43 protein-coding genes (2 of these 43 cut by a window edge) are annotated in these 57,671 nt (G+C 31.3%); 32 read left to right on the top strand and 11 right to left on the bottom strand.

From position 1 onward, the window contains the following. From ABNT14_RS11710 to ABNT14_RS11690, 5 genes are all read left to right on the top strand, one after another. A protein-coding gene (locus tag ABNT14_RS11710; protein WP_101903371.1) for a TonB-dependent receptor crosses the window boundary here: on the top strand, positions 1 to 2,307 show its 3' portion. The gene continues 390 nt to the left of window position 1, outside the view; only the last 2,307 of its 2,697 coding nucleotides appear in the window; its start codon lies off the left edge, out of view; the stop codon is at positions 2,305 to 2,307. Positions 2,308 to 2,707: 400 nt separating this feature from the next. Then, the gene (locus ABNT14_RS11705) at positions 2,708 to 3,442 is read left to right on the top strand and encodes an energy transducer TonB (protein WP_101903370.1); all 735 of its coding nucleotides are present in this window, start codon (positions 2,708 to 2,710) and stop codon (positions 3,440 to 3,442) included. A 32-nt stretch (positions 3,443 to 3,474) separates the two neighbouring features. After that, positions 3,475 to 6,381, top strand: coding sequence for a TonB-dependent receptor plug domain-containing protein (locus ABNT14_RS11700; protein ID WP_101903369.1), 2,907 nt, complete (start codon positions 3,475 to 3,477; stop codon positions 6,379 to 6,381). 391 nt (positions 6,382 to 6,772) lie between these two features. Further along, on the top strand, positions 6,773 to 7,507 hold the full coding sequence (locus ABNT14_RS11695) for an energy transducer TonB (RefSeq protein WP_101903368.1): 735 nt from the start codon (positions 6,773 to 6,775) through the stop codon (positions 7,505 to 7,507). Positions 7,508 to 7,539: 32 nt separating this feature from the next. Further along, positions 7,540 to 10,413, top strand: coding sequence for a TonB-dependent receptor (locus ABNT14_RS11690; RefSeq protein ID WP_101903367.1), 2,874 nt, complete (start codon positions 7,540 to 7,542; stop codon positions 10,411 to 10,413). A 112-nt stretch (positions 10,414 to 10,525) separates the two neighbouring features. Here ABNT14_RS11690 and ABNT14_RS11685 read toward each other — a convergent pair whose 3' ends face one another. Both ABNT14_RS11685 and ABNT14_RS11680 read right to left on the bottom strand, forming a co-directional pair. Beyond that, positions 10,526 to 12,424 (bottom strand): amidophosphoribosyltransferase, encoded by a 1,899-nt coding sequence (locus tag ABNT14_RS11685; RefSeq protein ID WP_101903366.1) that lies wholly within the window; start codon positions 12,422 to 12,424, stop codon positions 10,526 to 10,528. Positions 12,425 to 12,503: 79 nt separating this feature from the next. Further along, on the bottom strand, positions 12,504 to 13,430 hold the full coding sequence (locus tag ABNT14_RS11680) for a PfkB family carbohydrate kinase (RefSeq protein ID WP_101903365.1): 927 nt from the start codon (positions 13,428 to 13,430) through the stop codon (positions 12,504 to 12,506). Between the two features lie 67 nt (positions 13,431 to 13,497). On the opposite strand from ABNT14_RS11680, the gene ABNT14_RS11675 reads away from it, so the two are divergent. The 5 genes from ABNT14_RS11675 to ABNT14_RS11655 all read left to right on the top strand — a co-directional run bounded on the left by ABNT14_RS11675 (position 13,498) and on the right by ABNT14_RS11655 (position 16,964). Continuing rightward, positions 13,498 to 13,923: a SufE family protein gene (locus ABNT14_RS11675; protein WP_101903364.1), complete on the top strand. Its 426-nt coding sequence runs from the start codon at positions 13,498 to 13,500 to the stop codon at positions 13,921 to 13,923. 39 nt (positions 13,924 to 13,962) lie between these two features. Continuing rightward, positions 13,963 to 14,283 carry a DUF59 domain-containing protein gene (locus ABNT14_RS11670; RefSeq protein WP_058886069.1) on the top strand — a complete coding sequence of 107 codons (321 nt, stop codon included), beginning with the start codon at positions 13,963 to 13,965 and terminating at the stop codon, positions 14,281 to 14,283. Between the two features lie 2 nt (positions 14,284 to 14,285). Beyond that, entirely contained in the window at positions 14,286 to 14,792 is a 507-nt protein-coding gene (locus ABNT14_RS11665) for a DUF2480 family protein (RefSeq protein ID WP_101903363.1), read from the top strand. Positions 14,793 to 14,877: 85 nt separating this feature from the next. Continuing rightward, positions 14,878 to 15,792, top strand: a complete 915-nt coding sequence (locus ABNT14_RS11660) for a DUF3078 domain-containing protein (protein ID WP_101903362.1) — start codon at positions 14,878 to 14,880, stop codon at positions 15,790 to 15,792. Between the two features lie 95 nt (positions 15,793 to 15,887). Then, a complete protein-coding gene (locus ABNT14_RS11655) occupies positions 15,888 to 16,964 on the top strand; it encodes a CNNM domain-containing protein (protein ID WP_101903361.1) in 1,077 nt (358 codons plus the stop codon). 104 nt (positions 16,965 to 17,068) lie between these two features. Here ABNT14_RS11655 and ABNT14_RS11650 read toward each other — a convergent pair whose 3' ends face one another. Beyond that, a complete protein-coding gene (locus tag ABNT14_RS11650) occupies positions 17,069 to 17,431 on the bottom strand; it encodes an SPOR domain-containing protein (RefSeq protein ID WP_101903360.1) in 363 nt (120 codons plus the stop codon). Between the two features lie 204 nt (positions 17,432 to 17,635). On the opposite strand from ABNT14_RS11650, the gene ABNT14_RS11645 reads away from it, so the two are divergent. From ABNT14_RS11645 to ABNT14_RS11585, 13 genes are all read left to right on the top strand, one after another. Next, complete coding sequence (locus ABNT14_RS11645) at positions 17,636 to 18,928, top strand: cytochrome c3 family protein (protein WP_101903407.1); 1,293 nt, start codon at positions 17,636 to 17,638, stop codon at positions 18,926 to 18,928. A gap of 31 nt (positions 18,929 to 18,959) precedes the next feature. Beyond that, a complete protein-coding gene (locus tag ABNT14_RS11640) occupies positions 18,960 to 22,106 on the top strand; it encodes a TAT-variant-translocated molybdopterin oxidoreductase (protein ID WP_101903359.1) in 3,147 nt (1,048 codons plus the stop codon). 27 nt (positions 22,107 to 22,133) lie between these two features. Next, positions 22,134 to 23,534 carry an NrfD/PsrC family molybdoenzyme membrane anchor subunit gene (gene nrfD / locus ABNT14_RS11635; RefSeq protein WP_101903358.1) on the top strand — a complete coding sequence of 467 codons (1,401 nt, stop codon included), beginning with the start codon at positions 22,134 to 22,136 and terminating at the stop codon, positions 23,532 to 23,534. After that, positions 23,524 to 24,051, top strand: coding sequence for a DUF3341 domain-containing protein (locus ABNT14_RS11630; RefSeq protein ID WP_101903357.1), 528 nt, complete (start codon positions 23,524 to 23,526; stop codon positions 24,049 to 24,051). Before nrfD ends, ABNT14_RS11630 begins: the two co-directional genes overlap by 11 nt. A 21-nt stretch (positions 24,052 to 24,072) precedes the next feature. Continuing rightward, the gene (locus tag ABNT14_RS11625; protein ID WP_317042235.1) at positions 24,073 to 24,609 is read left to right on the top strand and encodes a c-type cytochrome; all 537 of its coding nucleotides are present in this window, start codon (positions 24,073 to 24,075) and stop codon (positions 24,607 to 24,609) included. A 22-nt stretch (positions 24,610 to 24,631) separates the two neighbouring features. Beyond that, positions 24,632 to 26,089, top strand: coding sequence for a quinol:cytochrome C oxidoreductase (locus ABNT14_RS11620; protein WP_101903356.1), 1,458 nt, complete (start codon positions 24,632 to 24,634; stop codon positions 26,087 to 26,089). Positions 26,090 to 26,239: 150 nt separating this feature from the next. After that, positions 26,240 to 27,247 carry a cytochrome c oxidase subunit II gene (locus tag ABNT14_RS11615; protein ID WP_101903355.1) on the top strand — a complete coding sequence of 336 codons (1,008 nt, stop codon included), beginning with the start codon at positions 26,240 to 26,242 and terminating at the stop codon, positions 27,245 to 27,247. Between the two features lie 30 nt (positions 27,248 to 27,277). Continuing rightward, positions 27,278 to 29,047 (top strand): cytochrome c oxidase subunit I, encoded by a 1,770-nt coding sequence (locus tag ABNT14_RS11610; protein WP_101903354.1) that lies wholly within the window; start codon positions 27,278 to 27,280, stop codon positions 29,045 to 29,047. Positions 29,048 to 29,220: 173 nt separating this feature from the next. Next, the gene (gene ruvB / locus ABNT14_RS11605) at positions 29,221 to 30,255 is read left to right on the top strand and encodes a Holliday junction branch migration DNA helicase RuvB (protein ID WP_101903353.1); all 1,035 of its coding nucleotides are present in this window, start codon (positions 29,221 to 29,223) and stop codon (positions 30,253 to 30,255) included. A gap of 1 nt (position 30,256) precedes the next feature. Next, positions 30,257 to 31,984 (top strand): SulP family inorganic anion transporter, encoded by a 1,728-nt coding sequence (locus tag ABNT14_RS11600; protein WP_101903352.1) that lies wholly within the window; start codon positions 30,257 to 30,259, stop codon positions 31,982 to 31,984. 8 nt (positions 31,985 to 31,992) lie between these two features. Beyond that, complete coding sequence (locus ABNT14_RS11595) at positions 31,993 to 33,399, top strand: MBL fold metallo-hydrolase (protein ID WP_101903351.1); 1,407 nt, start codon at positions 31,993 to 31,995, stop codon at positions 33,397 to 33,399. Between the two features lie 36 nt (positions 33,400 to 33,435). Further along, the gene (locus tag ABNT14_RS11590) at positions 33,436 to 33,825 is read left to right on the top strand and encodes a rhodanese-like domain-containing protein (RefSeq protein ID WP_101903350.1); all 390 of its coding nucleotides are present in this window, start codon (positions 33,436 to 33,438) and stop codon (positions 33,823 to 33,825) included. 23 nt (positions 33,826 to 33,848) lie between these two features. Continuing rightward, positions 33,849 to 34,115, top strand: coding sequence for a heavy-metal-associated domain-containing protein (locus ABNT14_RS11585; RefSeq protein ID WP_101903349.1), 267 nt, complete (start codon positions 33,849 to 33,851; stop codon positions 34,113 to 34,115). Between the two features lie 97 nt (positions 34,116 to 34,212). Here the strand turns inward: ABNT14_RS11585 and ABNT14_RS11580 are convergent, their stop codons facing one another. Next, a complete protein-coding gene (locus ABNT14_RS11580) occupies positions 34,213 to 36,579 on the bottom strand; it encodes a TonB-dependent receptor (protein ID WP_101903405.1) in 2,367 nt (788 codons plus the stop codon). A 377-nt stretch (positions 36,580 to 36,956) separates the two neighbouring features. Here ABNT14_RS11580 and recO point away from each other — a divergent pair, with 377 nt between their 5' ends. The 5 genes from recO to ABNT14_RS11555 all read left to right on the top strand — a co-directional run bounded on the left by recO (position 36,957) and on the right by ABNT14_RS11555 (position 45,166). Beyond that, a complete protein-coding gene (gene recO, locus ABNT14_RS11575; protein WP_101903348.1) occupies positions 36,957 to 37,688 on the top strand; it encodes a DNA repair protein RecO in 732 nt (243 codons plus the stop codon). A gap of 3 nt (positions 37,689 to 37,691) precedes the next feature. Beyond that, the gene (locus ABNT14_RS11570; RefSeq protein ID WP_101903347.1) at positions 37,692 to 40,172 is read left to right on the top strand and encodes a TonB-dependent receptor; all 2,481 of its coding nucleotides are present in this window, start codon (positions 37,692 to 37,694) and stop codon (positions 40,170 to 40,172) included. Between the two features lie 12 nt (positions 40,173 to 40,184). Then, complete coding sequence (locus ABNT14_RS11565; RefSeq protein ID WP_058886050.1) at positions 40,185 to 40,457, top strand: DUF3817 domain-containing protein; 273 nt, start codon at positions 40,185 to 40,187, stop codon at positions 40,455 to 40,457. 244 nt (positions 40,458 to 40,701) lie between these two features. Further along, positions 40,702 to 43,509, top strand: a complete 2,808-nt coding sequence (locus ABNT14_RS11560) for a TonB-dependent receptor (protein WP_101903346.1) — start codon at positions 40,702 to 40,704, stop codon at positions 43,507 to 43,509. Between the two features lie 13 nt (positions 43,510 to 43,522). Further along, positions 43,523 to 45,166, top strand: a complete 1,644-nt coding sequence (locus tag ABNT14_RS11555) for an SGNH/GDSL hydrolase family protein (protein ID WP_348719386.1) — start codon at positions 43,523 to 43,525, stop codon at positions 45,164 to 45,166. A 72-nt stretch (positions 45,167 to 45,238) separates the two neighbouring features. Here ABNT14_RS11555 and ABNT14_RS11550 read toward each other — a convergent pair whose 3' ends face one another. The 4 genes from ABNT14_RS11550 to ABNT14_RS11535 all read right to left on the bottom strand — a co-directional run bounded on the left by ABNT14_RS11550 (position 45,239) and on the right by ABNT14_RS11535 (position 49,479). Beyond that, on the bottom strand, positions 45,239 to 45,475 hold the full coding sequence (locus ABNT14_RS11550) for a hypothetical protein (RefSeq protein ID WP_101903344.1): 237 nt from the start codon (positions 45,473 to 45,475) through the stop codon (positions 45,239 to 45,241). Positions 45,476 to 45,561: 86 nt separating this feature from the next. After that, positions 45,562 to 47,103, bottom strand: coding sequence for a glycine--tRNA ligase (locus tag ABNT14_RS11545; protein WP_101903343.1), 1,542 nt, complete (start codon positions 47,101 to 47,103; stop codon positions 45,562 to 45,564). Positions 47,104 to 47,194: 91 nt separating this feature from the next. Next, a complete protein-coding gene (locus ABNT14_RS11540) occupies positions 47,195 to 48,094 on the bottom strand; it encodes a hypothetical protein (RefSeq protein WP_101903342.1) in 900 nt (299 codons plus the stop codon). Positions 48,095 to 48,873: 779 nt separating this feature from the next. Then, a complete protein-coding gene (locus tag ABNT14_RS11535) occupies positions 48,874 to 49,479 on the bottom strand; it encodes a class I SAM-dependent methyltransferase (protein ID WP_101903341.1) in 606 nt (201 codons plus the stop codon). A 54-nt stretch (positions 49,480 to 49,533) separates the two neighbouring features. Here ABNT14_RS11535 and ABNT14_RS11530 point away from each other — a divergent pair, with 54 nt between their 5' ends. After that, positions 49,534 to 50,226: a ComF family protein gene (locus ABNT14_RS11530; RefSeq protein ID WP_101903340.1), complete on the top strand. Its 693-nt coding sequence runs from the start codon at positions 49,534 to 49,536 to the stop codon at positions 50,224 to 50,226. Between the two features lie 63 nt (positions 50,227 to 50,289). After that, positions 50,290 to 51,900 (top strand): Ig-like domain-containing protein, encoded by a 1,611-nt coding sequence (locus ABNT14_RS11525; RefSeq protein ID WP_101903339.1) that lies wholly within the window; start codon positions 50,290 to 50,292, stop codon positions 51,898 to 51,900. A gap of 97 nt (positions 51,901 to 51,997) precedes the next feature. On the opposite strand, the gene ABNT14_RS11520 is transcribed toward ABNT14_RS11525, so the two are convergent. Together ABNT14_RS11520 and polA are read right to left on the bottom strand one after the other, a co-directional pair. After that, positions 51,998 to 52,390: a hypothetical protein gene (locus ABNT14_RS11520; RefSeq protein WP_101903338.1), complete on the bottom strand. Its 393-nt coding sequence runs from the start codon at positions 52,388 to 52,390 to the stop codon at positions 51,998 to 52,000. 30 nt (positions 52,391 to 52,420) lie between these two features. After that, positions 52,421 to 55,279: a DNA polymerase I gene (gene polA / locus ABNT14_RS11515; RefSeq protein ID WP_101903337.1), complete on the bottom strand. Its 2,859-nt coding sequence runs from the start codon at positions 55,277 to 55,279 to the stop codon at positions 52,421 to 52,423. A 180-nt stretch (positions 55,280 to 55,459) separates the two neighbouring features. On the opposite strand from polA, the gene ABNT14_RS11510 reads away from it, so the two are divergent. Both ABNT14_RS11510 and ABNT14_RS11505 read left to right on the top strand, forming a co-directional pair. Then, positions 55,460 to 56,683, top strand: coding sequence for a metallophosphoesterase (locus tag ABNT14_RS11510; RefSeq protein ID WP_101903336.1), 1,224 nt, complete (start codon positions 55,460 to 55,462; stop codon positions 56,681 to 56,683). 75 nt (positions 56,684 to 56,758) lie between these two features. Then, complete coding sequence (locus ABNT14_RS11505) at positions 56,759 to 57,052, top strand: thioredoxin family protein (RefSeq protein WP_058886037.1); 294 nt, start codon at positions 56,759 to 56,761, stop codon at positions 57,050 to 57,052. 101 nt (positions 57,053 to 57,153) lie between these two features. Here ABNT14_RS11505 and ABNT14_RS11500 read toward each other — a convergent pair whose 3' ends face one another. Beyond that, positions 57,154 to 57,671, bottom strand: partial view of a glycosyltransferase family 117 protein gene (locus tag ABNT14_RS11500; protein WP_101903335.1) — the final stretch only. The gene runs 2,599 nt beyond the window's last position; only the last 518 of its 3,117 coding nucleotides appear in the window; its start codon lies off the right edge, out of view — the gene reads right to left on this strand; the stop codon is at positions 57,154 to 57,156.

Below are 57,671 nucleotides of genomic sequence, written 5' to 3'. Positions count from 1 at the left end.
ACCTCAATTTCTTTCTACGATGGGCTTACTAATTTAAAAGGAATTGATTCTAGAGAGGCTAGTTATGGTTTTAAATCAATTAATTCTCGTGGTTTTTCCACTTTTGATAATACTCGTTTTGTGCAATTAGTCGATGGTGTTGAAACCTCAATTCCTGCTTTAAACTTTTCGGCGGGTAATATTGTCGGTTTATCAGAATTAGATGTAAAAGATGTTGAAATATTACCAGGAGCTTCTTCGGCTTTATATGGTGCAAATGCTTTTAATGGTATTTTGTTAATGAAAAGTAAAAACCCGTTTGACTATGATGGAATAAGTAGTTATTATAAAACAGGATTTATTAATCAAAAAGCATTAGGTACATCACAATTTCATGATGTTGGTCTTAGAATGGCGTATAAATTTAGTAATTATTTTGCTGCAAAAGTAAATTTTGTAACTTATAAAGCAGAAGAATGGCATGCAAACGATGTTAGAAATACAACAGGTGTTGGCGGTGTTATTAAGAAAGGAAATAGAGAAAATACGTTAGATTATGATGGTGTAAATTTTTATGGAGATGAGGTCTCTTATGAATTACCAGGTATTGGAAATGTTAGTCGAACAGGATATGCTGAAGAACAGTTGTATGATTATGATGGAAAGGCTGTGAAATTTGATGGATCATTTCATGTACGCCCATTTGGTAATCAAAAATTAGAAGTTATATTAAATGCTCGTTTTTCAGCAGGAAATAATATGTATCAAGGAGCAAATAGATTTGCTCAAAATGATTTTTCTGTAACACAATATAAACTAGAGTTTTTAGGTGAAAACTTCTTTGTTCGTAGTTATTATACTGGTAATACTACTGGTGAAACCTATGATTTACGATTTGCAGGCATAGCCTTAAATGAGTATTATAATCCGAGTGAAAATTGGTTTAAAGAATACGGAAAGGCTTTTTCAGGAGCTATAAAAAATGTAACAAGAGGTAATGATAAAGCAGCAAGGAATTATGCTGATAGGAATAGATTACAACCAGGAACAACAACTTTTGAAGAAGCACTACATAGTATTATTAAAAAGCCTATTAATCAAGGAGGTTCGGGGCTAAAAGATAAAACACAATTATATAATATTGAGGCGAATTATAACTTTAAAGATCTAATTAAATGGGCGAAAATTCAGGTAGGTACATCTTATCGAAAATTTAATATTAATTCAAAAGGAACACTATTTACAGATAAAAATAGTGCTTTAGCTTTTGATATGTTAGGGGCATATTCACAAATTCAAAAGAAATTTTTTGAAAATCGTTTAAAGTTTACTGGATCTGTTCGTTATGATAAATCTAAAAATTTTGAAGGTAATTTTTCTCCAAGAATTGCTTTGAATTATGCTATCGAAGAAAACAAAATACTAAGAATATCATACCAAACAGGTTTTAGAACACCGAGTACTTTAGAACAGTATATGAGTTTAAAAACGGGACCCAATTCTTTAATCTTAGGAACGTCAAACGAAAATATAGCACGTTTTTCAACGATAGCAAAAAATAGTGATAATACGACAAGTGTTATTACAGGAAAAGATGTTTTTGAAAAAGCATTTATACTTGAAAATAATGTTCCTATTTATATAAAACCAACACCTATAAAATCAGAAAAAGTAACTTCTTATGAAATAGGTTATAGAAGTATTTTAAATATTAGTAACACTAATATAATGGAGTTAGATATAAATGGTTATTATAATCAATATGATAACTTTGTAGCAAATAAAAATATTTTAGTTCCGAATTATGGTGCTGTTATAAATGGTATTCCAGATGCATTAGCTTTAAAGGCTTTTTCTAATAAAGATGTTACGGCTGTTCTATTAAATACAAATACAACAGCTAAAGTAAATTCATACGGTGTTGGATTAGGCTTAACAACAAAAATTTTTAAAACATTTAATTTTGGAGCAAACTATACTTTAAGTAAAATGATATTTAATCAAGAAGATGATCTTGATTTTAAGCCAGGTTTTAATACGCCTGAACATCAAGTAAAAATAATGTTCGGTCATTCTAATTTATTTAAAAATTTCGGATTTAACGTAAACGCAAGATTGCAAGATAAATTTTTATGGCAATCTAATTTTTTGACAGAAGAAGTAGAAAGTAGAACATTACTTGATGCTCAAATAAATTACAAAATACATTCTTTAAAATCAAGAATTAAAATAGGAGGAACCAACTTAACAAGAGAAGAATATGTTGTAGCTCCTGGTTCAGGTTTAATAGGGTCAATGTATTATGTGTCTTGGGTAATTAATCAATAATTCTCTTTATAATAAGTTTATTAATAGCTATTAATAAATCCTAAAAAAAATTAAATAGTTTACTATTTAATTTTTTTTAGGATTTTAAAGTTAAATTAAGGTTATTTAAACTTAAATTTCACACTATGTATATAGGGAGTTTTAATAATTAATAATTGTTTTTTATGAAAAATAACTGAACTTAACGACTTTTTTAGAAGTGTTAAAATCCTTTGAAAACCCTTTGTACAGGAGTATTAAGTGCTTTTTAAATCTATTAAAACACATTATTAATTACTTGCTTTTTAGAGTGTTAAAATAAAATAAAACGAAAATATCGCTTTTTGTTTTAAAATTTTGTACTTTTGCACTATCTTAAAGATCTTTTTTAGATCTGTTTTATAAGAGTAAAACACCTATTATGAGAAAGTTATTATTTATTATCCCGTTTTTTTTTATTAATATTTTTTCAGTTCTTTTTGCGCAAGAAATTTGTGAATCTCCAAATAGTAAAGAGGTTGACTTAAATAGCATTAGTATTACAAAATGTACTATTAAAGAATCTAAAAGTAAGAAAAATAAGAAATCTAGACTTATTTCGGTGTCAGTATCTGCAAATAAAAGGCATTTAAAGAAAAGAGAGCTTTTAAAGAAGAAAGAAATTACTGCTATTGGAGTTACAGGAGTTTCTAAGGTTTCTGAAACTGCTTTAAATGCTGAGATTACAAACACAATATCGTTGAAAAATAATATTGAGAATCTTAAAAATAAATTATCAAAAGAAGAAGTTAGAAAAGCATTGAAATTTACAGACGTAGATAAAATACCAGTTTTTGACGCTTGTAAAAAAGCAGCAAAAGGTGAGGAATCTGATTGTTTTAATAATGAAATGATGCACCATATTTCTAAATATTTTAGTTATCCAGGAGAAGCTGTTAGACAAAGTTTACAGGGAGATGTTTGGGTTCGTTTTATTATTGATAAAAGTGGTTATGTAAAAAATATAAAAACGTTAGGTCCTGATAATGCTGAAATATTAAACAATGAAGCTACCCGTGTAGTTTTAAAGTTACCAAGGTTTAAACCTGCAAAAAAAGGAGGAAAGCGTACTTCTGTAAAGTATGGTTTCCCTATTAACTTTTCTTTAGAAGAGTAAAAATATTATTTTAAAAAATAAAACACTTTAAAATGTTTAAAAAATATTCAATAATTATTGTTTTTGCCTTGTTTAGTATGGTGTCATACGCACAGGTAGAATTAAAAGGCTTGGTTTATGATGAATATCTAGAGCCTTTTTATAATGCTAAAGTTACTGCTTTAGGCGAAAGCACGCTATCTGATCAAGATGGTGAGTTTAGTTTAAAGGTATTTAAGAGTTTTCCAATAACTTTAAGGGTTTCTGCTTTTGGTTATCAAACAGAAGAGTTGGTGGTTACAGGCTTAGATAAGTCAATTAATATCATTTTAAAAGAAGCATATCTTTTAGATCAAGTAGTTATATCAGCTTCAAGAGTTCCGGAACGAATTATTGAATCGCCAGTGGCTATTGAGCGATTTGGTTTAAGCGATATTAAAAATACTACTTCAAATTCTTTTTATGATGGTTTAACGAACTTAAAAGGAATACAATCAAGAGAAGGAAGTTATGGTTTTAAATCTATAAATACTAGAGGGTTTTCTGATTTTACAAATTCACGATTTGTTCAAATGATTGACGGTATGGATACTGCGGCGCAAGCGTTAAGTTTTAGTACCGGGAATTTTTCAGGGGTTTCAGAATTAGACATCCTTAGTGTTGAAATTTTACCAGGAGCATCTTCTGCATTATATGGAGCCAATGCTTATAATGGTTTGATGCTTATGAATACTAAAAGTCCTTTTGAACATACAGGTATTAGTACCTTATTTAAAAGCGGATATATGAGTCAAGAAGAAGGAGGTAATAATCCTTTTTATGATGTGTCAATAAGAATGGCAAATAAATTTAATGATTATTTTGCTGCTAAAGTGAATTTTACTCATTATGTGGCAGAAGAATGGCATGCAAATGACTTAAGAAATAAAGAAATTGACACAAATAAATTAGTTTCGGGTGATATTAACTCAACAGTTAATTACGATGGGGTTAATACTTATGGTGATGAAGTTTATCAAGATTTATCTAGTTATAATTATGATTTAGAATATTATATTCCTGGTAGTGATCCAATAGCTTATGGAACGTATTTAAGAAGAACAGGATATACTGAGAAATCTCTTTTAAAAGATGATTTTAAAACTAATAACACCCGATTTTCAGGTTCTTTACACTTCAGACCTTTTAAAGATGACAGATTAGAAATTGAACTATCATCTAGACTTTCTTTAAGAGATAATCTTTTTCAAGGAGCAAGTAGGTTTGTGCAGCGTAATTATTTTACAGAACAATATAAAGCGGAAATTAAAGGTAAAGATTTTTATCTTAGAGGATATTATACCGGAAACGACTCTGGAGATTCTTATGATTTAACAAAAACAGGAATTATGCTTAATAATATTGCTGCTTCACGTGGTGATTGGGCATATGAGTATTTTTATGAGCATTATGTTAGTGGAGAATCACTAGCTAATTCTAGAGCGTTAGCAGATGTAAATAGATTACAGCCAAATACAAATGCTTTTAATGAAGCGCTTGCTAAAACTACATCGACATTAATTTCAGAAGGAGGTAGTGCTTTATATGAAAAAAGCCATTACAAGCATTTAGATGGTAATTATAACTTTAAGCGATTATTGAATAACTGGGCAGATGTTCAAATAGGGGGGTCTTATAGGGAGTATAGTCCGAATTCAAAAGGAACGCTTTTTAATGACGCTAATAAAAATATAGAAATAGAAGAATATGGTTTTTATTCTCAAATTCAGAAAAATTTATTTAATGAGAAGTTAAAAATAACAACTTCTTTACGTTACGATAAGGCAACTAATTTTGACGGAAATTATTCTCCAAAAATAGCCTTGAATTATGTTTTAGGAACTGATAAAAACCATGTATTAAGAGCTTCTTATCAAACAGGTTTTAGAAACCCAACAGTTCAGGAACAATATATGTTTTTAAATCCATCAGTTAAAACAACTATAGGAACGGTAAAGGATAACTTAGATAGGATATCTGAAGATAGTTCTTACGAGGTTTGGGATAGTAGTGCGATTGATCCTGATACGGGAGATTTAGGAGCTTTCGTATATTTTAATAGATTGGTTACAGGAGATGAAATAATAAATAATTCATTATTAACTAAAACTGTTTATTACGACAAGGATACTTATAAAGGTGCTAAAGATCAAAAATCGACTTATGGAGAGGTAGTTCCTGAGGTAGTTAAAACCATTGAATTAGGGTATAGAAGTATGTTTAGTTTAAATACTACTACGAATTTTGACTTAGATATTAATGGGTATTATAGTAAGCACGATAACTTTGTTTTTACACAAGATATTACCACACCTAATGCAGGAAAAGTATATCCTTTTGGCGATAAGAAATTTACAGAGCAAGAGCGAGAACTTCCAGAAAATAAATTTGCTTTTTTTACAGACCAAGGTGTTATGATACTTGATGAATTAGCAAATGACTCTTTTAATAGAGGGCATGTAACGGATTCTAAAATTATAACCAATAGTAAATCTCAAATTGAATCGTATGGTTTTGGATTAGGAATGCACACTAAGCTATTCAGAGATTTTGATTTTGGAGTAAACTATAACTTTAATGATTATCAGTTTGAAGATAAAGATAATGGGCAGTTTGACCCTAACTTTAACACACCAAAACATACGGTAAAAGTTCAGTTAGGAAATAACAATCTGTTTAATAATTTTGGGTTTAATGTAAATGCAAGATGGCAAGATGAATATAGATGGGTTTCTCAATTTGTAAAAGGAGATATATCAGAAAGAACTGTAATTGATGCACAGTTAAACTATCGTATTCCTTCTATGAAATCTAAAATAAAAATTGGAGGAACAAATTTATTTGGTAAAGAGTATTTTGTAGCACCAGGTTCTGGTCAAATAGGGCAATTATATTATGTTTCTTGGACAATAAATAACTAAGAACTTTAGCATATATTTTACAAAAACTCGAGCATTGCTCGAGTTTTTTTGTTTTAAAAAACATTTAATTTTCAGTACTTGTTAAAATTTCATCTGAAAAAAAATATTACAGAAAAATTAAGAAATCGAACCTATCAAACTGAACTTATTTCAGTTTTTCATCCTAATTTCCCACAGTGTTTAGCTGCCTAGCTTTTTCAAGAATAACTTTGTAGATTTTAGACAACTAATTCTTTATTTAAAAAGAATCTATTTTACCTTTATAAAAGTGTTTTTTTAGTGTTTTTGTTATTCTATTTAACTGATTAACTTATATTTGTCTAACCTTCCCTTCACACATTTATTTTCCTTCCCCTCAGGAAAAATTATTTAATAATATAATTTTTTTGATATGATGAAAAAAATAGTGTTTGTTATGTTGTTACTTTTATTAAACTCAGTAGCAATTGCCCAAAAAGTTTGTGAATCTGCAGATAAAACTGCTGAGATTGATTTAAATACTATTAGTGTTACAAAATGTACTATTAAAGAGCCTAAAAATAAGAGGAGTAAGAAATCTAGGCTTATTTCTGTAACAATATCTGCAAATAAAAGGCATTTAAAAAAACGAAAAACTTTAAAAAAACAAGAAGTCGCAAGTCTTGGGGGTATAAATACTGTTGAAGTTGGCGAAATAGTTAAGAACTCTGAAATTACAGGTGCAGTCGTACTAAAAAACAATATTGAAAATCTTAAAAATAAATTATCAAAAGAAGAAGTTCGAAAGGCTTTAAAATTTACAGCTGTAGATAAAATACCCGTTTTCAAAGCTTGTGAAAAAACAAAGAAATCAGAAACTTCAGATTGTTTTAATACCGAAATGATGCGTCATATTTCTAAACATTTTAGCTATCCACTAGAAGCGATTAAACGTGGTGTTAAAGGCGAAGTTTGGGTTCGGTTTATTATTGATAAAACAGGTTATGTTAAAAATATTAAAACACTAGGCCCTGATGGTGCTACAATATTAGATAACGAAGCGGTTCGTGTAGTTGCTATGCTACCTAAATTTAAACCCGCTAAAAAAGATGGAAATTATACGACTGTAAAGTATGGTTTTCCAATTAATTTTTCACTAGAAGAGTAGAAGTAAAAAAAATATTTAAAAGAAATTTTACGATGTTAAAAAAACAATTAATAGGGATGTTTTTTATTTTTTGTAGCGTAATTACATACGCACAAATAGAAATAAAAGGAGAGGTTTACGATGAGTATCTAGAGCCTTTTTATAATGCTAAAATCACTATAAAAACAGAAAGTACTACTACTACTACTTTTACAGATGGTAAGTTTACCTTGAAAACCTTGCGAAAATTACCGGTAACGCTAATAATTTCTGCTTTTGGTTATCAAACAGAAAAACGGATTATCAGAAGTTTAGGTTCGCCAATAAATATCATATTAAAAGAAAGCTTATTACTAGATCAAATTGTTATTTCAGCATCTAGGGTTTCTGAAAAAATTATTGAATCGCCAGTAACAATTGAAAGATTTGGTTTAACAGAGGTTAAAAATACATCCGCTAATTCTTTTTATAATGGCTTAGCAAATTTAAAAGGAGTAGAATCTAGAGAAGGAGGTTATGGGTTTCAATCTATAAATACAAGAGGTTTTTCGGATTTTAGCAACTCTCGATTCGTCCAAATGATTGACGGTATGGATACCGCAGCACAGGCATTAAGTTTTAGTACAGGGAATTTTTCAGGGGTTTCAGAATTAGACATCCTTAGTGTTGAAATTTTACCAGGAGCATCTTCTGCATTATATGGAGCTAATGCTTATAACGGTTTGATGTTAATGAACACCAAGAATCCATTTGATTATACAGGAATTAGTAGCTTATTTAAAACAGGATATACTAGCCAAAAAGAAGGTGGAAATAATCCTTTTTATGACGCCTCTATACGAATGGCGTATAAATTTAATGACTATTTTGCTGCAAAAGTAAATTTTTCTTATTATGAAGCTGAAGAGTGGCATGCCAATGATTTAAGAAATAAGGAAATTATTAGTCATGAAATAATTCCTGGAGATATCAGTTCAACAGTTAATTATGATGGTGTTAATACCTATGGAGATGAGACTTTTTTTGATTTGAGCCAATGGAATGGTTATTTACAATATGATATGCCTGGTAGTGCCGAAATACCTTATGGAACATATTTAAGAAGAACAGGTTATAGTGAAAGCGAGCTTTTAAAAGATGATTTTAAAACCAATAATACCCGATTTTCAGGAGCATTACACTTTAGACCTTTTAAAGATGAGCGTTTAGAAATTGAATTATCTTCTAGGTTTTCTTTAAGAGATAACCTTTTTCAAGGTACAAGTAGATTTGTACAGCGTAATTATTTTACAGAACAACATAAAATAGAAGTTAAAGGGAACGATTTTTATGTTAGAGGATACTATACCGGAAATGACTCTGGTAATTCATACGATTTAACAAAAACTGGAATTGAGCTTAATCGTTATCCTGATACTTTTTATTATTGGGAACTTGAGTATTATAACAAACATTATCTTGAAGGAAAAACAATAGCTAATACTAGAGCCTTAATAGATTTACATAGGTTAAAACCAAATACCAAATTATTTAATAAAGAGTTTAATAAAATTACATCAACATTAATTTCACAAGGTGGTAGTGCTTTATATGAAAAAAGTCATTATAAGCATTTAGATGGTAACTATAATTTTAAACGATTATTGAATAACTGGGCTGATATTCAAGTAGGAGGTTCTTACAGAAAATATAATCCGAACTCTAAAGGAACACTTTTTAATGATGCTTTTGAAAAGATAGAAATAGAAGAATATGGTTTTTATTCTCAAATTCAGAAAAAACTATTTAATGAGAGATTAAAAGTAACAACATCACTTCGTTATGATAAAGCAACTAATTTTGATGGAAATTATTCACCAAAAATAGCCTTGAATTATGTTTTAGGTACTGATAAAAATCATGTGTTAAGAGCTTCTTATCAAACAGGTTTTAGAAACCCAACAGTTCAAGAACAATATATGTTTTTAAATCCATCAATTAAAACAACAATAGGAACTGTTAAGGCTAACTTAGATAGAATATCTTCTGAAAACTACACGCCAGTTTTTGACCCTACTTTAAATGACTACCAGACAAGAGTCGTAACTGGACAAGAAATACTAAATAATTCTGTATTAACTAGCACTGCGTTTAAAGCTGACGGTGATTATTCGAAGGCAATTAAATCTGATTATGGAGAGGTTCTTCCAGAGGTAGTTAAAACACTTGAATTAGGGTATAGAAGTATGTTTCGTTTAAATAATAACACCAATTTCGATATCGATATTAACGGGTATTATAGTAAGCATGATAATTTTGTTTTTACACAAGATATAACAACCCCTAGCTTAGGAAAAGTATATCCTTTCGGAAATAAAAAATTAACTCAACAAGAAATAGAAGCTCTTAATTACACTCCTATTATAAACGACCAAGGTGTTGTGGTTTATGACGAAATGGCTTTTATTTCTATAGCACAAGGGTTTTGTGAAGATTTTAGTATTATAACCAATAGTAAATCTAATGTTGATTCTTATGGTTTTGCTTTAGGGATGCATACTAAATTATTCAAAAATTTTGATTTTGGAGTAAACTATAATTTTAATGATTATGAGTTTGAAGATAAAGATAACGGACAATTTGAACCTAATTTTAATACACCAAAACATGCTGTAAAATTGCAGTTTGGAAATAGTAAACTTTTCAGAAATGTAGGGTTTAATATTAATGCTAGATGGTCGGATAAATATAAGTGGGTTTCGAAATTCGTAAAAGGTAATGTAGACGCAAGAACTGTGCTTGATGCACAATTAAACTACTTTATTCCCTCTATGAAATCGAGAATTAAAGTTGGAGGAACAAACTTATTCGGTAAAGAATACTATGTTGCACCAGGATCTGGTCAAATAGGGCAGTTATATTATATTTCTTGGACAATAAACAACTAAGAATTTTATATATTTTAAACACATAAAAAAACCTGAACAATATTTGTTCAGGTTTTTTGGTTATACAGGTTTTATTACGCAATGCATTGCATTTCTACTTTTATTTTTTTACTTAGTAAGCTCTTTCGTCATTTCCTTCATAGAAGTTAATAAACGCTTGGTTTACCACTCTGTTTCCACCATCGGTAGGATAATCACCTGTAAAATACCAATCACCTAAATTATCAGGGCAGGCTTTATGCAAACTTTCAACATTTTGGAAAATTACTTCAATTTTAGAAGAAATATTCGTAGTTTTTAACATTTGAGCAATTTTAGCAGAAATTTGTTCATCAGTAAAAGGAGCATACACTTCTTTTACATAATTTACAACATCTTTATCTTGGCTAACCTGTTGCTTTTTACATTTGGCATATACGCTATCAATAATACCATACTGATCGGTTTCTTTTAATAATTCTAAAGCAGCTTTAAAGGCGATAAAATCATTAATTTTTGCCATATCAATACCGTAACAATCAGGGTAACGAATTTGAGGAGCCGAAGAAACAACTACAATTTTCTTAGGGTTTAATCTATCTAATATTTTAATGATACTTTTCTTTAAAGTCGTACCACGAACAATACTATCGTCAATAATTACCAAGTTATCGGTAGGTTTTACAACGCCATAAGTAACATCGTAAACATGGGCTACTAAGTCGTTTCTACTACTATCGTCAGTAATAAAAGTTCTTAATTTTGCATCTTTAATAGCTATTTTTTCAAAACGAGGTCTTTTAGAAAGAATATCGGTTACTTTTTCTTTCGATAATTTTCCACCACCTGCTAAAATAGCAGCTGTTTTTTGCTGATTTAACACATCTTCGGCAGCTTCCATCATTCCAAAAAATGAAGTTTCTGCAGTGTTAGGGATGTATGAGAAAACAGCATTTTCAATATCGTTATCAATCGATTTTAAAACCTCAGGGAATACATATTTCCCTAAGTTTTTACGTTCAGTATAAATATCGGCATCGCTTCCTCTTGAAAAATAAATACGCTCAAAAGAACAGGCTTTTTTAACACGTTGTTCTAAAACAGGTGCCATAGAAGTTTTACCATTTTTTTTAATGATTAAGGCATGACCTCTATCAATTTCTTTGATTTCGTTAATATCAACATTAAATACCGTTTGAATTGCAGGACGCTCTGAGGCTACCACTACAACTTCATCATCTTGATAATAAAATGCAGGACGAATTGCCGATGGATCTCTTAAAACAAAGGCATCACCATGTCCTAATAAACCAGCCATAGCGTAACCACCATCCCAGTTTTTTGCTGAACGCTGTAAAATTCGTTGGATATCTAAATTTTTTTCAATAAAAGGAGAGGCATCTTTTTTACTAAATCCAGCTTCTTTTGCTTTTAGGTATAAGTTAGTAACTTCAGCTTCTAAGAAATGACCTATTTTTTCCATTACGGTAACGGTATCGGTAGCTTCTTTTGGGTGTTGTCCTAAATCAATTAAATCATTTAAGAGTTGTTTTGAGTTGGTCATGTTAAAGTTACCAGCAACAAGTAAGCTTTGGTGTCTCCAGTTACGTTGACGTAAAAAAGGGTGTACATTTTCGATAGAATTCCCTCCAAAAGTACCATAACGAAGATGTCCTAAAAACAAGTTACCTAAGTAAGGAACATTATTTTGTTGCCATTGGGTATCGTTTGCTTTTTCAATATTTTCTTCAAAAACACCGTTAATACGGTTGTTAATTTTTCCGAAAATATCTTTAATTGGTTGCGGTTGATTAGAACGAATTCTGCTAATATACCTGGTTCCTGGTGCTACATCAAATTTAATACTAGCAAAACCTGCACCATCTTGCCCACGATTGTGCTGTTTTTCCATTAATAAATACATTTTATTTACCCCGTATAAAGCGGTTCCGTACTTATCTTTATAATATTGTAATGGTTTTAATAATCTAACCATTGCAATACCACATTCATGTTTAATAGCGTCACTCATTTTGAAAAAATATTTAATAGTGTGTTGTTGTTGTTGTGTACTATAAAAAAATCCGCAGCAAAAAGCGCGGATTTTTAATTTATGATAAATCTATATCAAATTGTGTTAATTCTTTAAAAGCTTGTAAGCGTGTTAGCACTTCTTCTTTTGTAAGATTTTCCATTCGTTGTGTTCCAAATTTTTCAACACAAAAGGACGCTAAATTAGAACCGTAGATAATTCCGTTTTTCATGTTGTCAAACGAAATGTCTTCAGTTTTTGCTAAATATCCACAAAAACCTCCTGCAAAAGTATCACCTGCTCCTGTTGGATCAAATACTTCGGCTAGCGGTAATGCTGGGGCAAAGAACATTTTTCCTTCACTAAATAATAAAGCTCCGTGTTCTCCTTTTTTAATGATTACATATTTAGGACCCATTTCATGAATTTTCTTCGCAGCATTTACTAACGAATATTCTCCACTTAATTGACGCGCCTCTTCGTCATTAATAGTAACAACATCTACACGTTTTAAAACGGTGTGTAAATCATCTAAAGCGATATCCATCCAAAAGTTCATCGTATCTAATACTACTAATTTTGGTTTTTCGGTCATCTGATCTAAAACAGATGCTTGTGTTAAGGGGTGTAAGTTTCCTAACATTACAATACCTGCATTTTTAAATGCTTCAGGCACTACAGGGGTAAAATGTTCTAATACATTTAATTCTGTAATTAAGGTATCGCGTGAATTCATATCGTTATGATATTTACCGCTCCAAAAAAAAGTTTTACCTTCTTTTACAACTTCAATACCATCGGTATTAATTTCTTTACTGTTCATCATATCTAAATATGATTGAGGGAAATCTCCTCCAACAACAGAAACAACTCCGGTTTTAACTCCAAAATTAGAAGCTGCCAAACCTACGTAAGTTCCTGAACCTCCTAATATTTTATCTGTTTTACCAAAAGGTGTTTCAATAGCATCAAATGCTACGGTACCAACTGCTAATAATTTGCTCATTTCTTATTTTTTTACTGTAATTTTGCACTTTTAACAAAGTGTCACAGTGCAAAAATAGTTTTAAAAAATGACTATCAAAGAAATACAAGAAGAAATTATTGACGAGTTCTCTATGTTTGATGACTGGATGGAGCGTTACGAATATATCATTGACTTAGGAAAATCATTACCTATAATAAAGGACGCTTTTAAGTTAGATGAAAATTTAATTAAAGGATGTCAGTCAAAAGTTTGGTTATATTCAGAGTTATCTGGCAACAGTATTCTGTTTACTGCCGATAGCGATGCTATTTTAACCAAAGGAATTGTAGCCCTATTATTAAGGGTGTTTTCTAATCAAACACCACAAGCAATTTTAGCTGCAAAAACTGATTTTATAGATGAAATTGGTTTAAAAGAACATTTAAGCCCAACCCGTGCAAATGGTTTAGTTTCTATGATTAAGCAGATAAAAATGTATGCAATAGCGCAACAATCAAAATTGACAACCTAAATTAATAGTCAAAATTAACAACGAAAAGAAGTAGGAAAGATGACAGATAAACAACTAGACGAATTAGGAGATAAAATAGTAGGTGTTTTAAAAACAATTTACGATCCTGAAATTCCAGTAGATATATATGAGTTAGGATTAATTTATGATGTATTCGTATCGGAAGAAAACGATGCTAAAATTTTAATGACCTTAACTTCGCCAAATTGCCCGGTAGCAGAAAGTTTACCTGTTGATATTGAAAACAAAGTAAAATCATTAGAAGAAATTAACAACTGCGAGGTTGAAATTACTTTTGATCCTACTTGGACAAACGAAATGATGAGTGAAGAAGCGAAGTTAGAACTTGGAATGCTATAAAAATGGCAGCACAAATTATAAATAAAGTAGCCAATAGTCAATTAATAACTATTGATCTTGAAGATTTTTATCCAAAAGGAAATCGTATTGTTTTTGATATTAAAGATTGGTTATATGAAGAATTAATTCTTCGTGAAAAAGACTTCCGAGAACAAGTTAAAAATCATAATTGGTCGCAATACCAAGGTGATTATATTGCTTTAAGTTGTTCGGTGGATGCTATTATTCCTTCTTGGGCATATCTTTTATTAACAACAAAGTTAACCGAATTTGCTAAAAAAGTAGTAGTAGGAAATTTAGAATTGCTAGAAACCGTACTTTTTAATGACATTATTACTAATTTAAACACCACAGAATATCAAGATAAAAGACTAATAATAAAAGGCTGTTCTAATAAATCAATACCACAAAGTGCTTATACACTGCTGGTAAGCAAAATCCAGCCAATTTGTAAAAGTATTATGTTTGGGGAAGCCTGTTCAACGGTGCCTTTATTTAAAAAAAAATAAGCCGATAAAAAGTGACTTTTATAAAATAATATTGTCTAATAAAAAGCGTAGTTTTGCGCTCTTAAAAAATTATAAAATTAACAGCATGAAAAAAATTGTTTTAACATTCGCATTTGTATGCGCTATTGCTTCTTTAAAAGCACAAACAGTTGAAGAATTAAAAAAAGATCTTACAGATAAAAAAGGTGAGATAAGTAAATTACAAGGTGAAGCAAGTGCTTTACAATCTAAAATTGATGCGTTTCCAGGATGGAAATTTGGTGCATTTGGTACTATTGGAGCAAATTTTTCAGGTTTCAACAAATGGTACTCTAATGCTGTTCCTAATTCATCTGCAGGAAATGTAGGTATTACAGCAAATGGTTTTGCTAATTTAGATAGAGATAAATATTTCTGGAGAAATTCAGGAAATATCAATTTAGGGTGGGTTAAGTTAGATGATAAAGATAATGCTACTGATGACACTGATTTTCAGGGAACTACAGATGTTTTTACGCTAACATCTTTATTTGGTTATAAATTAACAAAAACATTAGCAGCATCAACATTAGTTGAATACAGAACATCTTTAATTAAAAACTTTAACGATCCAGGATATTTAGATTTTGGACTAGGGCTTACCTGGATTCCTATGCCAGAATTAGTGGTAGTTGCACATCCATTAAACTACAACTATGTATTTAGCAAATCAGGATCAAACTTTGATTCATCATTAGGAGCTAAAATAGTTGCAGAATACAACAAGAAAATTGGTAACTTTAAGTTCAGATCTAACTTATCAACTTTCCAAAGCTATAAATCAGCAGATTTATCAAACGCTACTTGGATAAACTCTATCGGATTTAATATTTGGAAAGGTATTGGAGTAGGAATTGAATCTGGTTTAAGAGCTAATAAACAAGAAGCATTTAATTCAGAATTAACAAATTACCCTTCTTTAGCAGCAACCCCAGGAAAAATACAATCTTACTGGTTAGCAGGTTTAAGCTACGGTTTCTAAATAAAAAGAGTATTATTATATAATTATAAGAAACCTCAAGCAGTAATGTTTGAGGTTTTTTTTATGTATTTTAGCTAAAAATAAAATTCAATTAAATGACACTATTAATCATATACGCTACAGTTTCTATTTTCTTTTCTTTTGTCTGTTCTATTCTAGAGGCTGTTTTATTAAGTGTAACCGCTACTTTTATAAATGTTAAAAAGAAAGAAGGTACATCTTTTGCAACCGATTTAGAAGCCTTAAAAAAAGATGTTGATAAGCCTTTAATTGCTATTTTAACTTTAAATACTCTAGCACATACAGTAGGAGCAATTTTAGTAGGAACAGAGGCTAAGAAAATTTTTAATGATGATGGTTATGGTGTTTTTATTGTTTCGGCAGTGATGACTATTTTAATTTTAGTTGCCTCAGAAATTATTCCAAAAACCATTGGAGCAACTTATTGGAAACAGTTAGCTGGCTTTACTACAACAGCCTTAAAAATGATGATTTTTCCATTAAAATGGACAGGAGTTCTATGGATTTTACAATTAGCAACTAAATTAATTGGTGGGAAATCGGCACATGGGGAAAGTATTTTAAGTAGAGAAGATTTTTCAGTAATGACAGATATTGCTGAGCAAGAAGGTGTTTTTCATGAAGATGAAAGTAATGTTATTAGAAACATGCTAAATTTTAAAGACGTTCAAGCAAAAGATATTATGACACCTCGAACTGTGGTAGTATCAGCAGATGAAAATAAAACAATTCAATCTTTTTTTGATGATAATAAGCAGTTAAACTTTTCAAGAGTTCCTGTTTTTTCTAAAAATTCAGATAACATAACAGGTTATATTTTAAAAGATAAACTTTTATTAGCTTTAATTGATAAAAAAGGAAACCTACCTTTAAGTTCTATCAAAAGAGATATTTTAGTAGCAAAAAGAGAATTATCAGTTCCTGATTTATTTACCAAATTAGTAAAAGAACGTGAGCATTTAGCATTAGTTATTGATGAATATGGTGCGGTAAGTGGTTTGGTAACTCAAGAAGATGTCATTGAAACCCTTTTAGGTTTTGAAATAATGGATGAAAGTGATCGTGTTGCCGATTTGCAAAATTTAGCCAGAACAAATTGGGAAAAACGTTCAAAAAATATTGATATTATTGATCATTCTGATGAATCATAATTCTTTTAAATATGTAAAAAAAGGATTTATAGAATAAGCATCAAAAAACTCAGTATTAATTTTAGTACTGAGTTTTTGACTTTTAACTGTTTATTTTAATGAAATTATAGCGGAATAACAATCGATCCGTTAAATTTTTCTCTTATTTTATTTAAAGCTCTATCTGCCTGTAATTTTGTTCTATAATCGCCAACCTGTGCTTTCCAATCAGGCTGATCGTATGTTATTTTAGTAAAAATCCCTGGATATTCAAGATTAAATCTGTTTCGTAAACTTTTCGCTTTACTTTCTAATCCGTTATATAATTGGATTCTATAACCAGTACCATTGTTTTTATTATATGTTCTTTTTTTTGCAATTAGCGCAGCAATATCTTTGTTGTTCTTTTGATTTTGCTGTGCTTTTACACTCAAAACACTTATTGAAAGTGATAGCGCTAAAGTTAGTATAAGACCTCTTTTTTCCATTTAATTAAAACTTTGTACAAAAGTAATGACTTGTAATTTAATAGATTGTTTACTTAAGTTATTTAGAACAAATATAAATTATAAATTAGGATTCTCTTAACTTTTCAAAATTTATATAGAAGTAGTACTTTTGCGTAACCTTCTATGTGCTATTTTACTAATAGCCTTGTAGATAAAAATGTATTAAAACTTATATTTAACAGTATGAAAAGTGTGAAACATCACAACAGATTAACCCAGACACTCGTAAAGAGTTTAGCTTTCTTTTTAGTTTTATTAGTGAGTTTTTCAGCATTTTCACAAGATGTTGATGAATCTCGTCAAAAAGAAGGGAAAAAATTATTTAAATCTTTATGTGCTTCATGTCACAAGTTAGACAAAAAACTTGTAGGTCCTAAGTTAGGAGGCGTAGAAAGTAGAAGAGAAAACGATTGGTTAAAGTCTTGGATTAAAGACAATGCCGCGTTTAGAGCTTCAGGTAATAAAGATGCAATTGAAATTTTTGAAGAATACAAGCAATCTAGTATGATGGCTTTTCCTCAGTTAACTGATAAAAATATCGATGATATTCTTTATTATACAACCGTAGGGGAACTTAAAAAAGCAGGTGCAACTGAAGTTACTGCAGCTGGTTCAACTGAAAAAGGAGATGCTCCTGGATGGTTGATTTATATTTTAGGAGCAGCGATTGTTGTTGCTTTTTTAATTATCGCTAGTTTATTAAAAACAATTAGTGAGTTAAAAGGCGCTCCTAAAACACCTGGTTTAGCAGGTCAAACAGCTGATTTATGGGAGGGGCTAAAGAAAAATACCTTTTTACAAGTGTTAATTGTTATATTTTGTGCTTTAATTGGTGCTTATTTTTTCTTCGGAACCTTATTTAAAGTAGGAGTAGATGAAGGGTATCAGCCAATTCAACCAATTGCTTTTTCACATAAAATTCATGCTGGTGATAACAAAATAGATTGTCAATATTGTCACTCTTCAGCAAAACATAGTAAAACTTCAGGTATTCCTTCAGTAAGTGTTTGTATGAATTGCCATAAAAATATTTCAGAAGTAGCCGATGATACCAAAGTGGTTATGGATGATCATACTTTAACTAAATCTGATTTAGATAAAGAAATAGCTAAAATATATGATGCTGCCGGATGGGATGCTGAAAATTTAGAATATACTGGTAACACTAAACCTGTTAAATGGGTTAGAGTTCATAATTTACCAGATTTTGCATACTTTAATCACTCACAGCACGTAACTGTTGCAGGTGTAAAATGTCAAAAATGTCACGGGCCAGTTGAAGAAATGGAAGAGGTATATCAGTACTCTCCATTAACAATGGGTTGGTGTATCGATTGTCATAAAGAGACTAAAGTTGACTTGAAAGGAAATGAGTACTATGCGAAAATTCATAAGCAATTAGCAGCAAAGTATGGCGTTGATCAAGTATCAATTGCTCAGTTAGGTGGAAAAGAGTGTGGTAAGTGCCACTATTAATCAATTAGAAAGTAGAAAAACACATATATAAATGGCTTCAAACAAAAAATACTGGCAAAGTGTTGAAGAACTAAAAGGTAGTTCTGTTGTTGAAACGCTACGTAATAATGAGTTTGTACAAGATATTCCTACAGATGAATTTTTAGGTGATAAAGAAACGTTAGAAACTTCATCAACCTCACGTAGAGATTTCTTGAAATATGTTGGATTTACCACAGCAGCAGCTTCTTTAGCAGCTTGTGAGGGTCCAGTAAGAAAATCAATCCCTTATGTAGTACAACCAAATGATATCGTTGTAGGTGTTGCAGATTGGTATGCAACTACAATTGCAGATGGTTTTGATTTTGCAAACGTATTAGTAAAAACACGTGAAGGTCGTCCAATTCTTGTAATGCCTAATAAATTAGCATCAGGAGAAACAAACGCACGTACTCAAGCATCTGTTTTATCATTATACGATGATCAATTACGTTTAAAAGAACCTAAAAAAGGTGCTGAGCAAATTTCTTGGGCAACTGCAGATAAAGAAATTGTAGCAACTTTAAATGAGTTAAAAACAGCAAACGAACCTGTAGTATTATTAACAGGTACGTTAGCAAGTCCTTCAACTGAAAAAGTAATTAAAGAATTTACTGCTGCGTATCCAAACGTAAAGCATGTTGTTTATGATGCTATTTCAGAAAGTGCAACTGCAGATGCTTTTGAAGCAATGTATGGTACACGTGCTTTACCTAATTACGATTTTAGTAAAGCTGAAGTAATTGCTTCAATTGGAGCTGACTTTATTGGAGACTGGCAAGGAGGTTATGAAAAATCATATGCTGACGGTCGTAGAGCTGAATCTGGTAAAATGTCTTACCATGTTCAGGTAGAAAGTAATATGTCTTTAGCAGGAGCAAATGCTGATAAAAGATTGGTTGTAAAACCATCTGAACAAGTATATGCTTTAGTTAATTTATATAACGAAGTAACAGGAGAGTCAATTCCTTCTAAAGCAACTAAAATTGATGCTGAAATTAAAAAACTAGCAGTTAGTTTAAAAAAGGCAGGATCAAAAGGAGTTGTTGTTACTGGATTAAATGATAAAAATGCTCAGTTAATTGCTTTTGCTATTAACGAGAAATTAAATAGTGAGATATTCGATACTAAAGCTGTTAATTTAACACGTCAAGGTAACGATACTCAAGTGGCTCAATTAGTTGCTGATATTAAAGCAGGAGTTGTAAAAGGTTTAGTTACTTATAATACAAATCCTTTATATACTTTAGCAAATGCTGCTGATTTAGCAGAAGGAATTAAGAAATTAAAATTATCTGTTGCTTTATCAACTCAAAATGATGCAACAGCTAATGCTACACAATATACGTTACCAGCACCTCATAACTTAGAGAGTTGGGGAGATGTTACAATAACTAAAGGTACGTATAGTTTAATGCAACCAACAATTTCACCATTATTTAATACACGTCAGTTACAAGATGTGTTATTAAAATGGTCAGGTAGTTCTGTAAACTATTATGATACTTTAAAAGAGTTTTGGAGTACTAATGTTTTAGCAGGAGCATCTTGGAATCAAGCATTACACGATGGTTTTTTCAAATCAAATGTTATTACTTCTGAACAAGAAGAAACTTTTGAATCTGCAGTAGTTATAACAAATACAGTATCTGAGTTATTAAAAGCTACAAGTACTGCTTCTGGATTTGAATTAAACTTATTTTCATCAACTGCATTAGGTGATGGTAAACAGGCAAATAACCCTTGGTTACAAGAATTACCAGACCCTATTACACGTGCATCTTGGGATAATTACTTAACCGTTTCAATGGCTGATGCTAAAGAATTAGGTTTTGAAAATCCTGTGAAAGATAATGGTGCTATTAATGGTAACTATGCTACTGTAACAGTAAATGGAGTTTCTGTAGAGAAAGTTCCAGTTATGATTCAGCCAGGTCAAGCAAAAGGATCTGTAAGTTTAGCATTAGGATACGGTAGAACTCAAAGTTTAAAAGATGAGATGCAAGTTGGTTTAAACGCGTATCCTCTTTATAAAGATGGAAACAATGTTCAATACAATGTTTCTATTGAAAAAACATCAGGATGGCATAAGTTTGCTTGTACTCAAGTACAAAGTACTCTTGCAGGTCGTAATGATATTTTAAAAGAAGCTACTTTAAAGCAAGTATCTGATAAAACTTTAGATCCAAAACATACTTGGAATAAACCATCAATGGTATCTTATGATCACCAAGAGGTTGAAGCTAAAAGTGTTGATTTATGGGCAGAACATAACCGTGAAATAGGACATCACTTTAATTTATCTATTGATTTAACATCTTGTACAGGATGTGGGGCTTGTGTTGTAGCATGTCATGCAGAAAACAATGTGCCAGTTGTTGGTAAAGATGAAGTTAGAGTAGGTAGAGATATGCACTGGTTACGTATTGACCGTTATTATTCTTCTACTGTTTCAGATAAGCAACATGAAGCTTCAATGACTATTGAAGAATTTAGAGCTGAAAATCCTAGATTATCTAATAAAGAAGTTGAAAGAAAGTATACTGAAAAAGTTTTAGAATTAAGTAAAGGTGATTTATTTGACGCTTTAGAAAATTCTGCAGAAAACCCAGAAGTAGCTTTCCAACCAATGATGTGTCAGCACTGTAATCATGCTCCGTGTGAAACAGTATGTCCAGTAGCAGCAACATCACATGGTCGTCAAGGTCAAAACCAAATGGCTTATAACAGATGTGTTGGTACAAGATATTGTGCAAACAACTGTCCTTATAGAGTTCGTCGTTTTAACTGGTTTAATTACTCAGAAAATGAAGAGTTTGACTTCAATATGAATAACGAATACGGAAAAATGGTGTTAAACCCAGATGTAGTAGTTCGTTCTCGTGGAGTAATGGAAAAATGTTCTATGTGTATCCAAATGACACAGGCAACTATCTTAAATGCTAAAAAAGAAGGTAGAGCGGTACGTAAAGATGAATTTGAAACAGCATGTTCATCGGCTTGTTCTACAGGAGCAATGGTGTTTGGAGATGTTAATAATCCTAAAGATGCAGTGGCTGCATTAAAAGAGGATGATAGGGCTTTTCACGTATTAGACTATATTGGAACAAAACCAAATGTAGTGTATCAAGTGAAAGTAAGAAATACAAACGAAGCTTAATAATAAAACTAATAAGTATATAGATTTATGTCGTCTCATTACGAATCATCTTATAGAGAACCTTTAGTGTTGGGTAACAAAAGTTACCATGATATCACTGAAGACATTGCAAAACCGATAGAAGGTAAAGCAAATCAAAATTGGTATATCGCATTTTTTATCTCCTTAGCAGCAATGTTATGGGGGTTTGGGTGTATTTTCTATACAGTCGGTACAGGTATCGGTGTATGGGGATTAAGTAAAAACATTGGTTGGGCATGGGATATTACCAACTTCGTATGGTGGGTAGGTATTGGTCACGCAGGAACTTTAATTTCTGCAGTACTATTATTATTCCGTCAAAAATGGAGAATGGCAATTAACCGTTCGGCAGAAGCAATGACAATTTTTGCCGTATTCCAAGCAGGTTTATTTCCTATTATTCACATGGGACGTCCATGGAATGGATATTGGGTATTACCAATGCCAAATCAATTCGGATCATTATGGGTTAACTTTAACTCACCATTATTATGGGATGTATTCGCAATTTCAACTTATTTATCTGTATCATTAGTTTTCTGGTGGACAGGTTTATTACCTGATTTTGCAATGATTCGTGATAGAGCAGTAAAGCCTTTTCAAAAGAAAATATACGGTTTATTATCTTTCGGATGGTCAGGTAGAACTAAAGATTGGCAACGTTTTGAAGAAGTATCATTAGTGTTAGCAGGTTTAGCTACACCATTAGTACTTTCAGTACATACAATTGTATCAATGGATTTTGCTACTTCTATTAACCCAGGATGGCACTCAACAATATTTCCTCCTTATTTCGTAGCTGGAGCAATCTTTTCAGGATTTGCAATGGTACAAACCTTATTAGGTATTATGCGTAAGGTTACAAATATGGAAGCTTATATTACACGTTTACACGTAGAATATATGAATATCGTAATCCTTTTAACAGGTGGTATTGTAGCTGTAGCTTATGCAACAGAATTCTTTATTGCATGGTATACAGGTTCACCTTATGAAAATTATACTTATTTATCTTTTGGTGCTGAAGCAGGTGCTTACGGATGGGCATTCTGGTCATTATTATGGTGTAATATTATTTTACCACAATTTTTATGGATTAAGAAATTAAGAAGAAGCTTTATTTTCTCTTTTATCATCTCTATCATCATTAATATTGGTATGTGGTTTGAGCGTTTCGATATTATTGCAATTGTACTAAGTAAAGGTCATTTACCATCAACATGGTGGCGTTTTGAGCCAACATTTGTAGATGTGGGTATTTTTGTAGGAACTATTGGTTTTTTCTTTGTATTATTCTTATTATATGCAAGAACTTTCCCAGTAATTGCACAAGCAGAAGTTAAGACTATCTTGAAGTCTTCAGGACAGAATTTTAAAAAATTAAGAGAAGAAAACAATGAGCACTAGTAAAGTAATTCACGCATTTTATAATGATGATGATATCTTAATGGATGCCGTTAAGAAAATCAAAGGAGAACATCATCACATTGAAGAGGTATTTTGTCCATTCCCAGTTCACGGATTAGACAAAGCATTAGGATTAGCACCTACACGTTTAGCTATTACTGCATTCTTTTACGGAATAACAGGTTTAAGTTTTGCTATTTGGATGACTAATTATATGATGATTCAAGATTGGCCACAAGATATTGGTGGTAAACCAAACTTTAGTTGGTTTGCTAATATGCCAGCATTCGTGCCAATTATGTTTGAATTAACAGTGTTTTTTGCAGCTCACTTAATGGTTATTACTTTTTATATGAGAAGTAGAATATGGCCATTTAAAGAAGCAGAGAATCCTGACCCTAGAACAACAGATGACCATTTTTTAATGGAAATTCCTGTTAATGGAAATGAGGAAGAGTTAAAGGCTTTGTTAGAAACAACAGGAGCTGTAGAAATTAACATAGTAGAAAAGCACTAATAAAGAGATATGAAGAGTTTTGTGAAAATAATCGTAGCTTTAGTTGTTATAACAAGTGTTATTTCATGTGGAGATAAACGTAAACCACAACTACAATATATGCCTGATATGTATGTATCTGTTCCTTATGATGCGAATGGTGCAAATGGTATAAATAATAAAATGGTAGACAGGTTACCTGTTGCAGGTACAGTAAGTAGAAAAGGTATTGTAGCTTATGATATTCCTAATACAAATGAAGGATATGAAAAAGCAAAAGCAACTTTAAAAAACCCTTTACCTACTACTGAAGAGAATTTAGCAAAAGGTAAGGAGTTATACGGAATTTACTGTGCTGCTTGTCATGGTAAAAAAGGTGATGGTAACGGAATTTTATCTCAAAGAGATAAATTTAACGGTATACCAAACTATAAAGAAAGAGACTTAAACCCTGGTAATATTTATCATGTTATTATGTATGGTAAAAATTTAATGGGATCTCATGCAGGACAATTACAATACAATGAACGTTGGCAAATTGTACAGTATGTAGAGAAGTTAAGAAGTGAATTAAAATAACTCTATAATAGATAGTTAAGATATGTACCAGTTTACAGGAAAATTAAAAATACTTGCTATTGCTCTTATTATTTTAGGAGCGTTAGGTACTGCCATCAGTTTTATGTCGGCACCTAAAACTTTAGAACAAGCAAAAGAAATTTTAGCAAAACAGCACGGTGCTCATCATGATGAGCATGCTACTAATGATACTCATGCAGTAGCAACTCATGCTGAAAAAACAACAGAATCACATACTGAATCAGTAGCACATGCAACAACTGCTCACTCTGATGCAGTTTCTACACATACAGCTAGTACTGAAGTTCATGCTGATAATCATGATGCACATGCAGAACATGCTTTTCATCAAATGCAAAATCGTCCTTGGGCAGCATTTTATGTAGCTTTAATGTTCTTTTTAGGTGTAACTTTATTAGTATTAGCTTTTTATGCAATTCAAAGAGTAGCACAAGCAGGTTGGTCTGTAGTGTTATTTAGAGTGATGGAAGCTATTACAGCTAATTTACATTATGTAAGTGCTATAATGTTAGTGTTTTTAATCGCTACATTTATGCATATGAATCATTTATTTCCTTGGATGAATGAAGGAGTTTTTGACCCGCAACACGCAAATTATGATGCTGTTGTAGATGGTAAAAAATGGTTTTTAAACACGCCAGGATGGTTAATGAGAAGTATCTTTTATTTAACGGTATGGAATGTATATCGTTTTATCATTAGAAAAGGATCTATAAAGCAAGAAAATGGAGATTTAAAATTACACATGAAAAACTATAATATTTCTGTTGTATTTTTATTCTTTTTCCTTATTACAGAATCAATGATGTCTTGGGATTGGATTATGGGAATTGACCCACACTGGTTCTCTACATTATTTGGATGGTATGTATTAGCTACTTTTTTAGTATCGGCATTAACAGTAATTGCATTTGTAACAATTTACTTAAGAGCTAAAGGTTTCTTACCATTTGTAAACGATAGTCATATTCATGATTTAGCGAAATATATGTTTGGTTTTTCAGTATTTTGGACCTACTTATGGTTTGCTCAGTTTATGTTAATTTGGTATGCTGATATCCCTGAAGAAACAACATATTACTTATTGCGTTTTAATGAATACAAAGTACCATTTTTGGCAATGGTGGTTATGAACTTTATCTTTCCTGTATTATTATTAATCAATAGTGATTTTAAAAGCGTACCTTGGTTTGTAACAATAGGAGGTGTTGTAATATTAGCAGGTCATTATTTAGATTTATTCGTGATGATTATGCCTGGAACAGTTGGTGCACAATACGGATTTGGGATTGGAGAAATAAGTGGAATTTTATTCTTCTTAGGATTGTTTATATTTGCTACTTTTAATGCCTTTGCAAAAGCAAATCCATTAGCAAAAGGGAATCCATTTTTACACGAAAGTGAAACACACCATTACTATAATATTGAACATAGAGGACAAGATAGTAATAGTCATTAAAAGATATAATTATCACCTTTTTAACTTTTGATAAAAAGGTGATTTTTTTGCTTTAAAAATATCTTATGACATATATCATAGGAATTAAAAAAACATTAAATTTGAAGACTTTATAAGAGTCTTTCTTAAAACGATTAAATATTAATATTTATGCTCGCTTTATTTTATATTTTCATAGCAATTGCAATAGGAGTTAGTTTCTGGCAAATTACCCGTATTATGAATCTTCGATCTGTAATAGCTACAGACAAAGACAACGAAACACAAGGTAAAATTGCCTTAGGATTTTTAGTTTTCCTTTACGCAATGATGGTTTATTGTTTAATAGCAATGAATGTAATTATGTTACCAGAATCGGCCTCTATTGAAGGAGAGCACGATGATAATTTATTTAACATTACCTTTTGGTTAATTGGTATTGTTCAGTTTGGAATGCAATTTTTAATCTTCTTTTTTACTTACAAATATAGAGGTAAAAAAGGTAAAAAAGCATTGTTTTATGCAGATAGTCACACCTTAGAATTGATATGGACAGTTATCCCAGCGGTAACTATTGTTTTATTAATTGGATATGGTTTATGGGCTTGGAACAACATTATGTATGTTGGTGATGACGAAAACCCAATTGTAATTGAAGTATATTCAAGACAATTCGACTGGCAAGCACGTTATGCAGGTGCCGATAATGAATTAGGTTTAGGAAACGTAAACTTCATTAAAGGTATTAACTCTATGGGTGTTGATATGTCTGACCCAAAATCGCAAGATGATAAAAAAGTTACCGAAATGGTTTTACCAAAAGGTAAAAAAGTTGTCTTTAAATTCCGTTCTCAAGATGTGTTACACTCAGCATATATGCCTCACTTTAGAGCGCAAATGAACTGTGTACCAGGAATGATTACTCAATTTGCTTTTACACCAAAGTACACTACTGCAGAAATGCGTTTAAGTACAGAGGTTATTGCAAAAACTGACGGAATCAATAAAATAAGAAAAGCAAAAGGGGAAGACCCTTACGAGTTTGATTATTTATTGTTATGTAATAAAATTTGTGGAGCTTCTCATTACAATATGCAAATGAAAATTACTGTTGTTGAACCAGCAGAATATGAAAAATGGTTGTCAGCACAAAAAACATTAGCACAAGTTATTAAGTAAGGTATTTTTTTAAAGTATATATAATAGATTATGTCAGAACATCATCACAAAGAAACATTTGTAACTAAATATATTTTTAGTCAAGATCATAAAATGATCTCGAAACAATTTCTTGTTACAGGTATATTCATGGGAATTATAGGAGGATTTATGTCTATGTTATTCCGTTTACAAATAGCATGGCCAGATACTTCTTTTTCAATCATTGAAGCATTTTTAGGAAGTCATCAAACTGATGGTATTATGGATCCTGATATGTACCTAGCGTTGGTAACAATTCATGGTACAATAATGGTATTTTTCGTATTAACTGCTGGTTTAAGTGGTACTTTTTCGAATTTATTAATTCCATTGCAAATTGGAGCTCGTGATATGGCTTCTGGTTTCTTAAATATGGTATCATACTGGTTATTTTTCTTATCATCAGTAATTATGATAATTTCATTGTTTGTAGAAGCAGGACCGGCATCGGCAGGATGGACAATTTATCCACCATTATCGGCATTGCCACAAGCAATTCCAGGATCGGGTACAGGAATGACTTTATGGTTAGTATCGATGGCAATTTTCGTTGCCTCTTCATTAATCGGATCGTTAAACTACATCGTTACCATTTTGAATTTACGTACAAAAGGAATGAAAATGACCAGATTACCATTAACAATGTGGGCATTTTTTGTAACAGCAATTATTGGAGTAGTTTCGTTTCCTGTATTATTATCAGCGGCATTATTATTAATTTTTGATAGAAGTTTTGGAACATCATTCTTCTTATCAGATATTTTTATCTCTGGAGAAGTATTACACTACCAAGGAGGATCGCCTGTATTATTTGAACACTTATTCTGGTTCTTAGGACACCCGGAAGTATATATTATTTTATTACCAGCATTAGGGTTAACATCTGAAGTAATTTCAACAAATGCACGTAAGCCAATTTTTGGGTACCGTGCAATGATTGGATCTATTATGGCAATTGCGTTTTTATCAACAATTGTTTGGGGTCACCACATGTTTGTATCAGGAATGAATCCTTTCTTAGGATCGGTATTTACCTTTACAACGGTATTAATTGCAATTCCATCGGCAGTAAAAGCATTTAACTATGTAACCACACTTTGGAAAGGAAACTTACAATTAAACCCTGCCATGTTATTTTCTATCGGATTAGTTTCTACCTTCGTAACAGGAGGTTTAACAGGATTAGTTTTAGGAGATTCTGCTTTAGATATTAACGTACACGATACCTATTTCGTAGTAGCTCACTTTCACTTAGTAATGGGAGTATCTGCCTTATTAGGGATGTTTGCAGGTGTGTATCACTGGTTCCCTAAAATGTATGGTAAAATGATGAATAAAACATTAGGTTACTGGCACTTTTGGTTAACTATAATTGCTGCTTACGGAGTATTTTTCCCGATGCACTTTGTTGGGTTAGCAGGTTTACCACGTCGTTATTACACCAATTCAAACTTTCCAATGTTTGATGATTTAGTTGAAATTAACGTATTTATGACTTTAATGGCATTTTTAGGAGGAGCAGCTCAGTTAATATTCTTAGCAAACTTCTTTATTTCAATGTACAGAGGTCAAAAAGCAACGATGAATCCTTGGAAATCAAATACTTTAGAATGGACTACACCAGTAGAGCACGTTCACGGAAACTGGCCAGGAGCTATTCCTGAGGTTCACCGTTGGGCTTATGACTACAGTAAAGTTGATGAAAATGATGAGTATGTTCACGGAGAAGATTTCGTATTACAAACCACACCATTATTAGAAGGTGAAGAACCTTCTTAATATATAAAACTTATTAAAAGTTTTAAAAAAGCCTTCCAAAATTTTGGAAGGCTTTTTTGTTTTAGAACTGTATTTTATATTTTACCTAAGTAATATGTATCTTAGCATTGATAATTTACTAGGTAACAATTATTACAAACCAAATAGTATATTTCAAGTATATTTGTAATTATATGAATGAAAATTTAAACCCTGAAAACACCAATTTCTCAAGCGATGAGCTGGATGTAGAAAAACAACTACGCCCACTCTCCTTTGATGATTTTACAGGTCAAGATCAAGCAATTGAAAACTTAAAAATATTTGTTGAAGCAGCCAATCAAAGAGAAGAAGCTTTAGACCATACTTTATTTCATGGACCTCCAGGGCTAGGAAAAACCACCTTGGCTCATATTTTAGCCAATGAATTAGGTGTTGGAATAAAAGTAACTTCAGGGCCTGTTTTAGATAAACCAGGCGATTTAGCAGGATTATTAACCAACCTTGATGAACGCGATGTGTTATTTATTGATGAAATCCATCGATTAAGCCCCATTGTTGAAGAGTATTTATACTCAGCAATGGAAGACTATAAAATTGATATTATGATTGAGTCAGGGCCTAACGCCCGTACCGTTCAAATTCATCTAGAGCCGTTTACCTTAATAGGTGCAACCACACGTTCAGGGTTATTAACCGCTCCGATGCGAGCTCGTTTTGGTATCAGCAGTCGTTTGCAATATTATTCAACGGAACTATTAAGCACTATTATTGAGCGAAGTGCCTATATTTTAGGCGTGCCAATATCAATGGAAGCAGCAATCGAAATAGCAGGTAGAAGTAGAGGAACACCTCGTATTGCAAACGCTTTATTACGAAGAGTTCGAGATTTTGCTCAAATAAAAGGAAATGGAAGCATTAGTATTGAAATAGCTGTTTATGCCCTAAAAGCATTACATGTTGATGCCAATGGTTTGGATGAAATGGATACTAAAATTTTAAATACAATTATTGATAAATTCAAAGGTGGTCCTGTAGGGCTTAGTACAATAGCAACGGCAGTTAGTGAAAATACCGAAACTATTGAAGAGGTTTATGAGCCTTTTTTAATACAACAAGGTTTTATAATGCGTACCCCAAGAGGTAGAGAAGTTACCGATTTGGCTTATAAACATTTAGGAAGAACAAGAAATTTAGTGAAAAATTCAACGAAAGGCGAACTTTTTTAAAATGAAACTAAAAAAAATAATACCTATATTTCAATGGTTGCCTAACTATAAAAAATCAGGATTAAAAACTGATATTATAGCAGGTATAACCGTAGCAACGGTGTTAATCCCACAAGGAATTGCCTATGCTCTAATTGCGGGACTACCACCTATTTATGGCTTGTATGCCGCTTTAGTGCCACAATTAATATATGCTATTTTTGGATCATCACGTCAAGTAGCAATCGGTCCTGTGGCAATGGATTCATTAATTGTAGCAACAGGTGTTTCTACCTTGGCATTAATGGGGTCTGAAAGCTATATTTCTATCGCTATTTTATTAGCATTAATGTTGGGAAGCATACAGTTTTTAATGGGCGTATTTCGTTTAGGGTTTATAGTTAATTTTCTGTCAAGACCTGTAATTATTGGTTTTACATCAGCGGTAGCACTTATTATCGGTTTAAATCAATTTCGGAATTTATTAGGGGTTAATTTTTTACAAAGTGATCAAGTTCACCTTCTTTTAGAAGATATTATATATAAAATTGCTGATTTTAAAATAGCTACAACTATTATAGGAGTCATAGCCTGTTTGATTATTATGATTCTTAGAAAAATCAATAAAAAAATACCAAATGCGTTAATTGTAGTAACATTAGGAATTATAACGCTTCGCTTTTTTGGTCACTACTTAACCGATGTAGCCATTGTAAAAGAGATTCCTTCAGGTTTGCCTACATTGATAATTCCGGTAATAGACATCGCTTTAATTAGAGAGTTATTACCTATTGCGGCAACCCTAGTTATGGTTGGTTATCTAGAAATTATATCCATAGGAAAAACCCTTGAAGCAAAGCAAGATGAATACCGAATACAGCCAAATCAAGAATTAATTGCCTTAGGATTAAGTAATATAGCGGGCTCTTTGTTTCAGTCTTACCCAATAACATCAAGCTTTTCTCGCTCAGCGATAAACGAAGAAGCTGGCGGTAAAACAGGTGTTTCGGCAATTGTATCGGCATTGATTGTAGTGCTTACCTTGCTTTTTTTTACCCCGGTATTTTATCATTTACCAAAAACGATATTAGCCGCCATTATTATTGTAGCAGTATTTAATCTGATAAATGTATCGGAAGCTAAAAAACTTTGGAAATCTAATAATTTAGACTTTTGGCTATTGATAGCCACTTTTTTAGCCACCATATTTTTAGGCATAGAACCAGGTATATTAATAGGCGTAGTTTTATCATTAGTTGTATTAATTTATAGAACATCAAGACCTTATGTTGCCGAATTAGGAAAAGTACCAAATTCTGATTTTTATCGAAATAAAAGCAGGTTTGAAGAAGTAATTACAGATAAAGAGGTATTAGTATTTCGTTTTGATGCTCAATTATTTTATGCAAACTGTACTTATTTCCGAGATAAATTAGACGAAATATCCGAAGAAAAAGGTAGTGCTTTAAAACTTATTGTATTAGATGCCGAAAGTATTAACAGAGTTGATAGTACAGGCGTAGAAATGTTAAAAGAACGTATTCGATACTATCAGAAAAGAGATATTGCCTTTTATTTTGCAGGTGTAAAAGGACCTGTAAGAGATGCCCTTTTTAGAGGTGGCGTACTAGAGGTGGTAAGTTTAGATTATTTTTTTATGCGTGCCAATGGCGCAGTACATTTTTTTAAAACAGGAAATAACGAAAATCAAAAAAAATACGCTCAATATATACATCAAGCGTATAAATAATTAACATTATGAAAATAGAGCAAATTTATACAGGTTGTTTAGCACAAGGTGCTTATTATATTGAAAGTGAAGGCGAAGTTGCTATTATTGACCCATTGCGAGAGGTGGAATCGTATATCAAAAAAGCAACACAAAATACTGCCAAAATTAACTATATTTTTGAAACTCATTTTCATGCAGATTTTGTAAGTGGACACGTAACATTAGCCGAAAAAACAGGTGCAACAATTGTGTACGGACCAACGGCAAAAACCACTTATAACTCCCATATAGCAACAGATGGTGAGGTCTTTAAAATCGGAAAAATTACCATTACCGCACTGCATACACCAGGGCATACCATGGAAAGTACGTCATATTTATTAAAAGATGAAAATGGAAAAAATCATGCTATTTTTAGTGGAGACACCTTATTTTTAGGCGATGTTGGTCGCCCTGATTTAGCACAAAAAGGAACTTTAACAATAGATGATTTAGCAGGTTTTCTGTACGATAGTTTGCGTACTAAAATTATGACATTAGAAGATGATGTAATTGTATATCCAGCACACGGAGCAGGATCGGCCTGTGGAAAAAACCTAAGCAAAGAAACCATCGGAACAATTGGTAATCAGAAAAAAACCAATTATGCGTTGCGTGAAAACATGACAAAAGCCGAATTTATAAAAGAAGTAACCGATGGGTTATTACCTCCGCCAGCTTATTTTCCTTTAAATGTGAAAATGAATAAGGAAGGATATGAATCTATAGATGACGTTATCAAAAAAGGCGCAAAAAGTTTATCGGTAGCCGATTTTGAAAAAATAGCTAACACAACCGAGGCAATTATTTTAGATGTGCGTCATCAATCAGAATTTATAAAAGGATTTATTCCACGATCAATATTTATAGGTTTAGGCGGAACGTTTGCTCCTTGGGTAGGTGCTTTAATTAAAGATGTAAAACAACCAATTTTATTGGTAACGCCCGAAGGAGAAGAGGAAATGGCAATTACCCGTTTATCACGCGTAGGATTCGACAATGTTTTAGGATATTTAGAAGGAAGTTTTAACGCTTGGAAAATATCTGATAAAGAAATTGACACGTTGCGTTCTGTTTCTGCGGATGTTTTAGAGGATGCAATAAGCAAGAAAGCCCTTGTTTTTGACGCTCGTAAACCTGGTGAATATGCCAAAGAACATATTGTTGATGTGCCAAGCACACCCTTAGATTTTTTAAATGATCATATTGAAGAATTTCCTAAAACCGAAGATTTTTACGTGCATTGTGCAGGCGGATATCGCTCGGTAATAGCGGCATCAATATTAAAAGCAAGAGGATATCATAATGTAATTGACGTATCGGGAGGTTTTGCAGCGATACGAAAAACAAGTATTAAGAGAACAGTTGCTGTTTGTCCATCAACTTTAAAATAATAGATTTTTAGATAAAGGTTTTAAATAAAAACTAAAATGAAAAAATATTTAGTATTCATCGTATTAATTTTTACGGTTTTGACTTCGTGTAAATCTCAAGAAAATAAGATCAAAAATACTACAGTTGCTGATTTACAGAAAATAATACAAACATCAAAAAAAATTCAAGTATTAGATGTTCGAACCCCTGAAGAATGCTCACAAGGTATTATTAAAGATGCAATAATGATCAATGTTTTTGCTGATGATTTTGATGAAATCGCCTTAAAAAAATTAGATAAAACAATGCCTGTTTATATTTATTGTCGCTCAGGAAGAAGAAGTGTAGCGGCATCAGAAAGGTTAAAAAAACAAGGTTTTGACGTTTATAATATCTTAGGTGGATATATTGATTATCAAAAATTTACATCAACAAAAAAGCAGTAATTAAGTACTAAAAAAAAGAAAGCATGACACAAGAAATTTACATAGAAAACTTAAAATGTGGTGGCTGTGCCAATACAATTATCAACGGATTAACAGCAATTAAAGGCGTTAATGAGGTAAAAGTTGATGTAGAAAAATCATTGGTTACTTTAAACGCAACCCAAGAAAGTTTGATTTTATCCAAAGAGAAATTAGCAAAATTAGGCTATCCAGAAGTCGGAAGTGAAAACACAGTATTACACAAAGCAAAATCGTTTGTGAGTTGTGCTGTTGGTAAAATCAATAAGTAATTATTACGTTACAATAAATAGAAAACCCCAAGCTTTTAAAGCTTGGGGTTTTTTTATAAATCATTAAAATTTATATTTTTCAACGAAAATCATTAATTTAAAACTTAAAAGTAACTCCTGCTAAAAAGTTAATCGTAGCTTGTGGATAATATCCTTGAATTTCTGTTGTTGTTCCAGCTTTTGACCAAGTATCTAAATAAATATACCCTCTATCGACATATTGTTTGTCAAAAACATTGTTTACAACTCCTGTAAATACAATAGATTTAAAGATTGATTTTGTTTTTAATTCATATATGATATTAAAATCGCTGGTAAAATAACTGCTTAATTTTGATGCTTCGGTATCGGTATTACTCAAATATTGTTCGCCTACAAATTTCGATAAAAATGCTAATTGTAAATTTTCTGACGCTTGATAAGTTAATGAATTTCCTGTAACAATATTGGGAGAATTTGCAATATTGGTATTTCCTAATTCTTGTAATTTGTCATTTCTATTTGTGAAAAAATCGACATTTTTATTTTGACTTACCGAAACATTTTGACCAATTGAAAATTTATCATTTACACGTATATTGGCATCCATTTCTACACCAACTCGGTAACTATTACCACTTGCACTACGCAACGCATCGCCAGTATCATCAATTTCACCTGTTAAAACTAACTGATTTTGATAATCCATAAAGTAAATATTCGTGTTTAATTTGATGGTTTTCGTTTTTAAACGCCAACCTAATTCATAATCATTTAAACTTTCGTGGGTAGTTACTCCGCCTTTAAAATCGCTTCGGTTTGGTTCTCTATTTGCTCTGGCAAAAGAAGTGTAAAAGCTATTTTGATTGTTTAAAGTATAGGTAAACCCTATTTTGGGATTAAAGAAATTAAAGTTTTTATCAACATTTAAAGGTTTTCTTTTAGAGGTTAAACCGTTTGTTTTATAGCTGATAAATCGTCCTTGTAAATCAGCAAAAGCTCTTAAATCATCGGTAATATTAAACGATATTTTCGTGAAAATATTCGCATCTTTTTTGGTTGATGTTCCATCGTAATAACGATCTCTGATGTTTGCGTTATCAGCAAATTCTTTCGCCCAAATTACTTCTCCAAAATGCTCATTTTCATAGTAACTATATGAACCACCAGAAATAATTTCTAATTTATCATTATTATAAGTGGCATTAAAATTAGCGACATAAAAATCATTGTCTAACCAACGGCGAACAATTAAATCGGTGGCAGGAGTTCCGTACCAATCAGTTGCTGTGGCTTTTACCAAATTATTATATTTTGAAACAACACTTTCTCCTTTAAATTGCTCAAAATATCCTTTTCCTTTGGTGTAATTTAAACCGATGTTACTTGTCCAATTTTTACTTAATTTTTCATTCCAATGCAATTGATAATGGTCTTGCTTATAATTATCAACTTCGTTATCGTATGTTAATGGATTTTGTCTTCTGTCTTGCTTTAATTGTTTTGCAGAAATTCCGTCCCAAGCTTGATAGGTTTCTTCTTTTCCGCCAAAAGCGATGGCTTTAATCAAGGTATTTTTATTGGTGTAACTTGCTTGTAAAAAGTACGATTTTAAATCGGTAGAAGCCCTGTCAATATATCCATCAGAATAAATATTTGACAAACGACCTGCTAATTCAAAATGCTCGTTTATTTTTCCTGTGGTAAATTTTACGGTATGTTTTCTTGTTCCGTACGACCCAAAAGCATTCGAGATTTCTCCGCCCGCTTTTTCAGAAATACCATCAGTTAAAATGTTCAAACTTGCCCCAAAAGCACCTGCACCATTTGTTGAAGTTCCTACACCACGTTGCAATTGTAAACTTTGAGTTGACGATGCAAAATCGCCTAAATTAACCCAATAACTTCCTTGACTTTCAGAGTCATTATAAGGGATTCCGTTAATGGTTACATTTACTCTTGTAGCATCCGAACCACGAACGCTCATGTAGGTATAACCCACGCCAGCCCCAGCATCCGAAGAAGAAACGACATTTGGTAAATAGTTTAATAAAACAGGAATATCTTGCCCTAAATTACGTTTTTCAAGTTGTTTTTTTGATACATTAGAGTGTGTTACAGGAGCGTTTGCTTGTACACGAACGGCATTTACTAAAACAGCATCTAACACGTTTTTTTCTTCGGATAATTGAATGGTAATTTGTTGGTTATTGGTAAGTTCTATTTGTTTTATTGTTGTTTTAAAACCGATATAAGAAACTTCTAAAAGATGTGTTCCTTTGGATAAATTCAGTTTAAAGTTTCCTTTTTTATCCGAAGAAACTCCTTTTTTTGAATTTTTAAGAACAATAGAAGCGCCATTTAAAGGTTCTTGATTGTTGTTAATTATTTTACCAGATAAAATAAAACTTTGCGCATTTACGGCAAAATTGGTACATAATACGATTATAAAAGCGATGCTTTTAAGTTGTTTAATAAAAGACATTTGTCTCATTTTTTTATAAATAAAAATCGAATAAAAAGAGGTAATTATTCTTTTCGTTTGAATAATTAATTTGATAACATCATAGCATTTTTTGAAGTCCTAAACCCCTTTTTTATAAGATGAATTTAGTGCTTTGCAATATGTTTTTTCCCTAAACAGCATTACCTGTTCTAGGTTCATTGGGTGTGATCTCAGCCGATATTTGGCACCCCTTTAAGAGAACATTACAAAGGTATGATTCAATTTTATAATAGCATAAAAACAAGCTTATTTTTTATTAAAAAAACATTAATTAACGATGGGTTTTTTTAGTGGGTTATTATTAAATATCTTTGAAAAGATATAACAATTATTCATTATTTTAAAAGGTCAATTTAATGGCATTAATTACTACAAAAGCAATTGTTTTGAGGGCGATTAAATATGGTGATACCAGTTTAATTGTAACTTGTTTCACTTTAGAAGACGGCATGGTTTCTTATATGATAAGAGGCGTTTTAAAATCAAGAAAAGGGTCACTTAAAAAAGCTTATTTTCAGCCATTAACGCAGTTGTTTATTCAGGCAAAGCATCATCAAAATAGGAATAAAAATGCTTTAAGTTCTATAAAAGAGGCACAGGTTATTCATTCTTATAGCGATATTCATACTTCGGTTGTTAAGCAGGCGATCGTACTTTTTTTATCAGAAATATTAACAAATATTATTCAAGAAGAAGAAAAAAATGATGTTTTATATCAGTATATAGAAACGAGTTTAATTTGGTTAGATACCCATAGTAATGTAGCAAATTTTCACATATTATTTTTGTTGAATTTATCAAGGTTTTTAGGATTTTATCCTGATGTTTCTCAAGCGAATAAACCTGCTTTTAGTTTATCCGAAGGACGATTTACAACAGCAACCTATGAAAAATTATTACTCACAGGAAATGAATTATTGCTTTTTAAAAAGCTGTTAGGTATAAATTTTGATGCTATACAAACTATTTCATACAATAAAAACGAAAGGCAGACCATCCTTGGGGTTATAATTCGATATTTTGAATTACATTTGGAGGGTTTTAAAAAGCCAAAATCATTAGCTATTTTAGAAACCGTGTTTAGTTGATTTATGAAGCAAATTATACTCTTATTTTTTTTACTTACAAGTATCGTTATTTTTTCACAAAAGCTTGCCATTGTTGATGCCCAAACAGGCGAAGCAATTGACGGGGTAGCGGTGTTTAATAAAAACAAAACAATCGCTGAAATTAGTGGTGTTGATGGTATTGTAAATATTTCGGAATTTAAAGCATCCGAAGTGCTTATTTTTTCGCATGTTTCGTATGCGGGTTTTCAGGAAAAAAAATTAATATTAGAAAAAAATCAGTATCAGGTTTATTTATCAAAATATTCAGAACAATTAGATGAAATTATTGTTTCTGTTTTTAAAAATAAAGAAAAAACCAATAGAATTGCCGAACAAATTGCCGTTGTTTCTTTAAGAGATATTCAAAAGGTATCGCCACAAACATCGGCTGATTTACTAGCGAGTATTCCAGGAATTAAAGTGCAAAAATCACAATTTGGTGGTGGAAGCCCTGTACTTAGAGGGATGGAAAGTAACCGTGTTTTATTGGTGGTCGATGGCGTGCGCATGAATAATGCCATTTATAGAAAGGGACATTTACAAAATTCGATTACCGTAAACCCGAACTTATTAGAAAGAACTGAAGTCGTTTTTGGTCCTTCATCGGTTATTTATGGTTCCGATGCGCTTGGCGGTGTAATTCATTATTATACGAAAACGCCCAAATTATTTAATCTATCGAATAAAAATAAAAAAAGTAATATAAAAGCAAGTCATTTTTTGCGATATAGTTCGGTAAATAATGAAGTTACAAATTCAGTAACCACTGAATTACAGTTTAAAAAATGGGCATCGCTGACCAATATTTCACACAGTAGTTTTGGTGATTTAAAAATGGGGAAAAATCGTACTCACGGTTTTGATACTTGGGGCAAAGTGTTTTTTTATTCAGATAATTTAAACGGAAATTACACTGAAAATCCGACGAAAAATAAAGATATAAATTTACAGAAAAACACAGGGTTTAGCCAAACTGATTTTTTGCAGAAATTATTTATTCCGCTATCAAAAAATACTGATTTAAAATTTAATTTTCAATATTCAACATCATCAGATATTCCACGATTTGATAAATTAATGGAACAAAAAAATGGCAGTTTAAAATTTGCCCAATGGTATTATGGTCCTCAAAAAAGGCTGTTAATTTCTTCGCAGTTAGCAATTAATCCGAATATAAAATGGTTGGAAAAAGGTACGATTACCTTAGCATATCAAAATATTAAAGAAAGCCGTATTCAACGAAAATTTGGTAGTTTAAAGCGTTCAAATAAACATGAAAAAGTGCAAGTTTTTAGCGTAAATGCTGACTTTACGGTTCCTTTAGCTAAAAAACGTGATTTAGGCTATGGTTTAGAACTTGCTTATAATGATGTAAATTCAAATGCTTATGGCAAGACTTTAAAAATATCTACGGATAAAATTAACGGTTTTGATGATGATTTTATGGTGCAATCTCGCTATCCTGACGGTGGAAGTAGTTATTTTAGTTCGGCAATGTATTTAGATTATCGCCAAGATATTTCATATAATTCCACCTTAAATACTGGGGTTCGATTTACCAATACTCAATTAGATGCTCGCTGGATAAATCAGGCGTTTGTAAAATTGCCAAGCACTGATATTTGCCTAAATAACAACGCATTAACTCTTACGGCGGGCTATGTGTATAAGCCGTTTAAAACATGGCAATTAAATGCCGTGTTGTCATCAGGGTTTCGCGCGCCAAATATTGATGATGTAGGAAAAGTAAGAGAAAAAAATGGCGAAGTTACCGTGCCAAATATCAACTTAAAGCCAGAGCATGCCTACAATACAGAGCTTGGTGTTCAAAAATATTTTAATAATAAAAAGTTTCGAATTGGCGCAAATGTGTACTATACTTTATTGAATAATTACATTTATAGAGAAACCTTTATGCTCGGGGGCGTTTCAAAAATTTTATACGATGAAGAACAAGGAGTTATTGTAGCAAATGTAAATAAAGGAACGGCTTATATTACTGGCGCAACGGTGAGTTATCAGGGGAAATTAGCTGAAAATTGGAAAACTTCAGGTTCTTTTACCTATACAAAAGGACGTGCTTACGATACGAAATTACCACTCTCGTCAATTCCGCCATTATTTGGTCGATTTGAGCTTAGTTATGCCGATAATAAATTAGAAAGTGGTGTAAATTTCATTTTCAATGCTAAAAAAAATATTTCAGATTATAATTTAGAAGAAGGCATTGACAATCATAAACAAACGCCAATTATTAACAAAAAAGCTACTGCTGATATTGATAAATATTATGGTACGCCAAGTTGGATGACTCTTGGTTTACATGCTAAATATACGCTGAATAAAAACATTTCAATACAAAGCCAATTCAGTAATTTATTGGATGCACATTATAAAGAATTTGCCTCAGGAATTTCAGCACCGGGGCGAAATATTTCAATATCGTTATTAACTAATTTTTAAATACAAATACAGATGATTAATATTTTTAAAATTGTAAGTTTATTGGAAGGAATATCTTATATATTATTGCTTTTTATAGCTGTTCCTATTAAATATTTACAAGGCGATGCAAGCTATGTAAAAATGCTAGGAATGCCTCATGGAGTACTATTTGTAGCCTACATAATTTTAGCAATTATGTTAAAATCTTCACAGAAATGGAACACAAAAACCTTCGGAATTATTTGCGGATTATCATTGCTTCCTTTCGGAACTTTCTTTGTTGGAAAATACTTAAAAGCGTAGTTTTTATTTATCAAAAAAATATTTTAAAGCGATATTTTATAAACTTTTTTAGTTTGTAAAGTATCGCTTTTGTAGTATTGAAAACCCTTATCGCTGTTTTAAAAAAACATTATTTTATTTTAAAAAAACACTTGAAATAGTGTGGTAATAAAGTATGTTGCTGATACTTAAATAGTAACAAATTTATTATTGATAAAAAAAGTGTATTTTGCAATAGCGTTAATAAATTAATTATTTATAAATTATGAAAAAAACACTATTACTTATTGCATTTGTGCTACTGAGCACTGCAACAATGGTTGCTCAAACAACGATAAAAGGTACCGTTAATGACGCATCTCTTGGAGGAGTATTACCAGGAGCAAACATTAAGGTTTTAAGGAAGGCTGTAGGAACTTCTACTGATTTTGATGGGAAATTTATCATGAAAGTAGTTGATATTCCTCCTTTTACTATAAAAATTTCATCTATAGGATATCACTCTAAAACCATCGAAATAACAAAAAATAATCAAGTTGTGGTGGTTAGTTTAACCGAAAATGCAACTTCTTTAGACGAGGTTGTAATTTCGGCATCAAGAACTCCTGAGCGTGTAATGGAATCGCCAGTAACGATTGAACGTTTTGATTCAAGGGCTATTAAAAACACGGCTTCTGCCTCTTTTTATGATGGCTTAGAAAACCTAAAAGGAGTTGATATAAACGCTAGTGGATTAACATTTAAATCGGTAAATACACGTGGTTTTGCCTCTTTTGCCAATGAGCGTTTTGTACAATTAGTTGACGGAATGGACAACGCTTCTCCTGCATTAAATTTTGCTTTAGGAAACTTATTAGGAATGTCTGAATTAGATGTTAAAACCGTTGAAATATTACCAGGAGCAGCATCTGCTTTGTATGGCGCAAACGCATTTAATGGTATTATGTTAATGACCAGTAAAAGTCCTTTTGAAGATCAAGGAATTAGTTTTGTATATAAAACAGGTTTTACAAGTCAGCAGGCTGCGAGCAATAATCCTTACCACGATACAAGTATTAGAATGGCACATGCTTTTGATAATAAATTTGCCGTAAAAGCAACATTATCATATTTAAAAGGAGAAGAATGGCATGCAACAGATACTAGAAATACCACAGGTGTTGGAGGAACATATTTACCAGGAGATAGAAATTCTAGGACAGATTATGATGGTTTAAATGTATATGGCGATGAGGTTGGAACAAATATAAGAACCGCTTCAGGCTTAGGAATTATTCCGAGCGTTCGAGTTACTAGAACGGGGTACGATGAGGTCGATTTAATGAGTAACGAAGCAAAAAGTGTTAAATTTGGCGCAGCATTACATTATCGTCCTTGGGGAAATGACCGCTTAGAAATTATATGGAATTCAAAATATGGTACAGGAAATACTATTTATCAGGGGCAGAATAGGTATAATATTTCTAACTTTTTTATGGAGCAACATAAATTAGAATTTAAAGGAAAAAACTTTTTTATAAGAGGATATTATACTGGTGAAGATGCTGGCGATTCATACGATACTCGTTTTACAGCTATTAATATTAACAGAGAATGGAAATCGGATAAAAACTGGTTTAGCGATTATATAGCAGCCTATGCCAATTCGGTACTTGGCAACCCTAATATAGACACTTCTTTAGCGCATGCTAATGCTAGAAAAGCAGCAGATACAGGGCGTTTAATTCCAGGGACTAGCGCTTTTAACACCGCTTTTAATAAAGTAACTAATGAGCCAGATTTAACAAAGGGTTCAAAATTTCAAGATAAAACAAGCTTATATCATGTAGATGCAAATTTAAACTTACGTGATTATATTGATTGGGCAGAGGTACAAGTTGGCGGTTCGTACCGACAATTTAATTTGAACTCATTCGGTACTATTTTCACAGATCAGAATAGCTTAATTGATTATGATGAATATGGTTTATATACCCAACTTCAAAAGAAAATGATGGAAGATCGTTTAAAATTAACCACCTCTGTTCGTTATGATAAAGCAAAAAATTTCGATGGAAATATTTCTCCTCGTTTGTCATTAGCCTATGCCGCAGGTGAAATGAAAAATCATAATTTAAGAGCCTCTTTTCAAACAGGTTTTAGAAATCCAACAACGCAAGATCAGTACATCGGTTTGGCAACAGGAGGCGGAACTTTAATTGGTACTTCTGAAGATAATTTAGATAGGTTTACTTCTTCGCCTTTACCTGTTAGTATTGCAGGGCAACAAATTCCAGGAATTAATTCTGAAACAACATATACAGGTAGAGATGCCTTTACCAATGCTTTTTCAGAAAGTTCTATTATAGACAAAACACCTACCAAGGCTAATTTTGATTTGGTAAAACCTGAAAAAGTAACTTCTTATGAAATAGGGTATCGTGGGGTAGTCGCAGTATCAGAAAGTAAAGTAGGTATTGATTTTAGCATGTATTATAACGATTATAAAGACTTTATCGCCTTAAAAAAAATAGCCGTTCCTTTTTATGGTGTAGCGGGCAGTAGTTTGCCAAGTGTGTTACCAAATGTAAGCGAAGGTGATTTAGCTTTATTAGCCTTAAAAAATGGTGATTTTGCAGGCGTTGGATTTAGAACAAATTCATCGGCAGCTATTACTTCTTATGGGGTAGGGCTTGGTTTAAGCACAAAAGTTTTTAAAGGATTTAATTTAGGGGTAAATTATACCTGGTCTAAATTTGATTTTGATCAAAGCTCAGACCCCGATTTTCAAGCAGGATTTAATACTCCTGAACATAAAATTAAAATACAGTTTGGTAAAACCAACTTGTTTAAAAACTTTGGTTTTAATGTAAGTACAAGATGGCAAAATGATTTTTACTGGGAATCATCTTTCTTTGAAGGATCTGTAGCTGCTAGAACAGTATTAGATGCGCAAGTAAATTATAAAATTCCTTTTTTAAAATCAGTATTTAAATTAGGAGGTGCTAATTTAACAGGAAAAGAATATTTTAGTGCACCAGGTATTGGAGCAATAGGATCTCAATTCTTTATTTCTTGGACAATAAATAACTAAAAAAATGAAAAAAATGACATTAAAATATACATGGTTATCGGTAGTTTTTATTGGGTTGGTAGCCTGTGATGTAAATAATGATTTAGATCCAATTACAGAAAAAAATGAAAAAGAAACCATAATTTCTTTAGAATCAGGTAGTGCTGATTTTTCAAATTATGTAGCAGTAGGCGCATCTTTTACCGCAGGATATACAGATGGAGCAGTATTTAAAGCAGCTCAAAAAAACTCATTTCCAGCAACCTTAGCATCTAAATTTGCGATGGCAGGCGGTGGTAAATTTACCCAGCCATTAATGAGCGATAATTTTGGTGGCTTTACAATTGGTGGAAAAATAGAAGGAGCACCTAGGTTCTATTTTAATGGATCAGTACCTGTAATGTTAGGAGTAACACCAACTACAGAAATATCAAATATTAAAGTAGGGACTTACAATAATATGGGAGTTTCTGGTTTAAAAAGTTATCATTTAGGAGTAAAAGGTTATGGTGCATTAGCGGGGTTACCAAACGCAAATCCTTATTTTATAAGAATGGCATCATCGCCAATGGCAAGTGTTTTAGAAGATGTAATCGCACAGAATCCAACCTTCTTTTCGTTATCAGAAATTGGTGGAAATGACGTGTTAAGTTATGCTGTTTCAGGTGGTGTTGGTGTTGACCAAAAAGGAAATTTAAATCCAGCAACTTATGGTAGTAAAGACATAACAGACCCTACTGTTTTTGCAAGTGTTTTTTCAACAGCTGTAACAGCTCTAACAAGCAATGGAGCTAAAGGAGTTGTCGCTAATTTACCAGAGGTTACATCACTACCTTATTTTACAACAGTGCCTTATGCTCCTTTAAACCCAGCAGATCCTGCTTTTGGCGCACAAATACCTACTTTAAATAATGTATTTGGTGCAATTAACGATGTATTTGTTGCTATTGGCGTGCCAGAACGTGCTATTGTATTTGTAGCAGATGCCGCTAGTCCTGTAGTTATAAAAGATGAAGCTTTAGAAGATAAAACAGCACAAATAATCGGAACATTATTAGCAAGCCCTACTTTTACTACTTTTGTAGCTGGCTTTGGTTTGCCTACCGATGCGAGTACTTTGCAAAAAGTAGCAGGTTTATTAGGAACTTATTATGGGCAAGCAAGACAAGCAACAGCCGATGATTTATTAGTTTTACCAAGCAGTAGTATTATTGGTAAAGTAAATGAAAATTCAGTGAAATTTTTATTGAGCCAAGGATTACCTGTAGAATTAGCAGGAATGTTTTCCGTAGAAGGAGTTTCGTTACCATTAACTGATAAGTGGGTATTAACTACTAAAGAAATTGAAAAAGTTAAAAGGGCAACAGCTGCTTATAACACTACAATTAAAGATATTGTAACTCAAAAAGGCTTGGCTTTTGTCGATTTTAACGCTATTTTAAAACAAGCTGCTACTAGCGGTTTAGAATTTGATAATTATTTTCTGAAAACGACTTTTATTACAGGTGGTTTAGTGAGTTTAGATGGTGTTCATTTAACAGCTAGAGGTTATGCTTTAATGGCAAATGAAATGCTAAAGGCAATTGATAAAACCTACGGATCTAACTTTGAGAGCGCAACCAATGGATTGGCTAAAGCGGCTGATTTTCCAACAGGTTACGCGGCTACTTTAAAGTAAGATAGTATTATTTTAAAATAATATTTTTACGATAAAAACGGCTTTATTTTTAAAAATGAAGCCGTTTTTGTTTTATTCGTTACTATTGTCAATCCACTCTTTTATTTTGTTGTCATTGATAATATATTTTTTATATTTCTCATCTTTATATCGATAATAAATAAATATAGGCATTAATATAAAAGCCATGTATAAAACGCCAAGCCCCATTACAATTTGTGCCTTCGGATGTTCTATATTTAAAAGATAAGCCCCTGTAAACATCCAAAGTAAAAAGATGATGAATAATATTTTTAATGCAGTTTTCATTATTTTGATTTTAATAGGACAAAAGTAAAAAATCCTACCATGTAAATACTGGTAGGATTTTTATTATTTTGAGTATCGTAAAATAATTACATTTTTTGTAACCAATTTTTTACATCAACTTCTTGTTTTATAATATCTTTTAATTCAGAAATTGGAACACGTTTTTGCTCCATAGTATCTCTATAACGAATCGTAACAGCGTTGTCATTTAAAGTATCATGATCAACAGTAATACAAAATGGTGTACCATTAGCATCCTGACGACGGTAACGACGACCAACGGCATCTTTTTCATCATAAGTTACGTTAAAGTCCCACTTTAAATCTTCCATAATTTTACGAGCAACCTCAGGTAAACCATCTTTTTTAACTAATGGTAAAATAGCTGCTTTTATTGGTGCTAAAACGGCAGGTAATTTTAAAACAGTTCTTGAAGTTCCGTTTTCTAAAGCTTCTTCTTGTAAAGAATTTGAAAAAACAGCTAAAAACATTCTGTCTAATCCGATAGAAGTTTCTACTACACAAGGTGTATAACTTTTGTTATCTTCATGGTCAAAATACTGTAATTTCTTTCCTGAAAACTCTTCGTGTGCTTTTAAATCGAAATCTGTACGTGAGTGAATTCCTTCTAATTCTTTAAATCCGAAAGGAAACTTAAACTCAATATCAGCAGCAGAATCAGCATAATGAGCTAATTTTTCATGGTCGTGAAAACGATAATTATCTGCGCCCATTCCTAATGATAAATGCCAATTTAAACGGGTTTCTTTCCATTTATTGTACCATTCTTTTTGCGTTCCAGGTTTTACAAAAAATTGTAATTCCATTTGTTCAAACTCACGCATTCTAAAAATAAATTGACGTGCCACAATTTCGTTACGAAATGCTTTACCTGTTTGAGCAATTCCAAAAGGAATTTTTAATCTTCCTGTTTTCTGTACGTTTAAAAAGTTTACAAAAATACCTTGTGCCGTTTCAGGGCGTAGGTATAAATCCATTGCAGATTCAGCAGAAGCACCTAATTTAGTACCAAACATTAAGTTAAATTGCTTAACATCCGTCCAGTTTTTAGAACCTGTTAATGGATCAGCAATTTCTAATTCTTCAATTAATAATTTTACATCGGCTAAATCTTCTTTTTCTAAAGATTTTCCTAAGCGAGATAAAATGGTATTAATTTTTTCTTGATAACCTAAAACACGTCCGTTTGTTGCAAGAAACTCTGTTTTATTAAAAGATTCTCCAAAGCGTTTTTCGGCTTTTTTAACTTCTTTTTCAATTTTAGTTTCAATTTTAGCACAGTAATCCTCTACTAAAACATCGGCTCTATATCGTTTTTTAGAATCTTTATTATCGATTAAAGGATCGGTAAAAGCATCGACATGCCCTGAAGCTTTCCAAGTATTTGGGTGCATCAAAATTGCCGCATCAATTCCTACAATGTTTTCGTGCATTTGCACCATTGCTTTCCACCAATAATCTCTAATGTTTTTCTTTAACTCAACTCCGTTTTGAGCATAGTCGTAAACCGCACTTAAACCGTCATAGATTTCAGAAGACTGAAATACATAACCATATTCTTTTGCGTGTGATATTACTTTTTTAAAGTGATCTTCTTGTTTTGCCATAATGCAAAAATAAAATAAGGATTTAAACTAATACTATTCTAAAACGAAAAAGTGACTAATTAAATGATTTTTTTATTTTTTTGTGATTTTTTTATCTTAAATTAAGAATAGTTGCCCCTAAATAAAGTTTATCTATAAAGGTACTAATGGTATATTTTCCTTTATTGATATCATCTCTATTGACTAAAATAAGCGATACTAAATTTAATTTGTCATTATTATAAGTTACATCAATAGCATCGGTATATTGAATATTTGCACCGTTTTTTAAGTTGGTAACTCCTTTTGGCGCAATAACATTATTATTTTGATCTGTAATTTGGATGTACACTGTTTTTTTACCAGGGTCAACTATAGGATTTTCTAATAAATCGAAATTGACTCTAAAGGCATCTGTTCTGCTAGATCTTGATGTTGAGGTTAGTTTTCCGTTACTGCGTTCTTTCATAGCCACGGCATTAATGCTACTTGTTTTTAGAATACTACCAGCATCTATTTTAGATTGAAGTATTTTTTGTTTTTTCTCTAAGTTATTGTTTTTATTGATTAAAGAAGTATTTATGGTTTCTTTTTGTGCTAAAATAGTAGCTGTAATTACATCTCTTTTATTTAATTGCTGATTAACAGTATTTAATGAATCTACTTTGATAAATAGTTGTTTATTTTCATATTCTAAACGGCTAATTTTCTTTCTGTAAATACGTATTAAGCTATAATTGTCTACCTGTAATATTTTAATAGAATCTCGAAGGTTGTTCATTTTAATAAGTTCAAGCTGTAGTCTTTTTGAAATACTTTTTTTTTGAACTACAACATCGGTATAATCTTTAATCATTTGATCAAGTTCCTTTTCTAGGTCATTTTTATCTTCTTTAAAGGCTTTTTGAAGATTGTCATGTTGGCTTTTTTTCTGTAGAGAATATAACGTTAATGATAACATTATTAGTAATAGTAAAACAATTATAGCACTTTTTTTTCTTTCAGTAGTCATAATTTAGGGGGGTAATAATGATTATTGTTTTTATCTATATTAAAGAATGAAATTATTGGTGATTTTTTTTATTGTGTATCTAATATATTATTACAAAGTATTTTTTGCTTGTTTTTTAATAAAATTTCTTTTACTGGTGAAACAACCTGAACATAAATTAGGTTTTAAACGAGGTTTAATGATTTTATTTTCGAGTAAATTAAACCTTATTTTAAAAGCAGTTGTTTTACTCGCTCTATTAGTATATGTATATTTACCACTTCGTTTTTTTCATTACTACTACTTTTATTGTAGATATTTTTAAAATTTGAGCAATGGAAATTTTTTATTTTAAAACCTTTTTTCTTAATGTAAAGATTTTTTAATTAAAACTTCGGTAACACTATCATTTTTTGATGTTAATTGTTTGTTTTTTGAGTTTAAGGAGTCAATATAAGAAAAAAGTAATTTATTTTGCCTATTTAAAATTAAAATACGCTTTTTTGTAAAAGCGCAATAATCGATAATTTTCAGCTTTTAAATTATGAATAGTATCTTTTAAGTTTAATTATTTCGTGAAGTTTGTTTCTTAAATTTAAAGAAACATCACCTTTTTTATTAAGTGCTTTTTCATATTTTTTTAAAACAGTGTTTAATTCAAGTTCTAGGTCTTTTTTTCAGAATTAAAAGGTATTTTTAAATCTGAATACTCATTCGCATTTTTATATGACAATATACCTGTCGTAATTAATGATACAAGAAGTAATAAAACCAGTATTTTTTAATTTTTTTGTAGTCATTCATCGGTTTTCTGATAAAAAACTAGGCTTTTCAGAATCCAATATGCTGTTTTTTATACAGTTATAAATAAATGCAGGGGGGAAGTTAAGTGATTCAAAATTTAACTTGATGTTACTCCCAAAAACTTCTTTTAATTTTGTATAATATGTTAAGCTATATTGATATTGAATAAACAAACCATTATTATTTAAAAGGTTATAACTTTCAACTAAAATACGATGCGATATTTCTTTTGGAATAATCGTTAATGGTAAGCTAGAAACAATATGATCGGCTTTTTTATAACCTAATTTTTCAATTTCGGTAGCCATTTTCTCAGCAGAAGCTTTTAAAACAATTAACTGCGGGTTTTTTATTTTGATCAGTTCTTCATAAAAGGCATCATTAATTTCAAAGCAAATTAAAATAGCCTTAGGTTTCAGTTTCTTTAAAATACTATGTGTTATAGGGCCGTTTCCAGGGCCTAATTCTATAATAACATTTGCTTTTGAAAAATCAATTCCCCGAAGCATTTTATTTGCTAAATATTTAGAACTAGGGGTAACAGTACCTGATGTTTTGTAATTTTTTACAGCTTCTTTAAAGAAATTAAATTTTTTACTCAAAATAATATTTTGTTATGTTTTTTGTATATTTCTGCTAAAATAAGGTTCGTAAAGATGCAAAATTTAAAAGATATATTCTATTTATTTTATCCTAATTTATGTATTAATTGTGCAACAGTATTATTACAAAGTGAAACTTATTTGTGTATTACCTGTACTAATAACTTACCTATTATAGAAAATAATGATTATATAAACAATAGTTTATTAGCTCCTTTTTATGGTAAAATTTTGGTGAAAAATGTCCGTTCGTTTTTGTATTATCAAAAAAAAGGTATTACACAAAAAGTAATTCAAGAATTAAAATATAGAAATCAACCAGAAATAGGTAAATTTATAGGTAATTGGTTTGGTGAAAATTTAAAAAAATCAGGTGTTTTTAAAGATATCGATTATATAATTCCTGTGCCATTACATCAAACTAAATTAAAAAAGAGAGGCTACAATCAGCTTACAGAATTTGGTAAAACACTAAGCGTTGTTTTAAATACAACCTATAAAACAGAATTTTTAATTAAAACTACTACAGCTAAAACACAAACAACAAAGTATCGTTTTGAACGATTTCAAAATCTTCAAAGACCTTTTGAATTAATTGATTTTAAGGTGTTTGAAGGTAAGAATGTTTTATTAATTGACGATGTGTTAACCACCGGAGCAACCCTGGTAGCTTGCTGTGAAGAGTTATTAAAAACAAAAAACATAACTATTAGTATTGCTACGATGGCTTACACTAAAAAAGAATAATTTTGTTAGGCTTAATTTACTACTTTTGAAGTTCTATTTTAAGAATATTTAAAGAATTAATTTGTGAAAAATAAGTTGTTATTTTTAGTCGTTTTAGCATCTGTAGTTATAATTAGTTGTGCAAGAAAAGGAAGACCCGAAGGCGGTTCTAAAGATGAAGATGCGCCAATTATGATGACGGCAAAACCGCCTTATAAAACGATTCATTTTGATAAAAAAAATATTAAAATTGAATTTGACGAATATGTAGTTTTAAAAGGATTGTCGAAACAATTAGTTGTTTCCCCTCCTTTAAAATACCCACCAATTATAACACCTCAAGGAACTGCGAGTAAGTATATTAATATTGAAATTTTAGACACTCTAAAAACCAATACAACCTATACTTTTAACTTTGGAAATGCAGTACAAGATAATAATGAAAATAATAAACTAGAAAGTTTTAAATACGTTTTTTCTACAGGAAATTATATTGATTCATTAAAATTAAAAGGCTCAGTAGCGCCAGCGTTTACACAAAAAAAGCTTAAAAATATCAGCGTTTTATTATATCGTTTAGATAGCACTTATACCGATTCAATTATTTACAAACAAAAACCAAATTACCTTAGCAGTACTTTAGATTCTACTAATTTTGAATTCACCAATTTACGCAAAGGAAAATACTTATTATTAGCCTTAAAAGAAGCGTCAAGCAATTATATTTTCAATAGTAAAACCGATGAAATAGGCTTTTATAAAGACACAATTTCATTGCCAAAAGACACCTTAATTTTAAATCCGATAACACTTTTTAAAGAAGTACAACAGTATCGATTTAAAAGAGGAAAAGAAGTTTCAAAAGGAAAAATTCAATTCGGATATCAAGGACAAAAAGAAGCCTTAAAAGTCGAATTATTATCAAAAGTTCCTGCTTCATTCAAATCATTTTCAGCCTACGAAAAAGACAAAGACACGCTTAATTATTGGTTTACCCCTGTAAAACAAGATTCGTTAAATTTTATTGTAAGCAATAAAAATAATTTAAAAAACAATTTAAAAGATACAATAACAGTACGTTTACGTAAAAAACAAATCGATTCTTTGGCTATTTTATCAGAAGTAAAAAGTGTTCTGCCTTTAAAAGACACCTTATTTTTAAGCACTAATAATCCTATTACAATTTTTGATAAATCAAAGTTTTCATTAGTAGATAAAGATACCGTTGCAATTCCCTTTCAAGTAAAAAAACAACGCATAAACAAGCTCGCTATTTTATTCGAAAAAACACCTTCAACATTTTATAAATTGGCAGTTTTGCCTAAAGGAATTACGGATTTATATGAAACTAGCAATGATACGTTAAAATATCAATTTAAAACACTAACTGTTGAAGACTACGGAAGCATTATTTTAGAGGTAAAAAAACAAACAAAGCATCCTGTAATTATGCAACTTTTAGATAAAGGCGAAGTGGTAAAAACTAAGTATGTTAATAGTTCAGAAAAAGTAATATTTGATTTATTAGCACCCAAAGAATACACCATTCGAGCAATTATCGACACCAATAAAAATACTATTTGGGATACAGGAAATTTTTTATCAAAACAACAACCCGAAAAAGTTATTTACTTTGAAAAGGCATTTAAATTAAGAGCCAATTGGGAAATGAATGAGGTGTTTATTGTTGAATAAGTTTGTTAGTTTAGAAATTAAACAAGGGGTTTTAACCCCTTGTCTTGACCTTTTTTTGTGAAAAAATTTTAAAGTTCTTATATTTTTTTTAGAAGAATTATTCCCCCTCATACCTAGTAGCCGTTGGGCAAAATAACAATTCTGTTGGATTATCAATATCATATAAATACTGATAACTTCTAGTTTCTTTTTGGCAATAAGGCGCTATTAATTGTAGCATATTTTCAAACCCCGCTAAAGTTAGCACACAAAAAAACGTATGCTTGTCTTTGGTTAAAATCCCTTCATCCGATTTGAATAAACCAAAAATTAAATTACAATTTCGAGTTTCAATAAAATCAACTTCAGATACATCTAATCGTTGTTTTTTTTCGATAACAGTCTCTTTAATTAAGTCTCTAAATTTAGTCGCTTCCTCTTTATTGAAATTGTACAAACGTACTACATGTTCATCAAAACCATTGACATTATCTATATAATCTACTTCCATTTCCTCTTGCTTTTCTTTATATAATAAATATTAATGTGCTTGTAACCAATTTTCACCAATTCCGATTTCTACATCCAACGGAACTTCCATTTTAAAGGCATTTTCCATTTCTTGCTTAATAATTGGTTTGATAATTTCTAATTCATCTTTATGAGCGTCAAACACCAATTCATCATGTACTTGCAATAGCATTTTCGATTTAAAATTTTCTTTCTCAAATCGCTTATAAATGTTAATCATTGCTAGTTTTATAATATCGGCTGCACTTCCCTGAATCGGTGCATTTACAGCATTTCTTTCTGCTCCTGAACGCACCATTCCGTTTCTCGAATTGATATCTTTCAAATACCTGCGTCTGTTTAAAACCGTTTCTACATAGCCATTATCACGAGCAAAATCGACTTGTTTTGCCATGTAATTTTTCAACTTCGGATAGGTCTCATAATAGGTATCAATCAATGCTTTTGCTTCTTTTCGAGATAAATCTGTTTGATTGCTCAATCCGAATGCCGAAACCCCATAAACAATACCAAAATTAACCGTTTTTGCATTGCTACGTTGTTCCCGAGTTACTTCATTTAAAGGAACATTAAACACTTTTGATGCCGTAGAAGCATGAATATCTTCGCCATTTTTAAAGGCTTCTATCATCGTTTCTTCTTGGCTTAATGAAGCAATAATTCGCAATTCAATTTGGGAATAATCGGCAGCTAATAACACATAATTTTCATTTCTTGGGATAAAAGCTTTTCGAACTTCCTGCCCTCTTTTGGTACGAATTGGAATATTTTGTAAGTTCGGATTATTCGAACTCAATCTTCCTGTGGATGCCACCGCCTGTGCATAAGATGTATGAATGCGTCCTGTTTTTGAATTTATTTCATTCGGCAAAGCATCAACATAGGTGCTTTTGAGTTTTTTATACTGACGATATTCTTGAATATCTCTAATAATTTGATGGTCTTTTGCTAAAAGAGAAAGCACCTCTTCGGCGGTAGAATATTGCCCTGTTTTGGTTTTTTTCGGCTTTTCAACCAATTTCATATTTTCAAACAATACAATTCCTAATTGTTTTGGGGAAGCAATATTAAATTCTTCGCCTGCTTGCTGGTAAATATTTTTTTCTAAACGCTCAATGTCGCTAGTTAAATCAACAGAAAGTTCTTTTAAAAATGGCACATTTAGGTTAATTCCTTCAATTTCCATGGCTGTTAAAACCGATACTAAAGGCGTTTCAATTTCATTAAATAGCTTGGTTACATTTCCGCTTTCTAATTCTTTTGTAAAATGCTCTTTTAATTGTAGGGTAATATCAGCATCTTCCACCGCATATTCGGTTTGTTTGGCAATTTCAACAGTTCGCATTGACAGTTGATTTTTCCCTTTTTTTCCGATTAATTCAGTAATTGGAACAGGTTGATAATTTAAATAGGTTTCGGCTAAAATATCCATATTATGCCTCATATCTGGATTGATGAGGTAATGTGCAATCATGGTATCAAATAATTTTCCTTTAACAGCAACCTTATAATTTGATAAAACTTTGATATCATATTTTAAATTATGCCCAATTTTTTGAATAGTTGATGCTTCAAAAAACGGTTTAAATTCGTCTAAAATAGCAGTTGTTTCTTCTTGATTTTCAGGAAAAGAAACATAATATCCTTTGCCTATTTCCCAAGAAAAAGAAATTCCGATTAATTCAACTTCCAAGGCTTTTAAACCTGTAGTTTCGGTATCAAAACAGACCGATTTTTGTTGCATTAATTTTTCTAGTAATATTTTTCTTGATAAAGGAGAATTTACCTGTTGATAAAAATGCGGGGTATTTTCAATAGTTTTAAACCCCGAAATAACTGCTTCTTCACTAACAGTTCCAGTTCCTGGGGTTGCAAATAAATCGAACTGCCCATCAGAATCTGTAGTAGGAATTGCTTTGACTGTTGTTTCTTCTTTATTTTCGGTATTTTCTTCGGATGCTTTTTCGCCTGTTTTTACAGGAACGGCGGCGGTAAAAATTCGAACAAAAGTATCGGATAAACGTTTAAATTCTAATTCGTTAAAAATATCGGCAGTTGCTTGAATATTTGGCTGACACATTTCAAAATTTTCTTGATGAAAATCAACAGGAACATCTAACATAATTGTGGCAAGTTCTTTTGATAAAAGCCCAAGTTCAGCATTTGCAATTACTTTTTCTTTCATTTTCCCTTTCAAATCGGCAGTGTTTGCTAGCAGATTTTCCATAGAACCATATTGTGCTAAAAATTTCTTCGCCGTTTTATCACCAACACCAGGTAATCCAGGGATATTATCGACCGCATCGCCCATCATTCCTAAATAATCAATCACTTGTTCAGGACGTTCTACGCCAAATTTTTCTTGAACTTCGGCAATTCCCCAAGTTTCGTATCCGCCACCAAAACGAGGGCGATACATAAAAATATTTTCAGAAACCAATTGAGCAAAATCCTTATCAGGGGTTACCATAAAAGTTTTGTATCCTGCTTTTTCGGCTTTTTTTGCTAGTGTTCCTATAATATCATCTGCTTCATATCCTGATTTTACAACCACAGGAATATTCATCGCTTCTAGCATTTTTTCAATATATGGAATCGCAATTTTTATAGCCTCAGGAGTTTCCTGTCTGTTGGCTTTATATTCAGGAAAAGCCTCTTTTCGAGCCAGAGAACCACCACGGTCAAAACAGACGGCTAAATGGTCTGGTCGTTCCCGTTTTATAACATCTAACATCGAATTGGTAAATCCTAAAATTGCCGAAACATCCATTCCTTTCGAGTTAATTCGTGGATTTTTAATAAATGCGTAATATCCTCTAAAAATTAATGCAAAAGCATCTAGTAAAAAAAGTCGTTTTTGATTTTCCATTGGTGTTTTTTAAGCCTGTTGAAGTGTGGTTGAATATTTTTTTAAAAGCTATTTTGAAAAGAAATGAACAACTAAAAAATAGTCATTAATTCAGTTGGCAAAGCTACGAAACTTTAACAAGACGTTAAAAATTGATTTTAATAATCAACCTATCTTTGTCTTACTTTTAAATATAGTTATATGTCTCGATGGTTGCTTTCAATTTTAAGTATCGTATTTGTTGTTGTTATTTTTGAAGCCTATGCTTTTCAGGCGATAAAAACAATTACTAAAAATAAGTTTATTAAATATAGTTGGCTGTTTGTAGGTTTGTTGGCGTATATCAATTTTTTTTACGTGGTATTTTCTTCGGATAGAAGTTCAGGGCAAACAAAACAATTTCAATGGGCAGTAGGAATGCTTTTAGTCGTTTTACTTCCGAAGTTATGTATGTTATTGGTATTGTTTGGCGAAGATTTTTTTCGATGGATTCAAAAGGGAATTTCTTATATTTCATCCGAAGAAACAAAACCTTTAGCGGGACGAAGAACTTTTATCGCAAAAATAGCCTTAGCAATGGCATCAATCCCTTTGGCGGGATTATTATATGGAATTTTTAAAGGAAAATACAATTATAAAGTACTAAAATATCAATTGTCGTTTAAAGATTTACCCGAAGCTTTTGACGGTTTTACCATCACACAAATTACCGATATTCATTCAGGAAGTTTTACCAATAAAGAAAAAATAAGCTATGCGGTTGATTTGGTAAATCAGCAAAAATCGGATATGATTCTATTTACAGGCGATTTGGTTAATAATTTCGCTCACGAAATGGATAATTGGATTGACGTATTTAAAAAATTAGAAGCGCCTGTTGGTAAATATTCGGTGCTAGGAAATCATGATTATGGCGATTATTCTAAATGGAAAAACGATGCAGATAAAAAAGCGAATTTTAAGGCGATAAAAGATTTACATCCTAAAATTGGCTTTGAATTGTTATTAAACGAACATCGATATATTGAAAAAGACGGACAGAAAATAGCTTTAATTGGCGTTGAAAATTGGGGGAGAGGCTTTAATAAAGCAGGCGATTTAGGCAAAGCATCCGAAGGAATAAAAAAAGAAGATTTTAAAATATTAATGAGTCACGACCCAAGTCATTGGGAAAATAAAGTAAAAAAAGACGTTTTTAATTATCAATTAACATTGAGCGGTCATACGCATGGTTTACAATTCGGTATTGAAATTCCAGGTTGGATTAAATGGAGTCCATCGCAATATGTGTATAAACAATGGGCTGGTTTGTACCAAGAATTTGGGCGTTATATTAATGTAAATAGAGGATTTGGTTACCATGCTTTTCCAGGAAGAGTAGGAATTTGGCCTGAAATTACGGTTATTGAGTTGAAAAAAGCCTGATTTTGTTGTATATATCGCAATCTTTTGCTTAAAAAACACTATTTTTAAGAGAAATATATTTAAAAAACTAGATGTATGGCAAAATTTGGCGAAATTATAAGTAACAATAAACCTGTTTTAATTGATTTTTATACTGATTTAAATCCTTTAGATTCTACGGTAGAAATGCTTAGGCATGTTGCTGCCGCTTTAGGCGATAAGGCAAAAGTAATTAAAATTGATATTAAAGATAACGAGATACTAGCTAAAGCTTTAAGTATTAGAGGGAATCCTACTTTTATAATTTATAAAGAAGGTGTAATGAAGTGGCGAAAAACAGGCGTTCAAGACGCAAATACTTTAATCGGTTTGGTGAAGAAATATTTGTAAAAAAGTATTTTACCTTGTCTTTTCTATTAAAAAAAAACCGCATTACTTAATGTATTATCATTAGTAATGCGGAAGTTCTATTGCTTTTAAAATACTTAAAATTAAGGTTTAATAGTATCTAATTCTCGAACAGGTTGTTGCGGTTCATTAGCCATTAAATGTTTAAATAAACTAGCATGATTTATATAATCGTTAAAAGCTTTTTTTCCGTATTCCATATCATCATCATATTTTGTAATTTGCTGAATAATATTTTGATACATATATAAGTTTGTTTCTAAATTATCAATAATTAAATCAATATCATTATCTTTAAAAGTACTATAATATTTAAGTTTTTGCTGAAAAACATCTATTAAAGTTTCTGCGGTTTCATGTGCTTTTTCGATGTCGCCCATACGATAATATAATTCAGGATATCCTAAAGAAATACTGTAGTGTTCAAATTGTTTAATCGGTAATTTGTATAAAGATAAATCCAATACATCTTTGGCATTCACAGAATCTCCTTCTTTTAAATATTCTTCGGATAAACGCATTAAATTATTACGGATAGAAATTGCGTTGCGCTTAGATTGCTCATCTAAATAAATTTTACCATTGTTGATGGTTTTCCAAT

Origin of the sequence: Tenacibaculum dicentrarchi (assembly GCF_964036635.1) — a bacterium.
GTDB classification, from domain to species: domain Bacteria; phylum Bacteroidota; class Bacteroidia; order Flavobacteriales; family Flavobacteriaceae; genus Polaribacter; species Polaribacter dicentrarchi.
Note: the sequence above shows the minus strand (reverse complement) of the source record. Positions and strands in the feature narration are given on the sequence as shown.

Excerpts from the sequence above, each read along its gene's own strand:
- ABNT14_RS11705 (WP_101903370.1), top strand. The coding sequence starts at position 2,708 with ATGAGAAAGTTATTATTTATTATCCCGTTTTTTTTTATTAATATTTTT.
- ABNT14_RS11700 (WP_101903369.1), top strand. The coding sequence starts at position 3,475 with ATGTTTAAAAAATATTCAATAATTATTGTTTTTGCCTTGTTTAGTATG.
- ABNT14_RS11695 (WP_101903368.1), top strand. The coding sequence starts at position 6,773 with ATGATGAAAAAAATAGTGTTTGTTATGTTGTTACTTTTATTAAACTCA.
- ABNT14_RS11690 (WP_101903367.1), top strand. The coding sequence starts at position 7,540 with ATGTTAAAAAAACAATTAATAGGGATGTTTTTTATTTTTTGTAGCGTA.
- ABNT14_RS11685 (WP_101903366.1), bottom strand. The coding sequence starts at position 12,424 with ATGAGTGACGCTATTAAACATGAATGTGGTATTGCAATGGTTAGATTA.
- ABNT14_RS11680 (WP_101903365.1), bottom strand. The coding sequence starts at position 13,430 with ATGAGCAAATTATTAGCAGTTGGTACCGTAGCATTTGATGCTATTGAA.
- ABNT14_RS11675 (WP_101903364.1), top strand. The coding sequence starts at position 13,498 with ATGACTATCAAAGAAATACAAGAAGAAATTATTGACGAGTTCTCTATG.
- ABNT14_RS11670 (WP_058886069.1), top strand. The coding sequence starts at position 13,963 with ATGACAGATAAACAACTAGACGAATTAGGAGATAAAATAGTAGGTGTT.
- ABNT14_RS11665 (WP_101903363.1), top strand. The coding sequence starts at position 14,286 with ATGGCAGCACAAATTATAAATAAAGTAGCCAATAGTCAATTAATAACT.
- ABNT14_RS11660 (WP_101903362.1), top strand. The coding sequence starts at position 14,878 with ATGAAAAAAATTGTTTTAACATTCGCATTTGTATGCGCTATTGCTTCT.
- ABNT14_RS11655 (WP_101903361.1), top strand. The coding sequence starts at position 15,888 with ATGACACTATTAATCATATACGCTACAGTTTCTATTTTCTTTTCTTTT.
- ABNT14_RS11650 (WP_101903360.1), bottom strand. The coding sequence starts at position 17,431 with ATGGAAAAAAGAGGTCTTATACTAACTTTAGCGCTATCACTTTCAATA.
- ABNT14_RS11645 (WP_101903407.1), top strand. The coding sequence starts at position 17,636 with ATGAAAAGTGTGAAACATCACAACAGATTAACCCAGACACTCGTAAAG.
- ABNT14_RS11640 (WP_101903359.1), top strand. The coding sequence starts at position 18,960 with ATGGCTTCAAACAAAAAATACTGGCAAAGTGTTGAAGAACTAAAAGGT.
- nrfD (WP_101903358.1), top strand. The coding sequence starts at position 22,134 with ATGTCGTCTCATTACGAATCATCTTATAGAGAACCTTTAGTGTTGGGT.
- ABNT14_RS11630 (WP_101903357.1), top strand. The coding sequence starts at position 23,524 with ATGAGCACTAGTAAAGTAATTCACGCATTTTATAATGATGATGATATC.
- ABNT14_RS11620 (WP_101903356.1), top strand. The coding sequence starts at position 24,632 with ATGTACCAGTTTACAGGAAAATTAAAAATACTTGCTATTGCTCTTATT.
- ABNT14_RS11615 (WP_101903355.1), top strand. The coding sequence starts at position 26,240 with ATGCTCGCTTTATTTTATATTTTCATAGCAATTGCAATAGGAGTTAGT.
- ABNT14_RS11610 (WP_101903354.1), top strand. The coding sequence starts at position 27,278 with ATGTCAGAACATCATCACAAAGAAACATTTGTAACTAAATATATTTTT.
- ruvB (WP_101903353.1), top strand. The coding sequence starts at position 29,221 with ATGAATGAAAATTTAAACCCTGAAAACACCAATTTCTCAAGCGATGAG.
- ABNT14_RS11600 (WP_101903352.1), top strand. The coding sequence starts at position 30,257 with ATGAAACTAAAAAAAATAATACCTATATTTCAATGGTTGCCTAACTAT.
- ABNT14_RS11595 (WP_101903351.1), top strand. The coding sequence starts at position 31,993 with ATGAAAATAGAGCAAATTTATACAGGTTGTTTAGCACAAGGTGCTTAT.
- ABNT14_RS11590 (WP_101903350.1), top strand. The coding sequence starts at position 33,436 with ATGAAAAAATATTTAGTATTCATCGTATTAATTTTTACGGTTTTGACT.
- ABNT14_RS11585 (WP_101903349.1), top strand. The coding sequence starts at position 33,849 with ATGACACAAGAAATTTACATAGAAAACTTAAAATGTGGTGGCTGTGCC.
- ABNT14_RS11580 (WP_101903405.1), bottom strand. The coding sequence starts at position 36,579 with ATGTCTTTTATTAAACAACTTAAAAGCATCGCTTTTATAATCGTATTA.
- recO (WP_101903348.1), top strand. The coding sequence starts at position 36,957 with ATGGCATTAATTACTACAAAAGCAATTGTTTTGAGGGCGATTAAATAT.
- ABNT14_RS11570 (WP_101903347.1), top strand. The coding sequence starts at position 37,692 with ATGAAGCAAATTATACTCTTATTTTTTTTACTTACAAGTATCGTTATT.
- ABNT14_RS11565 (WP_058886050.1), top strand. The coding sequence starts at position 40,185 with ATGATTAATATTTTTAAAATTGTAAGTTTATTGGAAGGAATATCTTAT.
- ABNT14_RS11560 (WP_101903346.1), top strand. The coding sequence starts at position 40,702 with ATGAAAAAAACACTATTACTTATTGCATTTGTGCTACTGAGCACTGCA.
- ABNT14_RS11555 (WP_348719386.1), top strand. The coding sequence starts at position 43,523 with ATGACATTAAAATATACATGGTTATCGGTAGTTTTTATTGGGTTGGTA.
- ABNT14_RS11550 (WP_101903344.1), bottom strand. The coding sequence starts at position 45,475 with ATGAAAACTGCATTAAAAATATTATTCATCATCTTTTTACTTTGGATG.
- ABNT14_RS11545 (WP_101903343.1), bottom strand. The coding sequence starts at position 47,103 with ATGGCAAAACAAGAAGATCACTTTAAAAAAGTAATATCACACGCAAAA.
- ABNT14_RS11540 (WP_101903342.1), bottom strand. The coding sequence starts at position 48,094 with ATGACTACTGAAAGAAAAAAAAGTGCTATAATTGTTTTACTATTACTA.
- ABNT14_RS11530 (WP_101903340.1), top strand. The coding sequence starts at position 49,534 with ATGCAAAATTTAAAAGATATATTCTATTTATTTTATCCTAATTTATGT.
- ABNT14_RS11520 (WP_101903338.1), bottom strand. The coding sequence starts at position 52,390 with ATGGAAGTAGATTATATAGATAATGTCAATGGTTTTGATGAACATGTA.
- polA (WP_101903337.1), bottom strand. The coding sequence starts at position 55,279 with ATGGAAAATCAAAAACGACTTTTTTTACTAGATGCTTTTGCATTAATT.
- ABNT14_RS11510 (WP_101903336.1), top strand. The coding sequence starts at position 55,460 with ATGTCTCGATGGTTGCTTTCAATTTTAAGTATCGTATTTGTTGTTGTT.
- ABNT14_RS11505 (WP_058886037.1), top strand. The coding sequence starts at position 56,759 with ATGGCAAAATTTGGCGAAATTATAAGTAACAATAAACCTGTTTTAATT.